This window comes from Arthrobacter sp. 01N444, from assembly GCF_056399305.1.
Genome location: NZ_JBFTRB010000004.1, coordinates 1 through 55913, shown reverse-complemented (window position 1 = coordinate 55913; position 55913 = coordinate 1). Strand labels below are relative to the sequence as shown.

At 67.6% G+C, this 55913-nt stretch carries 52 protein-coding genes and 1 tRNA gene (1 of these 53 running past the window's edge); 21 read left to right on the top strand and 32 right to left on the bottom strand.

Going from position 1 to position 55913, the window contains the following annotated elements:
• The 16 genes from AC1DKN_RS06550 to AC1DKN_RS06475 form a co-directional block, all read right to left on the bottom strand.
• On the bottom strand, positions 1 to 1065 hold the 5' end (the start) of the coding sequence (locus AC1DKN_RS06550; protein WP_476870798.1) for a DEAD/DEAH box helicase. 1911 nt of this gene lie to the left of the window's left edge; only the first 1065 of its 2976 coding nucleotides appear in the window; its start codon is at positions 1063 to 1065; its stop codon lies off the left edge, out of view.
• A gap of 24 nt (positions 1066 to 1089) precedes the next feature.
• On the bottom strand, positions 1090 to 1884 hold the full coding sequence (gene tatC / locus AC1DKN_RS06545) for a twin-arginine translocase subunit TatC (RefSeq protein ID WP_028275586.1): 795 nt from the start codon (positions 1882 to 1884) through the stop codon (positions 1090 to 1092).
• Between the two features lie 48 nt (positions 1885 to 1932).
• On the bottom strand, positions 1933 to 2202 hold the full coding sequence (tatA, locus tag AC1DKN_RS06540) for a Sec-independent protein translocase subunit TatA (protein WP_018772900.1): 270 nt from the start codon (positions 2200 to 2202) through the stop codon (positions 1933 to 1935).
• A 35-nt stretch (positions 2203 to 2237) separates the two neighbouring features.
• Entirely contained in the window at positions 2238 to 2633 is a 396-nt protein-coding gene (locus tag AC1DKN_RS06535) for a hypothetical protein (protein ID WP_476870797.1), read from the bottom strand.
• A 5-nt stretch (positions 2634 to 2638) separates the two neighbouring features.
• A complete protein-coding gene (locus tag AC1DKN_RS06530) occupies positions 2639 to 4672 on the bottom strand; it encodes a helix-turn-helix transcriptional regulator (protein WP_476870796.1) in 2034 nt (677 codons plus the stop codon).
• A gap of 108 nt (positions 4673 to 4780) precedes the next feature.
• Complete coding sequence (locus tag AC1DKN_RS06525) at positions 4781 to 5176, bottom strand: FKBP-type peptidyl-prolyl cis-trans isomerase (protein ID WP_028275583.1); 396 nt, start codon at positions 5174 to 5176, stop codon at positions 4781 to 4783.
• 48 nt (positions 5177 to 5224) lie between these two features.
• Entirely contained in the window at positions 5225 to 6160 is a 936-nt protein-coding gene (locus tag AC1DKN_RS06520) for an FKBP-type peptidyl-prolyl cis-trans isomerase (RefSeq protein WP_230011584.1), read from the bottom strand.
• Between the two features lie 111 nt (positions 6161 to 6271).
• Positions 6272 to 7636: a Pup--protein ligase gene (gene pafA / locus AC1DKN_RS06515; RefSeq protein WP_026538699.1), complete on the bottom strand. Its 1365-nt coding sequence runs from the start codon at positions 7634 to 7636 to the stop codon at positions 6272 to 6274.
• Position 7637: 1 nt separating this feature from the next.
• On the bottom strand, positions 7638 to 8345 hold the full coding sequence (gene prcA / locus AC1DKN_RS06510; protein WP_028275580.1) for a proteasome subunit alpha: 708 nt from the start codon (positions 8343 to 8345) through the stop codon (positions 7638 to 7640).
• Position 8346: 1 nt separating this feature from the next.
• The gene (gene prcB / locus AC1DKN_RS06505; protein ID WP_028275579.1) at positions 8347 to 9189 is read right to left on the bottom strand and encodes a proteasome subunit beta; all 843 of its coding nucleotides are present in this window, start codon (positions 9187 to 9189) and stop codon (positions 8347 to 8349) included.
• An 86-nt stretch (positions 9190 to 9275) separates the two neighbouring features.
• Complete coding sequence (locus AC1DKN_RS06500; RefSeq protein ID WP_026266331.1) at positions 9276 to 9479, bottom strand: ubiquitin-like protein Pup; 204 nt, start codon at positions 9477 to 9479, stop codon at positions 9276 to 9278.
• Positions 9480 to 9569: 90 nt separating this feature from the next.
• Entirely contained in the window at positions 9570 to 11243 is a 1674-nt protein-coding gene (gene dop, locus AC1DKN_RS06495; protein WP_476850914.1) for a depupylase/deamidase Dop, read from the bottom strand.
• The gene (gene arc, locus AC1DKN_RS06490) at positions 11240 to 13051 is read right to left on the bottom strand and encodes a proteasome ATPase (protein WP_459384756.1); all 1812 of its coding nucleotides are present in this window, start codon (positions 13049 to 13051) and stop codon (positions 11240 to 11242) included. Before arc ends, dop begins: the two co-directional genes overlap by 4 nt.
• Positions 13052 to 13135: 84 nt before the next feature.
• Positions 13136 to 14233, bottom strand: coding sequence for a tRNA (adenine-N1)-methyltransferase (locus AC1DKN_RS06485; RefSeq protein ID WP_476855878.1), 1098 nt, complete (start codon positions 14231 to 14233; stop codon positions 13136 to 13138).
• A gap of 101 nt (positions 14234 to 14334) precedes the next feature.
• Positions 14335 to 15522: a site-2 protease family protein gene (locus AC1DKN_RS06480; RefSeq protein WP_223916369.1), complete on the bottom strand. Its 1188-nt coding sequence runs from the start codon at positions 15520 to 15522 to the stop codon at positions 14335 to 14337.
• The gene (locus AC1DKN_RS06475; protein ID WP_476870795.1) at positions 15515 to 16312 is read right to left on the bottom strand and encodes an HAD family hydrolase; all 798 of its coding nucleotides are present in this window, start codon (positions 16310 to 16312) and stop codon (positions 15515 to 15517) included. Before AC1DKN_RS06475 ends, AC1DKN_RS06480 begins: the two co-directional genes overlap by 8 nt.
• 153 nt (positions 16313 to 16465) lie before the next feature.
• Here AC1DKN_RS06475 and AC1DKN_RS06470 point away from each other — a divergent pair, with 153 nt between their 5' ends.
• Together AC1DKN_RS06470 and AC1DKN_RS06465 are read left to right on the top strand one after the other, a co-directional pair.
• Entirely contained in the window at positions 16466 to 17371 is a 906-nt protein-coding gene (locus AC1DKN_RS06470) for a PAC2 family protein (protein ID WP_476850918.1), read from the top strand.
• Between the two features lie 162 nt (positions 17372 to 17533).
• Positions 17534 to 18052: a DUF1269 domain-containing protein gene (locus tag AC1DKN_RS06465; RefSeq protein ID WP_476850919.1), complete on the top strand. Its 519-nt coding sequence runs from the start codon at positions 17534 to 17536 to the stop codon at positions 18050 to 18052.
• A 71-nt stretch (positions 18053 to 18123) separates the two neighbouring features.
• Here AC1DKN_RS06465 and mshC read toward each other — a convergent pair whose 3' ends face one another.
• Positions 18124 to 19404, bottom strand: coding sequence for a cysteine--1-D-myo-inosityl 2-amino-2-deoxy-alpha-D-glucopyranoside ligase (mshC, locus tag AC1DKN_RS06460; protein WP_476870794.1), 1281 nt, complete (start codon positions 19402 to 19404; stop codon positions 18124 to 18126).
• Between the two features lie 15 nt (positions 19405 to 19419).
• Positions 19420 to 20253, bottom strand: a complete 834-nt coding sequence (locus tag AC1DKN_RS06455) for an undecaprenyl-diphosphate phosphatase (RefSeq protein WP_476855881.1) — start codon at positions 20251 to 20253, stop codon at positions 19420 to 19422.
• A 50-nt stretch (positions 20254 to 20303) separates the two neighbouring features.
• Between AC1DKN_RS06455 and AC1DKN_RS06450 the strand changes: the two genes are divergently transcribed.
• Complete coding sequence (locus tag AC1DKN_RS06450; protein ID WP_476850921.1) at positions 20304 to 21239, top strand: aldo/keto reductase; 936 nt, start codon at positions 20304 to 20306, stop codon at positions 21237 to 21239.
• A 24-nt stretch (positions 21240 to 21263) separates the two neighbouring features.
• Here the strand turns inward: AC1DKN_RS06450 and AC1DKN_RS06445 are convergent, their stop codons facing one another.
• Positions 21264 to 21536: a hypothetical protein gene (locus AC1DKN_RS06445; protein ID WP_223916379.1), complete on the bottom strand. Its 273-nt coding sequence runs from the start codon at positions 21534 to 21536 to the stop codon at positions 21264 to 21266.
• 39 nt (positions 21537 to 21575) lie between these two features.
• On the opposite strand from AC1DKN_RS06445, the gene AC1DKN_RS06440 reads away from it, so the two are divergent.
• The gene (locus AC1DKN_RS06440; protein ID WP_018772920.1) at positions 21576 to 21809 is read left to right on the top strand and encodes a DUF5703 family protein; all 234 of its coding nucleotides are present in this window, start codon (positions 21576 to 21578) and stop codon (positions 21807 to 21809) included.
• A gap of 72 nt (positions 21810 to 21881) precedes the next feature.
• On the opposite strand, the gene AC1DKN_RS06435 is transcribed toward AC1DKN_RS06440, so the two are convergent.
• Together AC1DKN_RS06435 and AC1DKN_RS06430 are read right to left on the bottom strand one after the other, a co-directional pair.
• The gene (locus AC1DKN_RS06435) at positions 21882 to 23045 is read right to left on the bottom strand and encodes an acyl-CoA dehydrogenase family protein (RefSeq protein ID WP_476870793.1); all 1164 of its coding nucleotides are present in this window, start codon (positions 23043 to 23045) and stop codon (positions 21882 to 21884) included.
• Positions 23046 to 23061: 16 nt separating this feature from the next.
• Positions 23062 to 24378: a M20/M25/M40 family metallo-hydrolase gene (locus AC1DKN_RS06430; RefSeq protein WP_476870792.1), complete on the bottom strand. Its 1317-nt coding sequence runs from the start codon at positions 24376 to 24378 to the stop codon at positions 23062 to 23064.
• A gap of 164 nt (positions 24379 to 24542) precedes the next feature.
• On the opposite strand from AC1DKN_RS06430, the gene AC1DKN_RS06425 reads away from it, so the two are divergent.
• From AC1DKN_RS06425 to AC1DKN_RS06405, 5 genes are all read left to right on the top strand, one after another.
• Positions 24543 to 24625: transfer RNA gene (locus AC1DKN_RS06425), tRNA-Leu, on the top strand.
• 668 nt (positions 24626 to 25293) lie between these two features.
• Positions 25294 to 25767, top strand: a complete 474-nt coding sequence (locus tag AC1DKN_RS06420) for a hypothetical protein (protein ID WP_476870791.1) — start codon at positions 25294 to 25296, stop codon at positions 25765 to 25767.
• A 64-nt stretch (positions 25768 to 25831) separates the two neighbouring features.
• Complete coding sequence (locus AC1DKN_RS06415) at positions 25832 to 26317, top strand: hypothetical protein (RefSeq protein ID WP_476870790.1); 486 nt, start codon at positions 25832 to 25834, stop codon at positions 26315 to 26317.
• Complete coding sequence (locus AC1DKN_RS06410; protein ID WP_476870789.1) at positions 26314 to 27279, top strand: hypothetical protein; 966 nt, start codon at positions 26314 to 26316, stop codon at positions 27277 to 27279. Before AC1DKN_RS06415 ends, AC1DKN_RS06410 begins: the two co-directional genes overlap by 4 nt.
• Positions 27280 to 27304: 25 nt before the next feature.
• Positions 27305 to 28162 carry an oxygenase MpaB family protein gene (locus tag AC1DKN_RS06405; protein WP_476855885.1) on the top strand — a complete coding sequence of 286 codons (858 nt, stop codon included), beginning with the start codon at positions 27305 to 27307 and terminating at the stop codon, positions 28160 to 28162.
• Positions 28163 to 28336: 174 nt separating this feature from the next.
• Here AC1DKN_RS06405 and AC1DKN_RS06400 read toward each other — a convergent pair whose 3' ends face one another.
• The 3 genes from AC1DKN_RS06400 to AC1DKN_RS06390 all read right to left on the bottom strand — a co-directional run bounded on the left by AC1DKN_RS06400 (position 28337) and on the right by AC1DKN_RS06390 (position 33125).
• Positions 28337 to 30316, bottom strand: a complete 1980-nt coding sequence (locus tag AC1DKN_RS06400) for an APC family permease (RefSeq protein WP_476855886.1) — start codon at positions 30314 to 30316, stop codon at positions 28337 to 28339.
• Between the two features lie 121 nt (positions 30317 to 30437).
• Positions 30438 to 31577: an AI-2E family transporter gene (locus AC1DKN_RS06395; RefSeq protein WP_476870788.1), complete on the bottom strand. Its 1140-nt coding sequence runs from the start codon at positions 31575 to 31577 to the stop codon at positions 30438 to 30440.
• Between the two features lie 30 nt (positions 31578 to 31607).
• Positions 31608 to 33125 (bottom strand): CYTH and CHAD domain-containing protein, encoded by a 1518-nt coding sequence (locus AC1DKN_RS06390; RefSeq protein ID WP_476870787.1) that lies wholly within the window; start codon positions 33123 to 33125, stop codon positions 31608 to 31610.
• A gap of 240 nt (positions 33126 to 33365) precedes the next feature.
• Between AC1DKN_RS06390 and AC1DKN_RS06385 the strand changes: the two genes are divergently transcribed.
• Positions 33366 to 33635, top strand: coding sequence for a hypothetical protein (locus AC1DKN_RS06385; RefSeq protein ID WP_230011455.1), 270 nt, complete (start codon positions 33366 to 33368; stop codon positions 33633 to 33635).
• A 130-nt stretch (positions 33636 to 33765) separates the two neighbouring features.
• On the opposite strand, the gene AC1DKN_RS06380 is transcribed toward AC1DKN_RS06385, so the two are convergent.
• Both AC1DKN_RS06380 and malQ read right to left on the bottom strand, forming a co-directional pair.
• Positions 33766 to 34839: an alkaline phosphatase family protein gene (locus tag AC1DKN_RS06380; protein ID WP_476870786.1), complete on the bottom strand. Its 1074-nt coding sequence runs from the start codon at positions 34837 to 34839 to the stop codon at positions 33766 to 33768.
• A 120-nt stretch (positions 34840 to 34959) separates the two neighbouring features.
• Positions 34960 to 37203 carry a 4-alpha-glucanotransferase gene (gene malQ, locus AC1DKN_RS06375; protein WP_476870785.1) on the bottom strand — a complete coding sequence of 748 codons (2244 nt, stop codon included), beginning with the start codon at positions 37201 to 37203 and terminating at the stop codon, positions 34960 to 34962.
• 155 nt (positions 37204 to 37358) lie between these two features.
• Here malQ and AC1DKN_RS06370 point away from each other — a divergent pair, with 155 nt between their 5' ends.
• From AC1DKN_RS06370 to AC1DKN_RS06350, 5 genes are all read left to right on the top strand, one after another.
• On the top strand, positions 37359 to 37712 hold the full coding sequence (locus tag AC1DKN_RS06370) for a TraR/DksA family transcriptional regulator (RefSeq protein WP_476850934.1): 354 nt from the start codon (positions 37359 to 37361) through the stop codon (positions 37710 to 37712).
• Positions 37709 to 38497: a M50 family metallopeptidase gene (locus AC1DKN_RS06365; RefSeq protein WP_476850935.1), complete on the top strand. Its 789-nt coding sequence runs from the start codon at positions 37709 to 37711 to the stop codon at positions 38495 to 38497. Before AC1DKN_RS06370 ends, AC1DKN_RS06365 begins: the two co-directional genes overlap by 4 nt.
• A gap of 9 nt (positions 38498 to 38506) precedes the next feature.
• A complete protein-coding gene (locus AC1DKN_RS06360; RefSeq protein WP_476870784.1) occupies positions 38507 to 39574 on the top strand; it encodes a glutathione S-transferase family protein in 1068 nt (355 codons plus the stop codon).
• A 53-nt stretch (positions 39575 to 39627) separates the two neighbouring features.
• The gene (locus AC1DKN_RS06355) at positions 39628 to 40752 is read left to right on the top strand and encodes a serine hydrolase domain-containing protein (protein ID WP_476870783.1); all 1125 of its coding nucleotides are present in this window, start codon (positions 39628 to 39630) and stop codon (positions 40750 to 40752) included.
• A gap of 82 nt (positions 40753 to 40834) precedes the next feature.
• The gene (locus tag AC1DKN_RS06350; protein WP_476870782.1) at positions 40835 to 41998 is read left to right on the top strand and encodes an FUSC family protein; all 1164 of its coding nucleotides are present in this window, start codon (positions 40835 to 40837) and stop codon (positions 41996 to 41998) included.
• Positions 41999 to 42096: 98 nt separating this feature from the next.
• Here AC1DKN_RS06350 and AC1DKN_RS06345 read toward each other — a convergent pair whose 3' ends face one another.
• The 3 genes from AC1DKN_RS06345 to AC1DKN_RS06335 are packed head-to-tail and all read right to left on the bottom strand — an operon-like array spanning position 42097 to position 45744.
• Entirely contained in the window at positions 42097 to 43011 is a 915-nt protein-coding gene (locus AC1DKN_RS06345; protein ID WP_476870781.1) for a MaoC family dehydratase, read from the bottom strand.
• Positions 43008 to 44348 (bottom strand): 3-oxoacyl-ACP reductase, encoded by a 1341-nt coding sequence (locus tag AC1DKN_RS06340; RefSeq protein ID WP_476870780.1) that lies wholly within the window; start codon positions 44346 to 44348, stop codon positions 43008 to 43010. The genes AC1DKN_RS06345 and AC1DKN_RS06340 overlap by 4 nt, the downstream gene beginning before the upstream one ends.
• A 10-nt stretch (positions 44349 to 44358) precedes the next feature.
• A complete protein-coding gene (locus AC1DKN_RS06335) occupies positions 44359 to 45744 on the bottom strand; it encodes an acetyl-CoA C-acetyltransferase (protein WP_476870779.1) in 1386 nt (461 codons plus the stop codon).
• A gap of 61 nt (positions 45745 to 45805) precedes the next feature.
• On the opposite strand from AC1DKN_RS06335, the gene AC1DKN_RS06330 reads away from it, so the two are divergent.
• Both AC1DKN_RS06330 and AC1DKN_RS06325 read left to right on the top strand, forming a co-directional pair.
• Positions 45806 to 46546 carry a TetR family transcriptional regulator gene (locus AC1DKN_RS06330; RefSeq protein WP_476855897.1) on the top strand — a complete coding sequence of 247 codons (741 nt, stop codon included), beginning with the start codon at positions 45806 to 45808 and terminating at the stop codon, positions 46544 to 46546.
• 75 nt (positions 46547 to 46621) lie between these two features.
• Entirely contained in the window at positions 46622 to 48802 is a 2181-nt protein-coding gene (locus AC1DKN_RS06325) for an acyl-CoA dehydrogenase family protein (RefSeq protein WP_476870778.1), read from the top strand.
• Between the two features lie 125 nt (positions 48803 to 48927).
• On the opposite strand, the gene glgA is transcribed toward AC1DKN_RS06325, so the two are convergent.
• The gene (glgA, locus tag AC1DKN_RS06320; RefSeq protein ID WP_476870777.1) at positions 48928 to 50133 is read right to left on the bottom strand and encodes a glycogen synthase; all 1206 of its coding nucleotides are present in this window, start codon (positions 50131 to 50133) and stop codon (positions 48928 to 48930) included.
• A 102-nt stretch (positions 50134 to 50235) separates the two neighbouring features.
• Here glgA and glgC point away from each other — a divergent pair, with 102 nt between their 5' ends.
• The 3 genes from glgC to AC1DKN_RS06305 all read left to right on the top strand — a co-directional run bounded on the left by glgC (position 50236) and on the right by AC1DKN_RS06305 (position 53785).
• Entirely contained in the window at positions 50236 to 51651 is a 1416-nt protein-coding gene (gene glgC / locus AC1DKN_RS06315; protein WP_476850945.1) for a glucose-1-phosphate adenylyltransferase, read from the top strand.
• 61 nt (positions 51652 to 51712) lie between these two features.
• Complete coding sequence (locus AC1DKN_RS06310) at positions 51713 to 53221, top strand: SDR family NAD(P)-dependent oxidoreductase (protein ID WP_476870776.1); 1509 nt, start codon at positions 51713 to 51715, stop codon at positions 53219 to 53221.
• A gap of 96 nt (positions 53222 to 53317) precedes the next feature.
• Positions 53318 to 53785, top strand: a complete 468-nt coding sequence (locus tag AC1DKN_RS06305; protein ID WP_476870775.1) for a pyridoxamine 5'-phosphate oxidase family protein — start codon at positions 53318 to 53320, stop codon at positions 53783 to 53785.
• A gap of 34 nt (positions 53786 to 53819) precedes the next feature.
• Here the strand turns inward: AC1DKN_RS06305 and AC1DKN_RS06300 are convergent, their stop codons facing one another.
• Positions 53820 to 54263 carry a universal stress protein gene (locus AC1DKN_RS06300; protein ID WP_476850948.1) on the bottom strand — a complete coding sequence of 148 codons (444 nt, stop codon included), beginning with the start codon at positions 54261 to 54263 and terminating at the stop codon, positions 53820 to 53822.
• Positions 54264 to 54572: 309 nt separating this feature from the next.
• Here AC1DKN_RS06300 and AC1DKN_RS06295 point away from each other — a divergent pair, with 309 nt between their 5' ends.
• A complete protein-coding gene (locus tag AC1DKN_RS06295; RefSeq protein WP_026538734.1) occupies positions 54573 to 55304 on the top strand; it encodes a response regulator in 732 nt (243 codons plus the stop codon).
• A 33-nt stretch (positions 55305 to 55337) separates the two neighbouring features.
• Here the strand turns inward: AC1DKN_RS06295 and AC1DKN_RS06290 are convergent.
• Positions 55338 to 55913: sensor histidine kinase (locus AC1DKN_RS06290; protein WP_476870774.1), on the bottom strand; the 576-nt coding region annotated here is incomplete at its 5' end.

Genomic DNA, 55913 nt, shown 5'->3' with positions numbered 1-55913 from the left:
CTGCCGGTCCAGGCTGGCGATGACCTGCGGCCGGCTGGCCTTCCGCACCGGGCTGCGCTGTGCGCCCTGCGGTTCGTCCCGCTGGCTGCGTTGCTGCCGGCGCTGGTTCCGGCCGCCGTGGCCGAAGCGGCCACGGAAATTCATCTGGCTCTCGGCCCGGGCCATGGACAGCAGTTCCGGGTTGACCTCGAAGCCGGCCCGCCCGGGCGCTTCCGAGGTGACGGCGGCCGCCGGGCCCCCGACAACAGCCTCGGCTACGGCGTCGGCGGACGCCTCACTGGCAGTTGTCTCACTGGCAGTTGCCCCCCTGGCACTTGTCCCACTGGCAGTTGCCCCACCAGGCAGGGCGATCTCGTCAAAGCTCGTGTCACCGGCAAACAGGTCCACGATCTTCCGGCCCACCATGACGTGCTGCCACAGCGGCACCGGGCGGTGCTCGGAGACGATCACATCGGTCTGCCCGCGGACGGTGTCGAGCCACGCACCGAACTCCTCGGCGTTGGAGACCGTGGCACTCAGTGACGCCACCTGGACCTCGCTGGGCAGATGGATAATGACTTCCTCCCACACAGCGCCGCGGAAGCGGTCGGCGAGGTAGTGGACTTCGTCCATGACCACGAAGCCGAGATCATCCAGGGTGTCCGAATCCGCGTAGAGCATGTTGCGGAGCACTTCGGTGGTCATCACCACCACCGGGGCGTCGCCGTTGATGCTGGTATCTCCGGTGAGCAGGCCCACCTGGGCGGCGCCGTACTTGGCGGCCAGTTCAGAGTACTTCTGGTTGCTCAGGGCTTTGATGGGGGTGGTGTAAAACGCCTTGAGCCCACGCTGGAGGGCCAGATATATGGCGAACTCCCCCACAATTGTCTTCCCGGCGCCGGTGGGGGCTGCCACCAGCACGCCACGGCCGGCCTGCAGGGACAGGCATGCTTCGCGCTGGAAGTCATCGAGTTCAAATTCGAGCGAGCGGATGAACCCGCCCAGATAGGTCTTGGCTTCAGCAGCCCGCTCGACGCTGGCGCGGTAACGTTCGGACGGTGATTCCGGCCCGGGGTGTGAGGACATGTTTCCAGCCTAGTGCGCGAAAGGCTAGAGATTCTCCAGCTCGGAGCTGGGGGTGGCGTGGTCGGCGGTGGCTTCGGTCTCGGCGTCGCGTTTGACGGCGCGCCGCTCGCGCCGGCGGTCGTTGAGCAGGCACAGCCCGATCGCGGCGAAGAACAGCGCCAGCATGGGGCCGGCCAGGTAGAACATGCTCATGGCGTCGGCGCCGGGAGCGGCCATCGCGGCGAACAGGCAGACCAGGAAGACTGTGATCCGCCAGCTCTTGAGCAGCTGCTGGCCCTTGATGAGCCCGGCCAGGTTCAGCCCGAACAGAACCACCGGGAGGAGGAAGGCGATGCCGAAGGCGAGCAGCAGCCGCAGCACGAAGGACAGGTACACCTGGGCGCTGATGAAGTTGGAGCCGCCAGACGGCGTGAAGTCGGTCAGGACACGGACCGCGTTGGGCAGCACGAGCCATGCCAGCAGGACGCCGCCGACGAAGAGCGGCACAGCCGCCGCCACGAAGGACAGGGCCAGGCGGCGTTCCTTCTTGTGCAGCCCCGGCACGATGAAGGCCCAGAGCTGGTAGAGCCAGACGGGGCTGGCGATAATCAGGCCCAGGAACACGGAGACCTGAATCATGAGGTCGAACGAGCTCGCGACGCCGTCGAAATTCAGGGTCGCCTGGCGGCCTTCGTGTTCATTCAGGTCGCGGATCGGCTTGATCAGCGCCGCCAGCATTGGCTGGTAGACAAGGAAACCCACTACCGTCCCAAGGACGACGGCGATTGCCGCCTTGAAGAGCCGGTTGCGCAGCTCTTTGAGGTGGTCGAGGAGCGCCATCCTCCCCTCGGGGTTCGATCGACGGCTCATGGTTACTGCCATGCGGTCTTAGGCGCGGGTCGACGGCGGAACGTCGGTTCCGTCGCCCGTGCGGCTTTCCGGTGCGCCGGCCTGCGGGTGGTTGATGACCCGTCCTTCAACCGGCTCGGAGCCATCCTTGGCATCGGTGGTGCCGTCCTTCTTCATTTCCCGGACTTCCGACTTGAAAATGCGCATCGACTGGCCCAGGCTGCGGGCCATGCCCGGCAGCTTCGGCGCAGCGAACAGCACCAGTGCCAGAACGATGATGATGATGAGATGCCAGCCTTCAAGCCTCATGTCAAGAGGTCCTTTCGTTTGAATACATCCTATGTCTAACGCGTTTCGATGTCGCGCAGTGCCTGGGGTTGCCCGCGGTCCTTCTTGCGTTGGATGCGGCGCAGCCGGCGGGCGTTTTGCCGGGCGAGCTTGGATGCGTGGTAATCATGTCGCATCCGCGCGGGCGAGGCAAAAATGGCGTCGCCGGGCGCCGGCCGAAGGGATTCGTCCGCGCTGACCGGGTCACCAACGCCGGCCGCTGTCGAACCGGCCGCTGTAACGGTGCCGGTCCCCGCTGGTGCAGGCAGGGTGGAAAAGCGGTCCGCGGCTTCACCCAATTCGGTGAGCGTCGTCGTGGCCTGCCGGAACAGCCGGAAGCCGAGCACGCCGAAGAACAACAGCGACAACGCGACAAGCGCTATCCAAATAACGATCCAGGACCACCAAGGCATGCTGATCAGTCTATCGGGCGATCCGGGAAGGCTTCGTATTGCGTCAGGGCCGCGGCGAGCCACTCCCGCGACGCGGCCGCGAGGGCCTCTGGCTGTAGGATCCGGACCATCCCGCCGTGCTGGGCCACGAACATCGGCAGCCAGTCCGTGCTGCCAAACCGGATTTCGGCGAGCATTCCGCCGCCAGGCAGGGCCGCGGTCCGCTCGGCGTAATAGTCGTCAGCGAGGCCGGTGCCGCGGGGTGCGAGTTCCACCACGACCACCGTGTCGTCGTCGTTCGGGGTGAACAGTTTCACCGGAAAGCTGTCCGCCGGCTTTGCCGTCGCGGCCGCCCGCCGGCCGTTGGGCTCAAGGGCTTCGATCCTGTCCAGCCGGAAGTTGCGGAGGCCCTGGGCGGAGTGGCAGTACGCCTCGAGGTACCACGTGTTGTCCAGCGAATAGAGCCGCAGGGGGTCCACGTCGCGTTCGGACACGGCGTCGCGCTGCGCCGAGAAGTACTTCAGGTGCAGCTGCGCGCCGGATTCGAGGGCGGCGCGGGCGGTGTCGAGGACGGCGGAATTGCCGGGGGCCACCTCGGGGCCGGAGAGCGCCGCCGCTTTGACGCCTTCCTCCCCCGCCGCGGCCATGAGTTTGAGCGTCACCGATTCCAGGGCGCCGCCTTCGGCGAGTTCGGGCAGGCTGTTGAGGGTCTCCAGGCCGGTCAGGAGCGCACAGGCCTCGTCCACGGTGAACCGTACGGGGCGGGTCAGGTCCAGGGCCTGGGTGATGAATACGTGGTCATCGTCCCACTGGATGTCCAGCAGATCGTCGGGGTACCCCTCCGGCAGGCCCGAGCAGATCAGGATCCGCAGGTCGTCCTCGAGTGCCTTGCGGGTGATGCCAAACCTGGCGGCGACCTCGCTGATGTGCAGTCCCTGGTTGTGGACAAGGAACGGGACGAGTTGCAGCATCCGCTTGAGCTGGTCCTCCGAGGTTCGTTTCCGGGTACGGCCGGCGCGGCCCGCCGCCGGGAAGGCCACATCCGGCAGGGGCCTGTCGGCGAACTCGGCGGCTGCCGTGAGGCGGCGGTGGACGGCGCCGGCGAGTTCGGGGGGTGAAATCACGGTGACGCGGGGACCGTAGGAGGCCAGCTCCTCGCCCAGGGTCTCGGCATCGCGGAAGGGCACCGCGAGGCGGTCCGTCCCGGCCGAATGCCCCGGTGTTCGGGCTTCCGGCGCTGCGGCTTCCGGCGCTGCGTCCGGAAGCGGCTGGGCGCGTTTGCGGAGGCCCAGGAGCCGCCCGTGTTCGACGTCGACCACGGCGCTCTGCACCGGCAGCTCGGCCAGGCCGGCCAGCTCGGCGCGGACGTTGAACCCGGCCGGCGGCGTGAAGCTCTCCTTCTCCAGGACGGTCACGGCGGACGTCAGGCGGGACAGGCGGAAGAACCGTTTGTCCCCCCGGCCCCGGTCGTGGCCGACGAGGTACCACTGGCCGAAGCGGCTGCCCAGGCCCCAGGGCTCCACCAGGCGTTCCTGCTCCTGGCCGGTGCTGCCGGCGAGGTAGCTGAACCGGACCGGGTGCTGGGCGTGTGTCGCGGCGACCAGGTCCTCGAAGGCCTGGCCGGCGGGGCGGATGCGCGGCTGGACGCCGGTGGGGAGTTCGGCGTCGACCAGGCCGCCGGCGGCCTGCAGCTTCCGGACCGCGTCGACGGCGGCGGAGCCGAGGGCGGCGTGCTCCCAGAGCTGGGCCGCGAGAATCAGGACCGTGCACTCTTCGGGGGTGAGGCTGACGTCGGGCAGCCGGTTCGATTCCTTGCCGATCCGGTAGCGGGTGGTTGCCGGGTCGTCGGAGCCCCAGCCCGTGTCCGTCACGGCCTCGACGTCGAAGCCAAACTGGCGCAGCTCGCCCTTGTCGCGTTCGAACATGCGGCCGAAGGCGACGTCACTGCTCGTGGTGTCGTGGTAGACCTTTTCGCGCAGCTCGCTGCGGCGCAGGCCGTACTTGGTGTTGAGCAGGGCGATGAGCAGGTTCAGGAGGCGTTCTGTACGTGAGGCGGACACCCCGCAAGGGTACTAAAGCCGGTCGCGGAAAATGACGAAAGCGCGGCAACAGCCGGAAGAACTTTTCCGATTGTTACCGCGCTTCGTTCCCCGGGGGGCGGGAGGGGACTAGCGGACGGCGACGAGGTCCACGACGAAGATCAGGGCCTCGTTGGGGCCGATCGCCCCGCCGGCGCCACGGGAACCGTAGGCAAGCTCGGACGGGATCTCGAGCCGGCGGCGGCCGCCGACCTTCATGCCCAGCAGGCCCTGGTCCCAGCCCTGGATGACCTGGCCGACGCCGACCCTGAAGTCCAGCGGCGCGCCGCGGCCCCAGGAGGCGTCGAATTCTTCACCGGTGGACCAGGCGACGCCCACGTAGTGGGTGGATACGGTGTCGCCGGCTTTGGCCTCGGCGCCGTCCCCTTCGATCAGGTCGGTGATGACCAGTTCGGTGGGGACGTCTCCTACGGGGAAGTCAATTTCCGGCTTCTCGCGGTCGAGGTTGCGCTGTCCAAATGACATGGTTACTCCTTTGAGGTGACGTGTAGTGGTGGCAGTTGTAGCGGTGGATTACTTGACGCCGAGGATATCGACGACGAAGACGAGGTCGCCCTTCGCGTCGCCCTGGCCCTGATCTCCGTAGGCGAGGTCCTTCGGGACGACCAGGAGGACGCGGGAGCCGACCGTCTTGCCGGTCAGGCCCTGGGTCCAGCCCTTGATGACGCCGGTCAGCGGGAAGGTGGCCTTCTTGCCACTCTCGAAGCTGGAGTCGAAGACCTTGCCGGTGGCGAGGGCGACGCCGACGTAGTTGACGGTGATCGTGTCGGTCTCCTTGAGGGCCTGGCCCTTGCCGGTGATGAGGTCCTGGGAGACCAGCGCGGTCGGAGCCTTGACGCCGGCGACCGAGATCTCCGGAACGCCCTTGTCGTTTTCCTTGACGGTCGGCAGTCCGGCCGGCGGGGTGACGGCGTCGCCTTCGGGCTTGTCCAGGACCGGCGGTGCGTCCTTGGCGGAGAGCACCTTGACGATCAGGAGCTGCGTCGGCTTGGCCTCGGCACCCTCGGCTGCGGCCTGGCCGGGAACGGCCAGGGCGAGGTGCGAGCCGATCTTGGCGCCCACGAACGCGTTGTAGATGACGGGGCTGCTGCCCTTGAGCTCGTCGTTCAGTTCCAGCGGCTCGGGATCGTTAGGGAACGTGTCCTCGAGGGTGGAGCCGTCCTTGCCGTTGAACGCCACGATCGAAATGTCGGCGATCTGGTTGGCCTTGACCCGGTCGCCACTGCCCTCGGTGACCACCTTGACAGTGGGTTCCTTGACGTCGAGCGGCTTGGTGAAGTCGACACCGGGGGCCTTCTTGTCACCGTTCTCAGTCAATTTGACCGAGTCCAGCTTGGCGGTCTCACCGGCGGACTGGCTGGTGGGTTCCGGAGCCGGAGGCGCTTCGTTGCCGCCGCAGGCGGTCAGCAGCAGCAGTCCGGGAAGAAGAATTGCTAGTAGTCGGCGCAATTGGAAACTTTCGTCGAGGCAGGGTGGACTCAGTGCCGTTCGGTTTCCCGTGGCAAAGAAAGCGGCGGCCGCAGGGCGGCCCTACCCCAGAATAACGTGCGAAGCTGGGTATCAGCCCATCGAGTCCAGCAGCGCATCCACCCGGTCGTCCACGCTCCGGAAGGGATCCTTGCACAGGATGGTCTGGTGGGCGCGGTCGTTCAGCTTCAGATGGACCCAGTCCACGGTGTAGTCGCGGCCGAGTTCCTGGGCGCGCCGGACGAAGTCGCCGCGGAGTTTGGCGCGCGTGGTCTGCGGCGGGGCATCCACCGCGTCCTTGACCGCGGTGTCGTCCACCACCCGGCGCACGGCCCCGCGGGCCTGGAGCAGGTAGAAGAGCCCGCGGCCACGGGAAATGTCGTGGTAGGTCAGGTCCAGCTGCGCAATCCTGGGAGCGTCAAGGCCCAGCCCGTGCCGTTCCCGGTAGTTGTCCATGAGCTTTTTCTTGATGGCCCAGTCCACTTCGGTATCGATCGTGCTCGTGTCGCCGCTTTCGATGGCGTCCAGCGTGCGCTCCCAGAGGTCCAGGATCAGCGGCACGTGGGGGTTGTGCGCGCCGTGTTCGGCCACGAACGCGGTCACCTTGCCCAGGTATTCGCGCTGGATTTCCAGGGCCGTGAGCTGCCGGCCGTTGGCGAGCCGGACCAGTGCCCGGCCGCTGAGGTCGTGGGAGATTTCCCGGATGCTGCGGATCGGGTTCTCCATCCGCATGTCGCGCATGATCACCCCTGCCTCGATCATCCGCAGGATCAGGTCCACCGTGCCGATTTTGAGCAGCGCCGTCGTTTCGGACATGTTGGAGTCGCCCACGATCACGTGCAGGCGCCGGTAGAACTCGGCGTCCGCGTGCGGCTCGTCCCGGGTGTTGATGATGGGCCTGGAGCGGGTGGTGGCGGAGGAGACGCCTTCCCAGATGTGGTCGGCCCGCTGGGAGAACGCGAAGGTCGCCCCGTGCGGGGTCTTGAGGATCTTGCCGGCCCCGGCGATCAGCTGGCGGGTCACGAGGAACGGGATGAGGATTTCCGCGAGCCGGGAAAATTCCCCGCGCCGCGGGATGAGGTAGTTTTCGTGGCTGCCGTAGGAGTTCCCGGCCGAATCCGTGTTGTTCTTGAACAGGTATACGGTGCCGTTGAATCCCTCCGCCGCCAGCCGTTCCTGGGCTTCGTCCACGAGGTCGCACAGGATCAGTTCCCCGGCACGGTCATGGGCGATCAGCTGGGCGAGGTCGTCGCACTCGGCGGTGGCGTATTCCGGGTGCGACCCGACGTCCAGGTAAAGGCGCGAGCCGTTGGTCAGGAAGACGTTGGAGGACCGTCCCCAGCTGACCACCTTGCGGAAGAGGTAGCGGGCTACTTCCTCCGGTGCCAGCGGCCGGGACTCCGGGCTTGAATAGGAAATTCCGAATTCGGTTTCGATGCCGAATATGCGCTTGTCCATCTCACTTCTCCTCAGCCAGCAATGCCACGATGTCCGGGTCCTCAAGCCGGCGGAACGCCCGGCGGGTGCCGCGGCCGCTTTCCGATCCCCGGTCCAGTACCGCAACTTCCAGTGCGGATACGGGCAGGGTGGTGGTTTCCTTGTCCGCCACGAGCCCGGCGAGGGCCAGCCGGATGGCGCCCGCGAAGTCGAGTTCGCCCTGCCAGCCCGCCGCGACAGCCTCGGAGACCTTGTCCGCCTGGCCGCCCATCACAATAAAGCCGTGCTCGTCGGCGATGGACCCGTCAAAGGTCAGCCGGTACAGATGGTCCGCCTCCTGGGCCTGACCGACTTCGGCCACGGCCAGTTCGACCTCGAAGGGTTTCTGTTCGGCCGTAAACACCGCGCCGAGGCTCTGTGCGTACACACTGGCGAGGCCGCGGGCCGTGACGTCCTCGCGGTCGTAGGAATAGCCCCGGACATCGGCATACCGCACCCCGGCTTGCCGCAGGCTCTCAAACTCGTTGTACTTCCCGACGGCCGCGAACGCGATTTTGTCGTAGATCTCGCCGATCTTGTGCAGCGACGGGGACGCGTTCTCCGCCACGAGGGCAATCCCGTCCCGGCAACTGATGACCACCACCGAACGTCCGCGGGCGATGCCCTTCCGTGCGAAGTCCGCACGGTCCTTCATCAGTTGTTCGGGAGATACATAGAACTGCTGGGTCATCTCAGGCCTCCCGCTGGGCGACGGTGCGGGATTCGATGACGCGGCCGGCCACGGCGGCAAGGTCGCGGTCCGGTACCCGGAAGGCGCCTGTCCGGTTCACGATGTACACCACTGGCCATAGCTGCCGGACGGGGTCCGGGCCGCCGGTGGCGGAGTCGTCGTCGGCGGCGTCGTACAGGGCCTCGACGGCGACCGCCACGGCGTCCTGCTCCGAGAGGCCGGGACGCCAGAGTTTCTTCAGCGCGCCGCGGGCGAACATCGAGCCGGATCCCACCGCGTGGTGCTCCTGTTCCTCGTAGCGGCCGCCGGTGACGTCGTAGGAGAAGAGCCGGCCGAAACCTGCGGGCCGGTCGAATCCTGCGAACAGGGGCACGACGGCGAGGCCCTGCATGGCCATGGGCAGGTTGCCGCGGACCATGGCGCCGAGCCGGTTCGCCTTGCCGTCCAGGCTCAGGAGCGTGCCCTCGATCTTCTCGTAGTGTTCGAGTTCAACCTGGAACAGCCTGGTGATGTCCAGGGCGATGCCGGCGGTCCCGGCAATGCCCAGCACTGAATACTGGTCGGCGGGAAAGACCTTCTCGATGTGCCGGCTCGCGATCACGTTGCCCATGGTGGCGCGGCGGTCCCCGGCCATCAGCACTCCCCCGGCATAGGTCATCGCCACGATCGTCGTCCCGTGCGGGGCCTGCAGCGGTGCTCCCGGCTGGCCGGCGTGCCCGCCGGCAGGCAACTGGTTGAAAGGCACTTGGCCGAAGGGCATCAAATCGGGCCGTTCGCGCTGCAGATGCTCGGTGAATGAGGACGTCGCGTTGGCTGCTACTCGGTTGGCTGTTGTTTCCTGCACTAACGCTCTCCCTCAACGTGGTGGATCAACGACTCTTCCGGCCCTTAGCCCCTACCGCCGCCCTCATCCGGCGGCCGGCGGCGCTCCTACTGGCCGCCCTTTTGGACGAATGCGCGGACGAATTCCTCGGCGTTGGACTCCAGCACGCCGTCGATCTCATCGAGGAGATCATCGACGCCCTGGGTGGCTGCCGACGCCTGGGCGTCCGCCGGGGCCGGCGGCGCGGCGGGGACGTCCTCGTCAACCTCGGTGTCCCGCGACTGCGGCTGCTGCTGCTCCTGGCCTGCCATTGTTTTCTCCTTCATGTCCGTCCCTTTTCTCCTAAGGGACATCCTGTAGCAATAGTGCCACGCCCGGGGCGCCCGCGGGGGGCTTTGTTTTCAGGAACCGGGGCTGAGCCCGAGCAGTTCCGCCAGGAACGTCCCGGCCTCCCGGTGCCTGGCAAACAGGCCGCCGGTGAGGGCTTCGGTCCCGCGCAGCGGCTCGCGGGTAGGGACCCGCTGGAGCCTGCCGCGGCCGGGGACATCGAAGATTACCGAGTCCCAGCTGGCCCCCGCGAGGTCTGCACCGAACCTGCTGACGCAGCGCCCGCGGAAGTACGCCCGCGTGTCCGACGGCGGTTCGGTCACCGCACGGGCAATCGCGGCGTCGTCGACGATTCGGTGCATCCGGTCGCGCGCCAGCAGCCGGTAGTAGAGCCCTTTTTCGGGGCGGATGTCGGCCCACTGCAGATCCACGAGGCCCAGCCGTGCGTTGTCCCAGCCCAGGCCGTCACGCTGGCGGTAGCCCTCGAGCAGGGACAGTTTGGCGAGCCACTCGACTGAGGATGCGGCCGCCGCCCGGTCACCGCCGAGTTCGCTCAGCGTGGCGGACCACCGCTCCAGGACCTCGTGGGTGTGGCCGTCACCGTCCACGGCGTCCGCGACGCCGGTGTCCTGCGCGTGCTTGGAGGCGGCCTCGAAATAGATCCACTGGAGGTCCAGGGCGCTGATCCGCCGGCCGTCGCCCAGGCGCAGCAACCCGGTGAGCGAGGTGTCGTGGCTGACGGCCTGAAGCGCGGCGACGGGCTCATGGACTTCGATCCGCGGCGCAAGCCCGGCCTCGATCAGGCTCAGGACCATCGCGGTGGTGCCGAACTTGAGGAAGTTGGAGGCCTGGCTGAGGTTGGCGTCGCCGATGATGACGTGCAGCCTGCGGTATTTGTCCGCGGTGGCGTGGGGCTCGTCCCGGGTGTTGATGATGGGGCGGCGGATGGTGGTTTCCAGGCCCACTTCGGTTTCGAAGAAGTCAGCGCGCTGGCTGATCTGGTAGCCGGCCCGGGCGCTGTCCTGCCCGAGGCCCACCCGTCCGGCACCGCAAATGATCTGCCGGGTGACGAAAAACGGTGTGAGGCCGCGCACGATTTCGCCGAAGGGCACCGAGCGGGGCATCAGGTAGTTCTCGTGCGAGCCGTAGGAGACCGATTTGTTGTCCGTGTTGTTCTTGTACAGGTTGATGGGCGGCAGTTCGGGATCCGCAGCGAGGCGCCGGACCGCGGCCAGTGCCACGAGGTCGCCGGCGGCGTCCCACGTGACGGCGGCGCGGGGGTTGGTCACCTCGGGGCTGGAATACTCCGGGTGGGCGTGGTCCACGTACAACCGTGCGCCGTTGCCCAGCACCATGTTCATCAGCAGCGTGCCGGACTCGTCCTCGCCGTCGGCCTCGAGTTCCTGCCGCCCGTAGGCGAGGGCGATCGCCTCGGCGTCGAGGACGGGAGGCTGGTCGGTGAGTTGTTCCGGGTCCGCGCTGCTACGCTCCAAGGTCCAGCCGCGGGCGTCGTGCAGCGGTTCCTCGTCCGTGTAGTCCCACCGGGTCTCGGCGCCGCCGGCGGCCCGCTGCCGGGTCACCTGCGCGTACGCCTGAATGACCCGGGCTGACATCATCGTGGCGTTGGCTCCCGGGGCCGAGGGCGCGTGGATGCCGTATTCGGTCTCCGATCCCATGACCCGCATCGCCCCGCCGACCGGCAGCCCGCCCGCGGTGTCGGCGGGCTTGCCGGGGACAACAGCCGTCACAGGTACTGGCCTGTGCTGGGCATCGTCTCGATGGACTTCCCGGGCTCCTGGCCGGCCTTGCCCTGGACGATGGTGCGGATGTACGTGATGCGCTCGCCCTTCTTGCCGGAGATGCGTGCCCAATCGTCCGGGTTGGTGGTGTTGGGCATGTCCTCGTGTTCACGGAACTCGTCCACGACCGCCCGGAGCAGGTGGTCGATCCGCAGGCCCTTCTGGCCGATGGTCAACAGGTCCTTGATGGCGTACTTCTTGGCCCGGTCCACGACGTTCTGCACCACGGCGCCGGAGTTGAAGTCCTTGAAGTAGAGCATTTCGGTGTCGCCGTTGGCGTAGGTGACCTCGAGGTATTCGTTGGACTTCTCGGTGGAGTACATCGCCTCGACGGTGCGCTGGACCATGGCGTCCACGGTCGCCTGCACGTCGCCGTTGTGCTCGCCGAGGTCGGACTCGTGGAACGGCAGGTCCGTGGTGATGTACTTGTTGAAGATGTCGGCCGCGGCCTCGGCGTCGGGGCGCTGGATCTTCACCTTCACGTCCAGGCGGCCAGGGCGCAGGATCGCCGGATCGATCATGTCTTCCCGGTTCGAGGCGCCGATCACGATCACGTTGTCCAGCCGTTCGACGCCGTCGATCTCGCTGAGGAGCTGCGGGACGATGGTGGTTTCGACGTCGGAGGAAATGCCAGTGCCACGGGTGCGGAACAGCGAGTCCATTTCGTCGAAGAACACCACCACCGGGCTGCCCTCGGACGCCTTTTCCCGGGCGCGCGCGAAGATCAGGCGGATGTGGCGTTCGGTCTCGCCGACGTACTTATCGAGCAGCTCGGGTCCCTTGATGTTCAGGAAGTAGCTCTTCATGTCCGTCTTGCCGGCGCGCTCGGCGGCCCGGGCGGCCAGCGAGTTGGCCACGGCCTTGGCGATCAGGGTCTTGCCGCAGCCGGGCGGGCCGTACAGCAGGATGCCCTTGGGCGCCTTCAGCCCGTGCTCCCGGTACAGGTCCGGGTGCAGGAAGGGCAGTTCGACGGCGTCGCGGATCTGTTCGATCTGCGGGCCCAGTCCGCCGATGTCCTGGTAGGTGATGTCCGGGACTTCCTCGAGCACGAGGTTCTCCACTTCCGAGCGCGGGATCTTTTCCAGCGCGTACCCGGTCCGGGAATCAATCGAGAGCGCGTCGCCGACCCGGAGCCGCTGGGCGAGCAGGGCACCGGAGAGCCGGATGACCCGCTCCTCGTCGGCGCGGCCCACCACCAGCGCACGGTCAGGCCCCAGCATTTCCTTGAGCGTGACGAGGTCCCCGGCCCGCTCGTAGCCGAGTCCGGCGACCACCATCAGGGCCTCGTTGAGCAGGACTTCCTGCCCGACGGCGAGCTGGCTGATGTTGACCAGCGGGCTGATCCCAACCCGCATCTTGCGGCCGGCGTTGAAGATATCCACGGATTCCTCCGTGGCCGCCTGGCCGCTGTTCCCGGCCGTCGGCTGCCGTTTGGGGTTGAGCTGGAGGATGGTGCCGAAGCTGTACGGTGGCTGTCCCTCCTGGTCGAGGGCGTTTTTCAGCCGAAGGATCTCGGCCTTGGCCGTTTCCAGCATGCTGACCAGTTTGGAGTTGTTCTGCGTCGCGGCGGCGAGCTGGCGGTCAATGTGGCGGAGCTTGTCCCGGAGGATGTTGACCTGCCGCTCGGCGACGGACAGTTCATTGGCGGCATACCGGTCACCCTCGCCGGCTGCGGCGCGGGCCGCATCCGTGCGGGCGGCAGCATCCGCTGCGTCCTCGGCCGGTGTGCGGCCCGGGTCAGTATTCGGAGTCTCCATCGTGCATCAGCCCCTTCCTGCTCTTCTGTTAAGACCATAGCCCTAAGAAGGCGGGTGCCGCTGGAGACATCCGAAATATGCTGCCTAGTTCGTTATCTCCGGGGCGTCGACGACGTTCGTTCCGGCGATTGCGTCGCGGGCGGCGCGGCGCAGCTTTTTGTCCGAGACCGCACGCTCGCCCACAGCGCCCGGGGTCCAGGCGTTGACGTCTTCTTCGTTAAAGTCGGTCTTGGAGGGGCGGCGCTTTACCGAAATGCCCGTGACGCCGTCGGCGAGGCGGCGGGTTACCAGCAGGAAACCCGTGTGGGCGACCATGCGGTGGTCCGGGCGGACGGCCAGGCCTTCGAGATGCCAGCCGCGGACCATGGATTCCCACGCGTCGGGTTCGGTGAAGCGTCCGTCCGCGCGGATGGCTTCGGCTGTCCGCGAAAGCTGCGTCACAGTCGCGACATAATTGATCCACACGCCGCCGGGGGCCAGGACGGTGGCGACGGCGTCGAGGCATTCCCACGGCGCGAGCATGTCCAGGACCACGCGGTCCACGGAGCCGGGTTCCTCGGTGCGCACCACTTCCTCCTGGAAGTCGCCAAGGGAGATCTTCCAGGCCGGGTGCGGTCCGCCGAAGATGGTCTCGACGTTGCCGCGGGCGATGTCCGCGAACTCCTGGCGGCGTTCGAAGGAATGCAGGTAGCCGTTGTCCCCCACCGCGCGCAGCAGGGAGATGGACAGGGCGCCCGAGCCGACACCGGCTTCGACAACGCGTGCGCCCGGGAAGATGTCCGCCATGGTCACGATCTGGCCGGCGTCCTTGGGGTAGACGACGGCCGCGCCGCGGGGCATCGAGAGCACGAAGTCCGAGAGCAGCGGACGCAGCGTCTGGTACTGCTGTCCGACGTTGTTGACCACCACTGAGCCGTCGGGCTTGCCGATGATCTCGTCATGGTTCAGGAAGCCCCTGTGGGTGTGGAAGGCCCCGCCGACTTCGAGGGTGATCGTGTTCATGCGGCCGCGCTCGTCCGTGAGCTGGACGCGTTCGCCTTCGCGGAAGGGTCCGCGGCGGCGCGCGGCGCCGGTGGCACCATTAGCGCTGGCGGCAGTGCTGCCCTCGGCGGTGGGAGTGTCGGTGCCTGCGGCGGCGGTGGTGTTGGCAGTGTTAGTGCCTGCGGCGGTGTCGCTGCTCATGAAGATGTTCCTCGCTCCTGTAAAGCTGTGTGGCCGCGGACATGCCGGCGGGCACCGGTCCTTGCGCGTGGGGGCCGGAAATTCACGACCGCCCAGTAACTCTACCGGTTCTGCCCCTGGTTCTGGCGTTCGTTCCGGTACTTGCCCGTTATGGCCCGGACGACGGCGGACTGGCGCAGCAGCCCGGTGACGGCGCCCTCGCGGTTCACCACCGCGTACTCCTGGCCCTCGAGCTGGGCCAGGTACTGGACGAGCTCCTGGCCCTTGGACCATTCCGGGACATAGGCGCCCGCGCCAAGGGGGTAGGAGACCGCGGTCAGGGCGGTCGCCGCAGCCAGTCCGGCAGGCACACTGGCTGCGGCGCCGGCGTCGACGATGGCCACGGGACGGCCGTCCCGGTCGCACAGCACCACGGCGGGCTTTCCTGCCGGCGCCCGGTCCAGGAGGTCCGCGACCGTCGCGGTTTCCGGAAGGCCGAGGGCGGGTTCGGCGAGGGCCGCGGCGTCGACGAGGTGCAGCCGGCCCCGCAGGCGGGCCTGCTGGATCGCGGCCGACGCCCCCATCCACAGGAAGCTGCCCACCAGGGCGGTGATGAGGGTGAAGGAAATATCCGGACGTGCGCCGCTGACCAGCGGCAGGACTATGAACCACAGGGCGAGGGCGATCACGATGATCCGGCCCGCCCAGCCTGCCGCAATTGTGCCCTTCTCCTGGCTGCCGGTGGCTTTCCACACGGCGGATTCGACCAGCCGGCCGCCGTCCAGCGGAAGGCCGGGAAGGACGTTGAAGATGCCGATCAGCAGGTTGGCCCAGACGAAGATGTTGGCCAGGATGTCGGCCACGCCGTTCAGGTTGCCGTACGCAAGCGGGAGCCAGCCTGCGCCGGCAAGGACGAAGTTCGCGGCCGGCCCGGCCATCGCCACCAGGACGGAGCGGCCGGGTGAGGCCGTGAAGCTCTGGAACTGGGTGTGGCCGCCCCAGAGGTTGAGGACAATTTTCTCCGTGGGCCAGTGGAACAGCTTCGCGGTCAGCGCGTGCGCGAGTTCATGGGCCAGCACGGAAATCAGGAGCAGCAGCGCGTAGGCGAAGGCGACGAAGAAAGCGGTGACGCCGAGGCGCGGATTGTTGCTCTGCAGGACCGGCCCGTAGGCGATCACCGTGAAGGCCGCGATGATGAACCAGGAATACGCCAGAAATACCGGAATGCCAGCTATCCGGCCCAGCGGGATCCCTTCCCGGCGGTTCGCGGGAGTCTTGCCGGGTTGCCCCTGGCTGCCGGTGTCAGCCACGGGCGTGGCCCGCGGTCGAGAGGGCGCTCGAGAGTGTGGTCGAGACCGTGCCTAAGCGGCCGGTTGGGTCCGCGGCGGCGCCGAAGGTAGCGTCCGGGAAGGCGTGCCGCAGGGCGACGAGCTCCTCCAGGTCAGCGACTGTCCTGCCCTCCAGGGTGTTCCAGGTGGCGCGGCGGGGATCGTGCGGGAGGGGCAGGATGTGCGGGATGGCGACCGTGACGACGCCGGAGGCCACGGCGGCGGCGACACCCGGCACGGAATCTTCCAGAGCCACGCAGTGGTGCAGGCCGAGCTCGGGATCCTGCTGCTGCAGTAGCTCAACGGCAGTGAGGTAAGCCTCCGGGTGCGGCTTGCCCTGCGTCACAGTGTCTCCCGTGACGAGGAACTCGAAGTAGGGCTCGGGCAGGCTCGCAACGATCTCCCGGGCCAGCGGGGCCTCGGACATGGTGACCAGGGCGCAACGGACGCCGGCGTTGTAGAGTTCGTCGAGCAGTTCGCGGGCCCCGGGCCGCCAGGGAATGGAGCTCCGGACCTGGCTGATCACGTGGCCGGTGAGGGTGTCGATGATCTCGCGCCGTTCCAGGGCCACGCCGGCTTCCTGCAGGATTCCCGCGGAAAACATCAGGGACTGTCCCACGAGCTGCATGGCCTGTTCGTGGGACCATTGTCCGCCGTGGGCTTCGACGAGTGCGTGTTCGGCTGCGATCCAGTACGGCTCGGTGTCGACAATGGTGCCATCCATGTCCCAGAGCGCTGCTTTAAGGAGGGGCCGGGAAGCTGAGGATCGCATGCCTTCCAGTCTACGGGGAAGCCCGCGGCCGGGCGCCCGCGCTACGCCTACGGCGAATTCCGCGCGCCTGACCCTGGGATTTCGGGCGGAAATTGCGGTTCCTTGGCGCGCGATTGCCTGCACGCGGCGGGTTCTTGGACGTAGGGTGATGGCATGAACAGCTTCGAGGCAGACCCCACCGAACCAGGCGCCGTCTCCGAGCCGGAGCGGCTGCTGCAGCCAGTCCCCGAGGGCCGGCGCATCACCGTCATGCTCGCAGCCTTCGAAGGCTGGAACGACGCCGGAGAGGCCGCCAGCGATGCCCTGCGCTACCTGAACAAGCTCTGGGGCGGCAAGAAGGTCGGGGCGATCGACGCCGACGAGTACTACGACTTCCAGTTCACCCGGCCCACGATCCGGCGGACAGCGGCCGGTGAGAGGAAGATCAAGTGGCCGTCCACGCGGATCTTCAAGGCCAGCGTCCCCGACTCGAATGTGGACGCCATCTTCGTCCAGGGCACCGAGCCGTCCTACAAGTGGCGTGCCTACACCGCCGAACTGCTGGTACATGCCGAGGCGCTGCATGTCGACTACGTCATCCTGGTCGGTGCGCTGCTGGCTGACGTGCCGCACAGCCGGCCCATTCCGGTCAGCACCTCCACGGACGACGCCGCACTGCGTGAGCGGATGGACCTGGAGGCCTCGCAGTACGAGGGCCCGGTAGGGATTGTGGGCGTGCTCGGCGAGGTGGCCCTGCTGGCCGGGCTCCCGACCGTGTCGCTCTGGGCGGCCGTGCCGCACTATGTAGCCCAGGCCCCGTCGCCGAAGGCGCAGCTGGCCCTGCTTCACCGGGTCGAAGAGCTGCTCCAGGTCCCGCTGGACACCACCGAACTCGTGGAGGAGGCCGACGCGTGGGAACGCGGCGTGGACGAGCTCGCTACAGAGGATCCGGAAATTGCGGCGTATGTGCGCCAGCTGGAGGAGGCCAAGGACACCGCCGACCTTCCGGAGGCCAGCGGTGAATCGATAGCCCGCGAATTTGAGCGCTACCTCAAGCGCCGGGGCAAGGACAAGCCCTAGCCCGCGTCCCGCGTTCCCCTCCCCCTCCCACCTTCCCGCGCACTTTCCCCTTTAGGGGGGGCTACCCCGGACCAGAGTCTTATGACCCTGCCGGCGGCCGCCTGTCGCGGCGAGAGTTGGACCTGGCCGCGACGCCGGCCAACACCGAGTGGAGGGCACACCATGACAGATCACAACTACATCTTGTTCGTGTCGTCGTACGCCGACGAGGGCTCGGCGGCAGAGGATTTCAAGGCGATCAAGGGCATGGATGACGCGGCCGTCGCGGCTGCCGTCGTCCTGTCGCGGGACTCATCGGGCAAGACCGAGGTCAAGGAGCACGGCGGCGGACTGGTCGCCGGGGGCACCAAGGCCGGCGCAGTCGGCGGGCTGGTGGTCGGACTGTTCGCTCCGCCACTGCTGCTGTCCGGCGTGATCGGTGCCGGGATCGGCGCCGGTGTGGGTGCCATCAGGAAGCGGCACGAGGAGAAGTCCATCGGCGTCAACGCGGAGGAGTTTCTGCCGCCGGGCTCCTCGGCGATCGTTGCCATCGTCGATGACCTCTACCTCGACCGCGTCGACAAGGCGATCAGCAAGGCCACCAAGAAGGTCAGCAAGGCTGTCGACAGTGGTGACTACGACGCCGTCGTCAAAGCCGTGAACGAGGGCGACGAGAAGATCATCGAAGCCGCTTCGTCCTGACCGGCCGACGCAGCCACCTTGGAGACGGCCGCTGGGTTTTGGGATCTTCCTCCGGGCCGACCGAAAACCGGTTAGAGTTCGACGCCGAGCAGGGCGTTGACGGCGTCGCTCACCAGCGCGGCGTCCGTGGCCGAGGCCTCCCCCGGGGCTGCCAGGGCGGCCTTGGCCCAGGCGTCGACGGCGGCGAGTGCGCCGGGCGCGTTCAGGTCGTTGGCCAGTTCGGTCCGCAGCCTGCCAAGCAGGGCCGCGGCGGAGCCTTCCGGCGCCGCGGCGAGGGCCTCGCGCCAGGTGCGGAGCCGGTCTTTGGCCTCGGCGAATCCGGCGGCGGTCCAGGACCAGTCCGTGCGGTAGTGGTGGGCCAGGATCGCAAGGCGGATCGCGGCAGGTTCTTCCCCGTCAGCCCGGAGCCTGGAAACCAGGACAAGATTGCCCTTGGACTTGCTCATCTTCTCCCCGTCGAGGCCCACCATGCCCGCGTGCGCGAAGTGGCGGGCCAGCGGCACGCCCGCCAGCGAGTACGCGTGGCCGGCGCCCATTTCGTGGTGCGGGAAAATAAGGTCCGAGCCGCCGCCCTGAACGGTAAACGGCTTGGGCAGGTACTCCTGGGCGATCACGGTGCATTCGACGTGCCAGCCGGGCCGGCCCTCCCCCAGTTCGCCACCGGGCCAGCTGGGCTCGCCCTCGCGGGCAACCCGCCAGAGCAGCGGATCCAGCGCCTGGCGCTTCCCGGCCCGGCCAGGGTCGCCGCCGCGTTCGGCGAAGAGTTCCAGCATTTCGGCGTCGGAGAGTCCGGAAATGGATCCCAGGGTCCAGGCGTCGACGTCGTCCGTCGAGTGCTTCCCGGCGGCTTCGACGTCGTAGTAGACGTCGCCGTCGGGCTCGCCGCCGGTGCCGGGGACGCGGTACGCGAGTCCGTTGCGCAGCAGGCGCTCGATGGCGGGAACGATCAGGGGAACGGCCTCGACGGCACCGATGTAGTGGTCCGGGGCGAGGACGTTCAGGGCCTCCATGTCGGTCTGGAAGAGCTCGATTTGGCTCGCGGCGAGGTCGCGCCAGTCGACGCCTGTGGCCGTGGCGCGCTCCAGGAGGGGATCGTCGACGTCGGTCACGTTCTGGACGTAGGCGACGTGCTGGCCGCCGTCCCGCCACGCGCGGTTGAGGAGGTCGAAGGCGACATAGCTGGCCGCGTGGCCCATGTGCGTGGCGTCATAGGGGGTGATGCCGCAGACATACATGGACTGCTCACCTGTGGCCTCCAGGGTCACAATTCCGCCCTTGGCGGTATCGAAGAGGCTCAGGGCGGGCATGCTGCCGGGGAGCTGGGCAACAGGGCGGGAGGTCCAAGATTTCACAGACCAAGCCTAGTGCTAGGCACTGATGACATTGAAACCGAGCAGCAGGAACAGGGACATTCCCAGGATGATCCGGTACCAGACGAAGAGCCGGTAGCCGCGGGTGGAGACGTATTTCAGGAACCAGCCGATGATGACGTAACCCACAATGAAGGCGATCACGGTGGCCAGGGCGGTTTCCGGGAGACCGTACGGGCCGGTGATGCCTTCCTTGGAGACCACCTTGTACAGCTGGTACAGGCCGCTGCCGAAAACGGCAGGGATTGCCAGCAGGAAGGAGTAGCGGGCCGCCGCCTCACGGGTGTAACCCATCAGGAGCCCGGCGCTGATCGTGCCGCCGGAGCGGGACACACCGGGGAAAAGGGCCAGGGCCTGCGCCAGTCCGTAATAGAGCCCATGTTTGTAGGTCAGCTGCGTCAGTTCACGGTCCTGCCGGCCGATGGTGTCGGCCACCGCGAGGACCATGCCGAAGATAATCAGCATGGTCGCGACGCCCCACAGGCTGCGGAGTACCGATTCGATCTGGTCCTGGAACAGCAGGCCCAGGACGATGATCGGGATGCTGCCCAGGATCACCAGCCAGCCCATGCGCGCATCCGGGTCCCGCCGGGAGACTTTGCCGGTCAGCGAACCGGCCCAGGCACGGATGATCCGCAGGATGTCGCGCCAGAAATAGACGATCACCGCGGTCTCGGTGCCCAGCTGCGTGATGGCCGTGAAGGCGGCGCCGGGATCGGACGCTTCCGGGAGGAAGGCGCCGACAATCCGCAGATGGGCGCTCGAGGAAATCGGGAGGAACTCGGTCAGCCCCTGTACCAGGCCCAACAGAGCCGCTTGTATCCAGTTCACGTTTATAGACCCTACGTTACGAAGCAGCCCGACCCCGTAAGCTAGCTGACATGCAGCAGCGTTATGTCGGCAACAGTGGGTTGCGCGTGTCCGCCCTATCCCTCGGCACCATGTCCTGGGCCAGGGAAACCGAGGAACAGGATGCCGCCGCCCTGGTGCGCTCCTTCGTCGATGCCGGCGGAACCCTGATCGATACGGCGGCGTCCTACGCCGACGGGCAGGCCGAAGCGATGCTCGGCGGAATACTGGGCGACGTCGTGGCGCGCTCCGAAGTGGTGATCTCCACGAAGGCCGGACTGACGACGGCGGACGGTCGCCGCAGCGTCGACACGTCCCGCAACGGCATGCTCTCCGGGCTGGACGCGAGCCTGGCCCGGATGGGAACCGATTACGTGGATCTCTGGTTCGCGCACGCCTGGGATCCGAATGTTCCGCTGGAGGAAACCCTGTCAGCGCTGGACCACGCGGTGCGGTCCGGCCGGGCGCGTTACGCCGGTGTCTCCAATTTCAACGGCTGGCAGACGGCAAAGGCCGCCGCAATCGCGGGCTTCCCCCTCGTGGCCAACCAGTCCGAATACTCGCTCCTGCAGCGCAACGCGGAGATGGAGCTCATTCCGGCCATCGAGGACGCGGGGCTGGGCCTGATGGCCTGGGCTCCGATGGGACGCGGCGTCCTGAGCGGCAAATACCGCGGCCACATCCCGGCTGATTCCCGGGCCGCCAACCAGCGGTTGGCGACGTACGTGGAACCCTATCTCGAGGGACCGGCGTCCAGCGTGGTGGAAGCCGTCGCCATGGCGGCGAAGGGGCTCGGCCGGACTGCCCTGGATGTGTCGCTGAGCTGGCTGTTGTCCCAACAGGGGGTGGCAACCGCCGTCGTCGGCCCCCGGACACCGGTTCAGCTCAAGGAGATCCTGGATTCGGCGCTCGCGCCGCTGCCGCCGGAGATCGCGCAGGCGCTCGAAGACGTGTCCGACCCTGGCTGAGGCCGCGGAGATCCGCAGGTGGCCCTAGTTCTCCGAATTCTCGAGGATCTCGAGGTCCTCTTCGTCGTCGACATCGTCTTCGTCGCCGTCTTCGTCGCCGTCGATCACTTCGAGCGGCGTCACTTCCCCATACGCCTCATACAGGGCGTCGTCGTAGACTTCAAAGGCATCGGCAACGGCGAAGAACGCCGCCTCGACCGCGGGATCCCCGTCACTTCTGCGGGCGGAGGCCGCCGCCAGGTGTTCTTCCAGTGCAGAGGTCAGGGACTGAAGCGCGACACGCGGATCGATGCTCATGACTTCACGTTAGTCGGAAAAAGACGAAAATGGAGAGCAATGAAAGAACATTTTCTGAGCAGCTCGGTCCGGCGGGAACGGGACTATGTCAAGCAGTACGAGTACCTCGTTCTGACGGTCGGCCCTGAGGATTCGCTCCCCGAGGCCCGCCGCCGGCTCGTGGAGCATTCCGAGTACGGCAAATGGGAACTGGAACGCAGCCGCCTCTACGTGGGCGGCGGGCGGCGTTTCTGGCTGCGCCGGAAAGTCATCCAGGTCCAGCGCACCGTCTAGGCCGCACACGGATGCCGGCCGCGCATCGGCCGGGATCGGCAGCCGCGAACGCCGCGGGGAGTCCTGGGCCCTCTAGGGTGTCTCCAGCGGGCCCAGCCAGGCGTTCGCCACGGTATTGTGCGCCGACTCGTCATCTGATGGGTGGAACATGCCGGCGAGCACGTCCCGGTACAGCCGCTCCAGCTCCGAGCCGCGGAAGTAGCTGGAGCCGCCGGATACCCGGATGGCGAGGTCCACCACGGTGCGCGCCGTCTCCGTGGCCCGGACCTTGAGCCCCACGAGCCGGGGGAACCATTGGCTGCCGTGGTCCGCGAGGGCGTCGACGTCGGCCGCCACGGAGGACAGCTGCGGGTAGAGCGCATCCATGGCCATTGCCGCCTCCGCCACCTTCCAGCGGATGTCCGGGTCCTGGGCGTAGCTGCGGCCGCCGTTCTTGAACGATGTCCGGCGCTGCACCGCTTCCACCCCGAGCGTGAGGGCCCGTTCGCCGATTCCGGTGTACACAGCGGCGAGGAGGGTCTCGAAGCAGGCGAAGATCGCGAAGATCAGGGGGTCGGCGTTCGGGCCCACCGGCAGTTTCCGGAAAATCCGTTCGGCCGGGACGACGGCGCCCTCCAGGAGGGTCGTGTTGGACTGGCTGGCCCGCATGCCGAGCGTGTCCCAGTCGGGCAAAATCTCGTAGCCGGGGGTTTCCCGGGTGATGAACCCGTGGACCAGTTCCCCGGCGCCGTCCGCGGCATTGGCGTCCTTCCCGAAGATGCCCAGCCGGGTCCACGCCGGTGACAGGCTGGTGAAGATCTTGCGGCCCGTGAAGCTGTAGCCGCCGTCGTGCAGCGGGACGGCCTCCGTGCGGGAATCGAACAGCACGGAATCGTTGCCTGCCTCCGAATTGCCGAAGGCGAAGACCTCACCCTGTGCCGCCTCGTGGAGGATGAAATCCAGCGAGGAGTCACCGCGGGCGGCAAGGACGTGGGCGACGCCGGTCCACACCAGGTGCATGTTGACGGCCAGCGCCGTGGCCGGCGCCGCGGTCGCCAGCCGGCGTTGCAGCTGCGCCGCTTCCGCAAGCCCGAGTCCGAGTCCGCCGTCGATCACCGGGACGAAAATTTTCAGGTAGCCGGCCGCCGTGAGCTCCGCGAGGTCCTCGTGGAAGAAGGCGTTGTCGCGGTCGTAGCCGGCAGCGCGGCCGCGGATCCGTTCCAGCAGCGGACCACTCAGGATGTCCTCGGGCGTCATGGCAGGCGGTGTCCGCTCAGTAGTTGGTGAGCAGGGTGTCCAGCACCCGTGCGCCGAATTTCAGGGAATCCGCCGGGACCCGTTCGTCGACGCCGTGGAACATGCCGGTGAAGTCGAGCTCGTCCGGCAGCATCAACGGGGCGAAGCCATAGCCGGTGATGCCGAGCCGGCTCAGGGACTTGTTGTCGGTCCCGCCGGAGAGCGTGTACGGCAGCACCTTGGCGCCCGGATCCTCGGAATGCAGGGCGTCGATCATCGAATCGACGAGGTTGCCGGCGAACGGCACCTCCAGCGAGACATCGTTGTGCACGTAGCTGATGTCCACTCCGGTGCCGGCGAGTTCGCGCACGATTTCCAGCACCTGCTGTTCCTGCCCGGGCAGGGTCCGGCAGTCGATGAGGGCCTCGGCCGATTCCGGAATGACGTTGTGCTTGTAGCCGCCTTTGAGCAGGGTGGGGTTGGTGGTGTTCTGCAGTGTGGCGCCGACAAAGCGGGCCACCGTGCCGAGTTCCTTGAGGATCTTCTCCGGATCGTCGGGATCGAATTCGACCCCGGTGAGTTCGGTGACGCCGTCGAGGAACTGCCGCGTGGTCGGCGTGAGCTCGATCGGCCAGTTGTAGGCACCAATCCGGGATACCGCGCCGGCAAGCCTGGTCACGGCGTTGTCGGTGTTGATCTGGGAGCCGTGGCCCGCGCGGCCGTGGGCCACCAGGCGGAGCCAGGAGAGGCCCTTTTCCGCCGTCTGGAGCAGATAGGTGCGCTGGCCGCCGATGGTGGCGGAGAAGCCGCCGACTTCGGAGATCGCCTCCGTGGCGCCCTCAAAGAGTTCGGGCCGCTTCTCGACGGCGTAGCGGGCGCCGTAGGTGCCGCCGGCTTCCTCGTCGGCGAAGAACGCGAAAATGAGGTCGCGCTTGGGTTTGCGTCCCGTGCGGGCGAAGTTGCGCAGCACAGACAGGATCATGGCGTCCATGTCCTTCATGTCCACGGCGCCGCGTCCCCAGATCAGGCCGTCCTTCAGTTCGGCGCCGAAGGGGTCAACCGACCACTGTTCGCGCAGGGCCGGGACGACGTCCAGGTGGCCGTGGACCACCAGGGCGCTGGCGGAGGGGTCCTCCCCCGCCAGCCGGGTGACCACGCTGGCGCGGCCGGGGGCTGCTTCGAAGATTTCGGCGTCCAGCCCGACTTCGGCCATGAGCCCGGCGGTGTATTCAGCGGCCGCGCGTTCACCGGGGCCGGAGCCGTCGCCGTAGTTGGACGTGTCGATCCGGATCAGCTCCTGGCAGATCCTGACGACCTCATCCTCTGGCCTGGTTGCGGTCCGGTTGTCAGTCATAGCGGCTCCTCGTGGCGGGTGGCTCAATTGCTTGCTTCAGCCTACCCACACCACCCCCGCGGACCCCGATTATTTGTTTCCGGAAAAGTCGTGCTAGAGTCTTTCTCGCTGCTTCCGAGAAAAGCAAAACGCTGAAAGGCGAAACGAACTCGGAATTACCACCTGCGCGGGTGGCGGAATGGCAGACGCGCTAGCTTGAGGTGCTAGTCCTCGAAAGGGGGTGGGGGTTCAAGTCCCCCTCCGCGCACAAGGGAAAACCCCTGGAATCAACGGATTCCAGGGGTTTTTTTCTGCTTCCCCGCAGACGGGCCGCAGCTTCGCCCCCGCTGCCGCTGAATACCAATACCCGCTGCCCCGGCCCGGAGCCCACCGGACGTGCCCGCCAGAGGATGGCCGCGCAGCGTTCTCGCCCCGTGGCCGCCGGCGTAGAGTCTGCGCAAGAGACTTGCAAGCGGATCGAGGGATGACTAATGACAGTTGGAGGCTGGAACCCGCTGGTGCTGTTGCCCGTCGCGTTCATCGTCGTCTTCGTGGTTTGGGCAGCTCGACGGGCCCGAGGCCGGAAGTCCAAGGACTAACGACCCGCTGGGCCGCTGTGTGCTTGCCGGTACAAGGGTGTTGAGCCGGCGCGGCCGGGCCAACCAAAAGACCGCATCCCTGCCGGCCCCCCAAAAGCTCCTGCAGGAATGCGGCCGTCGTGGCGTCAGCCGGAGCGCGGCTCCCCTGACGGGCAGCCCTCGGGCTGCGTGCCTCCACGATGGAGGGGTACCGGAGGCGTGGACCGGTACCCCTCCGGTGCAGAAATAGACATGTCCAATTCTGTTTTCAGAGGGTAATGCAAAGTTATTGGACATGTCCAATCGGATGATATTGTCTTCTGGATCCACCCTTCGACCGCAGCAAAGGAGCCCTGTCATGAATGACGCATCAGTCGATTCCGGGCCGGGCGCGGCACTCGCAAGGAAGCTGAACCTTCTCCTTGATTCCTCGGAAGCCGCCGGGAAGAAGATCACCTTCAACGACGTCAGCGCCGCCATGAAGACGGCCGGCACCCCGATCTCCCGCGCCCGCTGGCACTACATGCGCACCGGGTCCGGGCCCGAGGTGAAGAAGACCGAGCTCCTGCAGAACCTCGCAAAGTTTTTCGGCGTGAACCGCGACTACCTGCTGCACGACCAGGACGAACTGCCCCGGAAAGTCGAAGCCCAGCTCGACCTCCTGGCCAGCATGCGGGCCAACAAGGTCCGCAATTTCGCTGCCCGGCAACTCGGCGGCCTGTCACCCGAGACGCTCCTTCAGATCCGGGACCTCATCGACGAGCAGCTGGCGGAGACGAACGTCACTTCTTCCGACACGCCGGGCTCCGGAAAGGCCTCTGAACAGGGCTGATACGCTCCTCCTTGGAGTCGGAGGGACTCCGGCCCCCTATCGGACCATCCCAAGGATCAGCGCCATGGACTACAGCGTCGCCCGAGCGCGGGCCCGGACTGCGGAAGAAGGCCTGCGGCTGCAGGAGCCGGTCTCCATGCGTTCCATCCAGAGCCACCTGGAGACCGCGAGCGGGCGTCCAATTGTCATCAAGCCGATCGACAGCACCCCCACCGACAAGGTCTGTGGCCTGTGGTTCGGCCTGGACGGCCTGGACCTCATCCTCCACGCCAAGTCGGCGTCAGAGGTGCACCGCCAGCAGATCGTCCTGCACGAGTTCGCCCACATGATGCTCCGCCACGAGCAGGAAGTCCTCTCGCACGACTACGCCCAGGTCTTCTTCCCGGACCTCGACCCGGAGCGCGTCGTCTCGGCCCTGAAACGCACCGACTTCGCCGACGAGCTCGAGGTAACGGCCGAACTCCTTGCCGACCGGCTTGCCTCCCGCATCCGCCGCTCCTACCAGCAGCCGGACGCGGAGCCGGGCAACTTCGGGGCGGTCTTCGGATGATGCAGTTCCTCATGGCCGCGGCACTGCTCCTGTTGGCCGGGGCCCGCATTCCCGCCCTGCTTCGCAGCCGGAGCGACCTGGTGTTCTCCTGTGCCGTGTACGGAGGCGTGGGCTCTTTGCTCATGTCCCCGATGGTCTACGTCCCCGTCGATACGGCCCTCGGCGGCATGAACCTGGTCAAACTGGTCCTGAACTCCCTGATGATTATCTCGCTCTGGTATCTGCGCCTCGCCGCATACGCCGCCATCGCCCCGGAAGCCGGCGGCCGCCGGACCTGGTGGACACGGACACTGCCTTTGACGCTCACGCTGAGCCTGCAGACCGCGTTCTTCCTCCTCACAGGACCCACCGTCACGACCACCGCCTGGGGCATCTACGAGGACCGTTTCCCGGCTCTCCTGTTCTCGCTGATGCTCACCCTCTTCATCTGTTCGATGAGCGCGGAAATTGCCGTGATCTGCTTCCGCTACGTCCCGCGGATGAGCCGCCCGTTCCGCGTCGGTTTCTCCATGCTGGGCGCCGGCTGCATCATGGGCTTCCTGGTGATGGCCGAGATGTGTCTGTCCTTGTTGGCCCGGCACCTGACATTCCTGGCCGTACTGGTCAGGCCTGGCTTCCCGTACCATCAGCTGGAACTGGTTGCGACCGTCCTGGCCGGCGCCGGGCTCACGATCCCGGCGGTTGCCGGCAGGGCTGCCCGCAAAAACCTGCACCGCCGGAACACCGAAACCCTCGCACGCGTCGAGGCCATCTGGTCCAAGGCGCTGAAGAGCACGTCGCTTGACCGGACCCTTGAGGCCGACCCCCAGGCACCGGTACAGGACAGGCTGCACCGGATGGTTGTCGAAATCCGGGACGCTGAACTCGCTGCGGGCACTTCGGCGACGTTCCTGACCGCGGAGGAGCGCAGCTACCTGCTCTCCGTTGAAGCAAAGCTCCATAACTCCCCCGCCCCGGCATAGCCTGCGACAGCTACAGAAAGCCGCCATGCAACTCCTCACGCACCCGACCCGCCGAACACGCCCGAGCGGTACGGACATGTACGGGATCTACCGGAACATGGTCCTCTTCGATTTCAAGACTGAAATCCATTCGGGCTTCTTCGTCGCCTATTACCGCAACTTCGCCATCCCCTCCACAGCGAGGACCCTGGCGGCGACCGGAGAGATGAAATCCCGGCCGATGAAGCGCTCCTACGACACCGGCATCGTCCTCCACGAGATCATCGCCAACGGGTTCGAGCACGAACGCAGCCAGGCCATGATCAAACTGCTCCGCCGGGTCCACAACGGGGTGTCCGGCACCCCGGACGACTTCGTCTACGTCCTCATGACCTTGCTTGTCCTGCCGCTGCGCTGGACCGAACGTCACGGCTGGCGCCGGTTGACGGAGTTGGAGAAGCGGGCCGCCACGGATTTCTACGCCGAACTGGGCCGGCAGATGGGGCTTGAGGGCATCCCGGCCACCTTCGCGGAGGCGGAACGGTTCCTGGACGAATACGAGGACCGGAACATGGGCCCGAGCCCCGAGGGCTCGATGCTGTTCAATGCGACCGTCGCGGCCTTCGCCAGCCGTATCCCCGCCCTGCTTCGCCGATTCACCCCGACCATCCTGGCGCTGATGATGGACAAACCCCAGGTCGCTGTTGCCCTGGGCCTGAAACCTGCCCCGGCAGTGCTGCGCGTACCGTTCAACGCGGTGCTGCGGTTCCGCTCCCTCAAGGCCAGGTTGCGTCCCTTGCCGACCGAGCCCATATTTGTGCCGGGAAGGATGAACGTCGTGGCATACCCGGACGGATACACCCTGGACCAGATCGGCCCTTGGGGGAAATCAGCCAACGTCTGAGGCCCGGGCTGCTTACCGCCGTCGACCCTGGGGTGGACCCGACGCACCCGTGACGGGCCTGCGTGCTGACCGAAGACGACGACGCGGACTCCGACTACGCGCGAACAGGCCCGCCGGAACCTGAACTGCTCAAATCCCGGCGGGGCTGTTCGTTGTGGTTAGAGTGCGCTCTGCCTAGCCCACGTGGATGGCGGGCCGGAGTGCCTGGTCGGGCTCGGTCTCGCGGAGGATTTCGCGCACCAGCGGCGCGGTGTCGCCCTCGCCCAGGAACAGGTACCGCATGAGGTGGCCGACGGGGTTGCCCTCGGACCACTCGAAGTAGCACTGGGGCTTCGTCCCGGTCGAGTCGCGCATGGCCAGCAGGACGGCCGCGATCGCGTTCGGCACGGCCGGGGACTCCACCCGCAGGACCCGGTAGCCGTCCACTTCGACGCCTTCGACCCGGAGCGTGTGGCTGAACGCCGAAGGATCGGAGATTTCCACTTCCAGGAAGATGACATCCGCCGGGCCCGGGACGGGGTTCAGCCCACGCTGTTCGTACTCTTTGTCCGCGTACTCAGCCTTGTCACCGGCTTGGCGCTTGTTGGCGATGACGTTCAGTTGCCCGTCGAAGGCAATCGAATCGGTGATGAACTGCCGGGCTGCCTCGTCGAACTCGATGGTTTCCAGCCGCAGTTCGGTGGTGCGCTGGACCCGGGAGATGAGCGAGACGACGATGATGCCGGCGATGAAGAACGCCGAGATCGCGATGCCGTCGGGCTTTTCGATGACATTGGCGCCCAGCGCGTACAGCAGGACCAGGGTCAGCGCACCGAAGCCGATGGTTCCGGCGCGGCTGTGCCGGCGGATCGCGGAGACGGTCACGGCGACGGCTCCGGATACCATCATGGCCAGGATGCCGGTGGCGTAGGCACCTGCCTGGGCGTTGACGTCGGCGTTGAAGGCGATGGTGATGCCGACGCTCAGCACGGTGTAGACGATTACGACCGGGCGGACGGCCCGGCCCCATTCCGGCGCCATGCCGTAGGCCGGCAGGTACCGGGGCACGATGTTGATGAGTCCGGCCATGGCGGAGGCTCCGGCGAACCAAAGGATCAGGGCGCTGGAAATGTCGTAAACGGTGCCGAACCCGGCGCCGAACAGGTCGTGGGCGAGGAACGCCAGGGCGCGGCCGTTGGCCTGTCCGCCCTCCTCGAACTCCTTGGCCGGGATCATGACCGTGGTGAGGAAGCTGGTGGACATCAGGTAGACGCTCATGATGGCCGCCGCCGTGGTGAGCAGCTTGCGGGTGTTCCTGACCCGGGACGCCATGATCTGCTCGGGGCTGTCGCCGGTGGCCTTGATCAGCGGCATCATCGAGACGCCTGTCTCGAACCCGGACAGGCCCAGGACCAGCAGGGGGAAGGCGATGACGGCGGGCCCGATCAGGTCCATGGGGCCGCCGCCGGCGCTGGCGAGCAGCCGGTCGGTCCAGCCGGCGATCAGGGACGGTTCGGAGAGAACATGGGCGAATCCTGCGGCGACGACCGCGGCGTTCAGGAGCAGGTAGACGGCCACAAGCGGAATGGCGACGCCCACGGCCTCGTTGAAGCCGAGCAGGAACACCCCACCCAGGATCAGCAGCAGGATCACCGTGATGATCACGGCACTGCCTTTCAATCCCGCAGGCACGATCGGGTTTTCGAGCAGGTGCACCGTCGCGTCCGCTCCGGAGAGGGTGATGGTGATGATCCACGAGGTCGCAACGAACCCGAGCAGCAGCAGGACGAAGAACTTGCCGCGCCAGAACGGGAGCAGCTTCTCCAGCATGGCAACCGAGCCCTGCCCGTGCGGGCTCTCCTGCGCGACCCGGCGGTACATGGGGAGCATGCCCAGCAGGGTCAGGGCCACAATGAGCAGGGTGGCCAGCGGCGACAGGGCACCGGCGGCCAGGGCGGCGATACCGGGAAGGTATGACAGGGTGGAGAAATAGTCGACGCCGGTCAGGCACATGACTTTCCACCAGGCGTTGGGCTTGTGATCTTCCTCGGCTTCGGGGCCGGCGGGTGCGACCTGGTTGGCCAGTAGCCAGCGGACCAGGGGCTTGTGGTCCGGGCGGTCGGCCTGCTTCAGGTCAACTTGCGCCGGGACGGCGTGGTCAGAAGTGGTCTGCATCGGATCTTTCTGTTGGTGGCCGGGCGTGTGCCGGGCAGGAGCAAGTCCTGGGAACCGGTCAATTGTAGTGCCGGGTCCCCGTTGCCGCGGTCAGCTTCAGGCAGCGCCCGGAACGGCGGGCCTACCGCGGCTCCGGTCCGGGCAGCTCCGGCCCGGGCAACTCAGGTCCGGGCAGCTCCGGCCCGGGCGGCTCAAGTCCTGGCAGCGGGTCCTTGCCGGTCCATGTCTTCACGACCGTCCACGTGACGGCGGTGATCGGCACGGCCAGCAGCGCGCCGACAATGCCGGCCAGTATGGTGCCCGCCGCCAGGACGAGCAGTATCGCCAGGCCGTGGATGCTGAGGACCCTGCCCATCAGGACCGGCTGCAGGAAGTGGTGTTCGAGCTGGTTCACGCCGATGACCACGGCCACAACAATGAGCGCCTGGACCAGCCCGTTGGAGACCAGCGCGACGACAATGGCGAGGGTGCCTGCGACGGTAGCGCCGACGATCGGGATGAATCCGCCGATGAAGATGAACACTCCCAGCGGCAGGGCCAGCGGCACTCCCATAATGGCGAGGGTGATCCCGACGACGAGACCGTCAACCGCGGCCACCATGGCCGTGCCGCGGACATACCCGCCCAGGACGACGGTACTGCGATCCGCCGCCAGCCGTGCCCTGGCGCGGTGGTCGGCCGGCAGCATGCCAATGAGAAAGGCCCGGATTTCGGGACCGTCCTTGAGGAAGAAGAACAGGGTGACGGCCATCAGCACCGCGCCGGTGAAGATTTCCACCGCCGTGCGGGCACCGGTGAGGGCTTCTGCACTGAACGTGCTCGAGGTGAAGAACTCCCGCACCGAGTCCATGACGGCGGTGATCTGTTGGTCGCTGACAGGGACAGGTCCGTGGTTCAGGAATGAGTGCAGTTGCTCGACCCCCGCAGCGGCCCGGGCCGTGAGCTCGCCCCACTGGTTGGAGACCAGAATGACGATGCCGGCGATGACGCTGCCGAAAACGGCGAGAATGGCCACGAACGAGGCAACCACCGCGAGGGCGCGCGGCCAGCCGTGCCCGGTGAGCCAGCGGACCAGCGGGGAGATCGCTGCGGCCAGGATAACGGCGATGAGGACGGGGATGATGACGAGCGGGATGCGGCTGGCGGCCCAGATGATTGCCCACGCGAGGGCGGACACGGCCAGGACCTGCACGGAGCGGATGCTGGCGCGGCCCAGTCCGTCCGACCAGATGGCCGGCATTGCGTTGCGGGGTTCGATCATAGGGGTTCTCCCGGCGTTCGGACGCGGCGGCTAGGCCCAGCGCAGGGGCTTCGGCCTGGACTGTTGCCACGCATCGTAGAACCGCAAGCGGGCTTCGTTGCCGCGCTGCTGCTCGAGGGCGTGCAGGCGCCCGAAGGTAAATCCGCTGCCGGGGGCATCCGCGGCCTGCCCCGCCAGCACCAGTAGGGATTCCCGGGTGACGACGCTGTCCTGGAAGTCTCCGAGGATCTCCTGGATGCCCTCCGCGGCCCGGGCAACGTTCGTTGCTTGAGTGCCGAAAATGGGGGTAGCCGCCTCTGCGGCATAGCGCAGCCGCTTGGCAGCCTTCCGAACTTCATGCAATGCGGCATCCTGCGGTGTCCCGCCTGTGCCGCCGTCAAGGGACCGGACCGCCGCCTTGAGGCGTTTTCGTTCCGCGGAAACGAGCCGGCCAACCGTCCCCGGCGCATCATTGCCTGCCCCGCTGCTCAGCGGAGGTACCGCAAGGAAGGCATCGAGGGCATCGAGGAGGCGGAAGTAGCGGGCGCTGTCCAGCGCCGCCAGTCCGGCGGCAAGGCCCTGTTGCTGGACAGTGCCGAGGTGCTCCTGGATCTGCTGCGCGACTGGCCCGATCAACAGCTCCGCAGGTTCGGCACTGATCATTTGCGTCAGCCGGGCACGGATGACCTCGGCGTCCCTGGCCTGGCCCACGTTGCCGGCGAGCCACTGGAGCTCGCCGCTAAGGAACCTGGCCGACGTCGTATCTGTGAGCGTTCGAAAGGTTGCCAGTGCCGACCGCAACCGGCGGGCGGCCACCCGGAATTGATGCACGGCATCGGGCGCATTGACCCGGACGCGAGGATCATGCAGCTTCACGGCGCGTATCTGTTGGGATACGTACGAGAGCATGACGTCCGAGGCCGGCCCGCTCGGGCTCGGTTTCGGAACCGTGCCCGGATTCTCCGGATAGTCCGGTCCGAGCGCCCGGGCGAGCTTGGACGGGTGGGTGGCGATGGTGACTCCCTCTGCGGCGCACAGGGCGTCGGCGTCCTGCAGCAGCCGACGGGGGCCGCCGGCGAGTTCCAGTTCCCATTCCCGCCACCGCGACGGTCCCGCGCGGGTTAGCAGGGATTGGGCCTCGACACGGTCGTCACTGAAGTTGGCAAGGACTGCGCCGTCGGCGGCGTACAACCGCGTGACCCTCCGGCTGGTCCGGATGTGTGCAACCGGCATCAGCGCGTGGCAGCGGGTGTGGACGAGCACCAGCTGCCGCAAATTTTCCGGCACGGCATCCTGATCGCCGCCAAGCGGCTCCCGAATCGCCCGGCGCTCCCCCACGGCGACCGGCAGTTTGAGATGCCATCCTGCATCCGGACCGCCTGACCGCCGGCACAGGGTGATCCGTTGCCTGGCCAATGCCAGTGCTTTGGTATCAAAGTAGACGGCGTCCAGCAATTCGTTGACGGGCTGCCCGGCGCGATCTACCCCTGGGATTGATGCCAGTGGCGGGAGGGCGTCGGATTCCGAAGGGCTGTACTTGCGTTCCACCTCGATCGCGTCGGCGGCCATGCTTCATTTTAGGAACTCCCGCACGCGCCGGGCTTGTGCCCAAAGGCCCCTATCGGAGGAGATTGTCACGGGAACCGGGCGCTGGGGGCGGGCGGCCGCCCAGTTCAGGGCGGCGGCCCTCCGTAAGGCACACAGACGCGCGGTATGAGGCTGGAAAAATGACTTGCCCGGGCATGCGGCGGCGAGTAACTTTCGGAGCAGTGGGCCGGCGGACCGCTGGCCCCCTGCGAGAGGACCGCCATGCCAACCATAATCGGCCACCACGATGTCAAGGACAAGGATCATTGGCTTGCCTCGCCGAAGCGCGAAGAGGTGTTCGGCCCACTGGGGATCACCAACATTCGTACGTTCGTCAACCCCGAGAACCCGACGCAAGTCGCAGTGATGATGGATGTCCCTGACGTGGATGCCCTCATGGCCGCGATGCAAAATGACGTAATGGGCGAGGCGATGGCCTACGACGGCGTACTGCCCGAGACCCTGGTCTTCCTCGTCGAGGCCAAGCCCTAGCTTCACCCGGGCGGACACCGCCGGCGGTGCAGGCGGATGTGGCGAAGCTCCGGTCAAATAGCGGTTGACCGGAGCTTCGGGTCCATTATGGGCAGTGGTTCCTGTGTATTGGCCGGGAATAGGCTGACCGCTAGTGGTTCAGCAATTCACCCATGAGCGGCGCATTGCGCACATCATCGGTCAGGGGGCTCAGCCCCCACACGTCCTCGATGGTGTGCAGCAAGGAATAGTGCGAGTAGGCGGCATTGGATGTGAAGTGCTTCCGCGCTGCCGGGCCGGCAAAAACCGTAGCCACCCGGTTGTCGTCTTTGCTGCCTTCATCCCACGTGAGCACCAGCAGGGAGTTCTGCGTCGTGAAGGCCGGGGATCCCAGGATCCTGGGCACTTCGCGGGCGAGCCAGTCATCTCCGGTACCGATGGAGCAGTCGTGGGTGTCGTTGCACATGTCCGGGCTGATGAAAGAGTAGTCCGGCAGGGTCGACGGCGACTGCAGGTCCTGCCCCAGCCGGTCATACGGAACAACATGGTCCGAGCAGGAGGCCACGTCGTCCGTCACGGCAGGGTAATACATGAACGGATTATGCTTCACCGCATACCGGCGGGAGTCATGCGCGGCGCAGGGCGCGGGCATGCCCTCGGCGTACATTTTCCAGGTCCGTCCGGATTGGGTGATCTCATCGGCGATCGAGCGCACATCGGCGGTGCACGAGTCCGGCTTGCAGTCGCTAGTGATGCCCGCGCTGGTTCCGCTCGTGAGGGCGAGATAGTTGGGCAGGCTCGGGTGGGTGATGGCCCGGTAGTTGGCGGCCACGGAGAATTCCGCTGCAAGCTTGTTGAAGTAGCCCGCTTCGCTGGCGCCCATGATCTGCGAGGCCGCCTTGTTCTCCTGGACGATGACCACAATGTGCGCGATTCCGCCGCTGGCCTGCCCGCCCGGAGCGGGGTGCGGGGCCGGCTGCGCGAAATACGGGGATGGTGGTGGGGTCGCGGCGGGCGTGTCCTGGCCGGGGGACGTGGGCGGCGATTCGGTCCCCGCCGGCCCGGCAGGCAGGGACCCGGCCGGTGGGGACCCGGCCGGTGGGGACCCGGCAGATGGGGACTGCGAAGGCGGGCCGGCCTGGAGGGGCTGCACCGACGTGCACCCCGCCAGCAGCATCGCCAGCGCCCATCCGCCGGCCAGGGAGAGTCGGCCGATCCGCGTCATCGGTCCATGCTAGCGGCCGGTATTGGTGCGGCCAATGCTGTTCGCATTCCCGGCCTCAGGCCAGGCTCAGGTCAAGAAGTTGCCCGCGCCCGGTCCACGGTCCGGCTCCCCCGTGTCCGGTCACCCTCCGGGATGCAGCGCGCCGCGGACGGTGCCCAGCAGGGACAGGAACCGCTCGTTGTCCGGCAGGTCGTCTATCAGCACCACACCCTCGGGAGCGGCCAGCGGAATGCGCCAGTTCGGGTATTCGGTGCTGGTGCCCGGCTGGTTCTGGGTCCGGGTCTCCCCCACGGCGTCGACCAGCGCCACCCCCAGCAGCGCTGACGGGGCCAGCGCCGTGTAGGCGTACAGCGCCTCCACCGTGGTCCGGACGTCCGTGCCGTTTTCCGCCAGCAGGCCGCGTGCCCGGACCCGGGCCAGCACGGCCTCCTGCTCGGCCGCGGCCTCGGCGCGTTCTTCCGCCACTGGCCGCCGCAACAGCCCGAGCGATTCGCGCAAGGTGACGTGTTCACCGGCGAGGTAGCCCGCCGTCGGGGGCAGATCGTGGGTGTTGACGCTGGTCAGGCACTGCTCGCGGTAGTGCTCCGGCGGAATCGGGCCATCGGCGTCGTGTTCGAACCACAGGATCGACGTGCCGAATATCCCCCGCTCGGCCAGGTAGCCGCGGACCCACGGCTCGAACACCCCCAGGTCTTCGCCAATCACGATCGCCCCGGCCCGTTGCGCCTCGAGGGCAAGGATGCCGATGAGCGCCTCGTGGTCGTAGTGCACATACGTGCCGCTCTCCGGCCCCCCGCCCTCGGGGATCCACCACAACCGGAACAGGCCGAGGATGTGGTCCACCCGGATGCCGCCGGCGTGCCGCAGCACGGTCCGGAGCATGTCCCGGTAGGCGGCATAGCCGGATTCGGCGAGCCAGCCCGGATGCCATGGCGGCTGCGACCAGTTCTGGCCCAGCTGGTTGAACATGTCCGGAGGCGCACCAACGCTCACGCCCCGGGCAAGTACGCCGGAGAGGGTCCAGGCGTCGGCGCCGCCGGGTTTTACCCCGACGGCGAGGTCATGGACGACGCCGATCCCCATCCCCGCCTGGCGTGCCGAACGCTGGGCCGCCTCGAGCTGCTGGTCGCAGAGCCACTGCAGCCAGCAGTGGAATTCGATCCGGGCTGCCAGCCTCGGCCGCTGCTCGACACAGTAGGGCGACGCCGGGGATGCCGCCGCTCCGGCCCATTCCGGCGCCGACGGCGGCAGCTCTTCGGCGAGCGCAGACCACAGCGCAAAGTCCTCGAGCCCCTGCCCCTGCTCGGCGCAGAAGTCGGCGAACTGGCGGGTGCGGGCCGGCCCGCGGCGGACCGCAAACACGCGTTCCAGGGCGGCGAGCTTTGCCGCGTAGCTGGCGTTGCGGTCCAGGAGGTCCCGGGAACGGTTGGCCGCCTGCAGGCCTTCGGCCAGGCGTGCCACCTCGGCCCGGCTGGCTGCGTCCAGGTAACCGTATTCCGGGATTTCCTCCACCCGCAGGTAGAGCGGGTTGAAAAAGCGCCGCGTGGTGGGCAGGTACGGGGAGTCCTCGACCGGCGGCACTGGTTCGGCGGCATGCAGCGGATTGACCAGCACAAACCCGGCCCCCTGCTCCCCCGCAACCTCGGCGAGGTCCCCGAGATCGGCGAAGTCGCCAATCCCCCAGGACCGGGAGGACCGCACGGAGTACAGCTGGGCCGTCAGTCCCCAGGTGCGGCGTTCCTTGAGCAGGGCCGAGGCGCGGAGCCGGTCTGGCGTAACAACCAGCGGACACTGCGCCGCCGTGCCCGCGGCGTCGGCTCTCAAGGTGTGCCAGCCGAGACCGAGGCCGCCGGGTATGGCGAACGTGGCACGTCCCGTGAGAACGCCGTCGACGTCGACCGGCTGGTCCCAGTTCTCCCGCTGGGCGGCCTCATAGCTGCTTCCGTCCTCGGCGTCGATCCAGACGCGGACCTCGCTTCCGTGCGGGACGTGGACCTCGACGTGGGACTCCTGTCCCTCCCTCACTACAAGGACCGGGGGCAGGATGCGCCGCCAGGGTGCCAGCCGGGACTCGGCCAGGGAGCGTTGCTGTTCCTGGGGCCCGTTGGCGGGGACTCCGAGGGCCGCCAGCACGTCCTGCAGGGTCCCGGCGGCCACGGAACGCTGCACTCCGTCCCAGCCCCAGTAGCTGGTGTCGACGCCATAGGCTGCGGCGAGTTCGCGCAGGAGCGCGTCGGCCGTATCAGCGTCCCCGGTCTGCCCGGGACTCCCGGGGGCCGCGGCGTTGCCGGCGTCTGCAGGATGATCGGGGTTTGGACGGTCCTCGGGGTTTGCGGGGGTCTCGGGGTGCGTCTGGTCCACCATGCGCCCACTCTAGACGCTGCCCCCACCGCCCGCGCTCTTTCCGTGGATGTGGGAATCATCTACCAGTTCGTTGAGTCCTTGGCCGGCTCCCGGCGCGGACGGCTCCTTCGGCCCGTTTAGGCGCCCCCGCAGCGGCCGCGCTAGCCTTGAAGCCTATGGTTGACGTCGAACGGTTCCGGATCCTCCTGCGCGAGGAACGTGACCGGAAGCTTGCCCTCCTGCCCGCCCTCCGCCGGGACATCACCTCGGTCAATGCCGCCCGCCTCGACTCCAACGTCGACGACGAACACGACCCCGAGGGCACAACGATCGCCTTCGAACTATCCCAGGCCTCCGCGCTCCTGGAACAGAGCAGGGCTTCCCTGCTGCAGATCGATGCCGCTCTCGCGCGGATGGACGAGGGCACCTACGGAATCTGCGCTGTATGCGCCACCCCGATTCCCGAGGACCGGCTGGAGGCCAGGCCCTGGACCGCGTACTGCATCGCGCATGCCTCGGGCAGGGCATGACCCCGCCCGGCCTGCTGGGGGAACCGAACCTGGCCCTGACATGGTGGGAGCGGATCGTTGCCGGATTCACCCACGCCCCCAGCCCGCATGTGAGCAGTATTGAGCTCGTTGCGGTGGTCCTGCTGGCAGTGGCCGTCTCCCTGCCCCGCCTGTCCTGGCGCTACTTTGGCCTGCTCGCCACCGTGACCCACGAACTCGGCCACGCGTTTGCCGCCCTTACCACCGGCCAGCGGCTCGGAGGCATCCGGCTGGGCCTGGACCACTCCGGCACCACCACGACGTACAGCAGGAGCCGCCTCTCCGCCGCCTGGTCGACGTTCTGGGGCTACCCCGTGCCGGCCGTCGTCGGGGCGGCGATGGTCTGGTGCGGTTTCAACGGCTGGGGGCCGGCCGCGATGTCGGTGGGCACGCTCATCCTCCTGGCATCCTTCCTGTTCCTCCGCAACGGCGTGGGTCTCCTCATCACCGCCGCCGCCGTACTGGCCTCGGCGCTCCTGGTGCTGTTCGTGCCGCCGGTATTCAACGGCCACGTGATGATCGTGCTGGGCCTGGCGCTACTGGTCGCTGCCGTCAGGGACCTCGGCAAACTGGCCAACGTCCATTTGCGGCACCGGGACAGGCTCCCGACGTCGGACGCCTATCTGCTGGCCCGGGCCACCTCTATCCCCGCCGCGGTGTGGATTGCCCTCTTCGCCGTGGTTGTGGCCGGGGCATGGTGGTTTGCCTGGCAGCCGATGGCGCCCGTGTTCACGGCCGCGTTCGGGCCGTTCCCTTCCCGGCCTTAGGCTGGGACCATGAGCCTGAGTACCCACACCGACGATCCGGGATTCAGCACCAAGGGCGCGTATGTGACCGGCGGCGAGGAATTCACCCGGGATACCAACTACATTGAGGACCGGATCACCCGGAACAGTGCCACGGGCGCCCACGGCGAACCCGGCTGGCCCGTGGAACCTGGCCGCTACCGCCTCATCGCAGCGCGCGCCTGCCCGTGGGCCAACCGCACGGTGATCGTGCGCCGGCTCCTCGGCCTGGAGGCGGTCATCTCGCTCGGCCAGCCCGGCCCCACCCATGACGCCCGGTCCTGGACGTTCGATCTCGATCCGGACGGCTTGGATCCGGTCCTCGGCGTCGAACGCATCCAGGACGCCTACTTCCGCCGCTTCCCCGACTACCCCCGCGGGATCACCGTCCCGGCGATCGTGGACGTCCCCAGCGGGCAGGTAGTCACCAACAATTTCCCCCAGATCACGCTCGACTTTTCCACGGAGTGGACCCAGTACCACCGCGCCGGCGCGCCGGAGCTGTACCCGGAGCACCTGAGGGAAGAAATAGACGCCGTCAACAAGCGTGTCTTCACTGAGGTGAACAACGGCGTCTACCGCTGCGGCTTTGCCGGTTCCCAGGAGGCCTACAACGCCGCCTACGATCGGCTCTGGACGGCCCTGGACTGGCTCGAGGAACGCCTGGCGGGCCAGCGGTACCTGGTCGGCGACACGATCACGGAGGCCGACGTCCGGCTCTTCACCACACTTGCCCGCTTCGACGCCGTCTACCACGGGCACTTCAAGTGCAACCGGCAAAAGCTCAGCGAAATGCCGGTGCTGTGGGCCTATGCACGGGACCTCTTCCAGACCCCCGGCTTCGGCGACACCACCGACTTTGTGCAGATCAAGCAGCACTACTACATCGTGCATGAGGACATCAACCCCACCGGAATCGTCCCGCGCGGGCCGGAACTGGGCAGCTGGCTCACCGGGCACGGCCGCGAAGAACTCGGCGGCCGGCCGTTCGGCGACGGCACACCCCCGGGACCGGTCCGGGCCGGCGAAGAGGTTGCCCCGGGACACGGCGCAGCCTGAAGCCGCCGGCGCCCGGGACGGCCGTTAGGGTGTTGGTCATGAATATGGGGTCCATGGAACACGCAGCGCAGTCCCTCTCGGCCGGCTTTGCCACCCGGGAGTTCGCCGAGGTGCGTGAGCTCTTCGACTCCTTCCTTTCCGAGGACCAGGACTACAGCGCGCAATTGGCCGTCTACCGTTTGGGAACGAAGGTGGTGGACCTCCGCGGCGGCCCGGGGTTCGCTGCCGGCGACATCACGGGCACGTACTCGTGTTCCAAGGGCGCCGCCGCCATGGTCATCGCCGTGCTCGTCCAGGACAACCTTCTCGATCTGGACCGGACCGTCGCGTCCTATTGGCCGGAGTTCGGCGTCCACGGCAAGGACCTGCTCACCGTCCGGCAGGCGCTGTCCCACCAGGCCGGGCTGCCCGGCGTCGCCGGCGGGTTCGCCCTGGCCGACTTCACCGAACCCGAGGCGGCCCGCTGTCTCGCGGCCTCAGCGCCGCTGTGGCGGCCGGGCACGGCTTTCGGCTATCACGCCCTGACAATCGGGATCCTCATGGAGGAACTCTGCCGCCGCACCGCCGGAGTGCCGCTCCAGCGGCTCTACGAAGAGCGTATCCGCCGCCCGCGGGGCATCGACTTCTTCCTGGGCCTGCCCGAGGACCAGGAACCGCGGTACCGCGAGGTGCTCTACGACCCTGACCCGGCCCAGCCGTGGCTGGACCCGCTCAGCCTCGACGGCCTGAACAGCAACGCGCCGGTCAGCACCATCATGGAACTGCCCAACCACCGCGTCGTCCGTGCCGCGGGAATGAGCAGCGCCGGCGGCGTGGGCTCGGCCGACGGACTGGCCAGACTCTACGCCGCCGCCACGACCGGGGTGGACGGCGGCCCCGCGTTCCTGAGCCCGGCCACCATCGAACTCATGGCCGCTGAGCAGGTGTGGGGACTGGACCGGTGCTCCGGGCAGGACAACGCCTTTGCCGTCGTGTTCATGAAACCCCAGCCGGGGCGGAACTTCGGCAGCCACCTGGCCTTCGGACACGAGGGCGCCAACGCGGCCCTCGGCTTCGCGGATCCCGGTTACGGGCTCGGATTCGGGTACGTGCCGCGCCGCAGCGAAGAAGGCCGGACCAGCGGCCGGGCCCAGCGGTTGTCCGCGGCAGTGCGGCGGGCCGCCCGCGACGCGTCCTGACCGGCCCCCTGCAGGCTCCTGCGGCGCCGCAGCAGGTTCGTCCATTTGTAGCAGCAACCACGCGGCCCTAGGGTGAGCCGGGATGGTCACTCCAGAAAAGACAACAGACAAGCCGCCCTCCTGGCTGCGCATACGGGCCCATGGCGCGGCCAGCGGCGTCGCGGCGGCGCTCGTGTGGCCGCGGCTCCAGCTGGCTCTGAAGGCGGCGCTGGCAGCGGGCATTGCTTTCGCGATCGCGCCCTTCATGCCGGGCTCCGCCGCTGACTACCCCTACTACGCCCCGCTCGGCGCCCTGGTGGCCATGTACGAGAACGTTGCCGGTTCCATGCGCCAGGGCCTGCAGGCGCTGGTCGGTCTGGCGATCGGGGTGGGACTGGCGTTCATGCTTTTCAGCCTCGGCTCGCCGTCGCCGTGGACGGTCGCGGTGGTCATGGGACTGGGCGTTATCCTCGCCGGCCTGCCCAAGATCGGTTCGGGCCGGGACTGGATCCCGACGGCGGCCCTGCTGGTACTGCTGGTGGGCGGCCACAACCCGGACTCGTTCTCGTTCGGGTACCTTTTCCAGATGGCGGTCGGCGTCACGGTGGGCATCGTCGTGAATCTGTTGGTCTTCCCGCCGCTGCATTTCCGGGCCGCGGCCCTGAGCATCGTGGAATTGCGCCAGGCGCTCGCCCAGCAGCTCTGGGACATGGGCAAGGCGCTCAAGGAGAGCTGGCCGCCGGAGCATGTTGACTGGTCCCGCCGCTCGGAAGCGCTCGCGGCGCACGCCCGCTCAGTGCGGCTCGCCGTCGAGAAAGCTGACGCCAGCCGCCGGGCCAATCCCCGCCGCCGGCTGCATCCGCGCGACATCACCCTCGACTACCGCAACCTGCGGGACCTGGAGCGGCTCACATTCCACGTCCAGGACGTCACCCAGGTGCTCTCCGACGTCATCTGGGCCGAGGACACCCCGTTCGTGATTCCGGACGAATACGCGGCACCCCTCGGTGACGCCATGTCCGCCGTCGGCGACGTGCTGCGAGCCACGGAGGAGGACGACCCGGATCGCCAGGCCGAGCTGGCCCGCACCGCCGACGCGGCGATCAACGAGCTCACCGCCAGGCTTGGCTCGGTGCCGCACACCCACGACGCCCCCAGCGCGGTGGAATCCATTCTCTTGAGCATGCACCGCATGCTGCGGGTGGCGAAGCCCGGCCGGCCGGAAGAGCAACCGGCGGACCCGTCCGAAACCCCGTCCGCAACCTAGGCAACCGGCAGGCACAACGACGGCGGCTCCCGCCGGGGTAACCCCACAGCGGATGCCGCCGTCGGACTGTCTGTCCTGCCCGGCTATGGCAGTACCGGTTAGTCCAGCGCGGCGACCGATCCGCTGAAGTGCCGGCGACCGGACAGCGGGTTCCACGCCACGTAGTCCGAACGCCGCCAGCCGCCGCCCTCGGTCTGGACGGTGCTGATGTCCAGCGCCACCCGGGCGGGCAGGAACACGGGCGCCTCGAAGGCCACCTCCCAGCTGAACGCGTCGCCTTTGACGGCACCGACGTCGGCCAGTGCCCGCGACGCGAGGTACATGCCGTGGGCAAGGGACCGCCGCTGCCCGAGGGCCTTGGCGGTCAGGACGCTCAGGTGGATGGGGTTGAAGTCTCCGGAGACAGCCGCGTAGGCACGCCCGGTATCGACGCCCAGCTGCCACAGGGCCGTGGGATCCGGCACGGAGAACGGCGACGGCGGCACGGCCACCGAGGCCTTGTCGATCCCCGGGAGGAACACCCCCTTGGCCAGGTAGGTCGAAACCCCGCGCCAGAGGACCTCTTCCTGCCCGGCGGCGCGCACCTCCGCGACGACATCGAGCTGCGTACCGGCGCGGTGCCCCCGCAGGTTCTCCACGCGGGTCCGGATGTCCAGGGCCTCCGTGAACAGGACCGGCCCGGACTGCACCACCCTGTTCGTCAGGTGGATCATGCCCAGCAGGGGCAGCGGGAAATCGTCCCGGTTCATCACGCTCATGGCCAGCGGAAAGGCCAGGGCATGAATGAGGCCCGCAGGCAGGATATCGCTCGCGGTCTCGCCGATCAGGTGCTGATACGCCGTCAGATTGGCGACGTCGGCCCGCACGCCACGGACCTCGTGGATGTAGGCGGGCAGTTCGGTGCCGCCGTGGGTGCCCAGGACCCGGCGCCGTGCCGCGGCGGCGGCCGCGTTGACGTAGAGCTTGGACAGGGCGGGCATCTCGCCCAGGATGACGGTCTGGAAACCGTTCATGCGCCCACCAGGTTCTGCCCGCAGACGCGCAGCACCTCCCCGGAAATCCCGCCCGCGGCGTCGCTGGCCAGGAACGCGATGGCCTCGGCAACATCCCCCGGCCGGCCGCCCTGCTGCAGGGAGTTGAGCCGCCGCGCCACCTCGCGGGTGGCGAACGGGATCCTGGCCGTCATCTCGGTTTCAATGAACCCCGGAGCCACGGCGTTGATGGAGCCGCCGCGCTCGCCGATGAGAGGCGCCGTGGCGCGGACCATGCCGATCACGCCGGCCTTGGACGCGGCATAGTTGGTCTGGCCGCGGTTTCCGGCGATCCCGCTGGTGGAGGCCACGGACACGATCCGGGGCGAGTCCTGGAAGTGCTCCGAGGCCAGGAGGGCCTCATTGATCCGCAGCTGCGCGGCGATGTTGACGGCGAGCACGGAGTTCCAGCGGCCGGCGTCCATGTTGGCCAGGAGCTTGTCCCGGGTGATCCCTGCGTTGTGGATCATGATGTCCAGCCGGCCGTGCCGTGCCGCGGCGTGGCCGATGATCCGCTGGCCGGCGTCGTCGCGGCTGATGTCCAGCTGCAGGGCCGTCCCATGGACCTCGTTGGCCACTGCCGCCAGATGCTCTCCCGCAGCCGGAATGTCGACGAGGATGAGTGTGGCGCCGTCGCGGTAGAGGGTGCGGGCAATCGCGGCCCCAATGCCGCGCGCGGCGCCGGTCACGACGGCCACCTTGCCGGCCAGCGGCTTCTCGACGTCGTCGGGCAGCTGGCCGGCGCCGGAGCTGACGGTCAGGAACTGCCCGTCCACGAACGCCGAGCGGCCCGAGAGGAAGAACCTCACCGCCCCCAGTGTTGCCGGGCTCGTGGTCCGGGCGCCGTCGGCGAGCAGGATGCCGTTGCCGGTGGCGCCGGCACGGAGTTCCTTCGCCAAAGACCGCAGGAGACCGTCCACGCCCTGCCTGGCAGCCGCCGTTGCCGGTTCCGTGGCCGAGCCCGCCGTGCGGGACACGGTGATGATGCGGGCGTTCGGGGCGAGGTCACGCAGCGACGCGGCGGCGGTGAGGACCGGTTTCTCAAAGTCGCCGGGGTGGGCCAGCTCGTCCAGCACCAGGATGATGGCGCCGAGCTTCTCCTTGGGTATCGCGTGGCGACGGACATCGAGGTTCCAGTCCAGCAGGGTGGCGGCGAGCTCGTCGGCGCCGCCGGTTGATCCCTGGACCAGGACCGGTCCGTCGATGAGGCGGCGGCCGGGCTCGTGCCGCCGGAGGACCACTGGCTGCGGGAGGCCGAGACGCTTGGCGAGGTCTTTGCCGAGTCCGTGGCTGACCAGCCGGGTGTACTTGTCGCTCATCCGGTTCTCCCTAGAGTGCTTCGAGGATTGCGACGACGCCCTGGCCGCCGGCGGCGCAAATGGACACGAGGCCGCGGGCCGGACGCCCGTTGACGTCGCCCTTTTCGTGCAGCATTTTCGCCAGCGAGGCCACGATCCTGCCACCCGTGGCCGCAAACGGGTGTCCGGCGGCCAGCGAGGAGCCATTGACGTTCAACTTGGCCCGGTCGATGCTGCCGAAGGCGCTGTCCAGGCCCAGGCGGGTGCGGCCGAATTCGTCGTCCTCCCACGCAGCGAGGGTGCTCAGCACCGTGCCGGCGAAAGCCTCGTGGATCTCAAAGAAATCGACGTCCGCGAGGCTGAGATTGTGGCGTGCGAGGAGCCGGGGCACCGCGAAGGCCGGGGCCATGAGCAGCCCGTCTTTGCCGTGGACAAAGTCGACGGCGGCAGCCTCGCCGTCGATCACCGCGGCGAGCTTGGGGAGGTCGTGGGCGTCGGCCCATTCCTCGGACGCCAGCAGAACGGTGGAGGCGCCATCTGTCAGCGGGGTGGAATTGCCGGCCGTCATGGTCGCCTCGGCGCCCAGGTTCTTGCCGAAAACGGGCTTGAGGGTGGCCAGTTTCTCCGGGCTCGTGTCGGCGCGCAGGTTGGAGTCGCGGCTCAGTCCCCGGTAGGGGGTCAGGAGGTCATCGAAGAAGCCGGCGTCGTAGGCCGCGGCCAGGTTCCGGTGGCTGTTGAAGGCCAGCTCGTCCTGGGCCTGGCGGGTGATCTTCCACTGCGCCGTGGTCAGCGCCTGGTGCTCGCCCATCGACAGGCCGGTGCGCGGCTCCCCCGTGTTCGGGGCATCGGGCGCCAGATCCTTGGGACGGAGCCGGCTGAGGACCTGCAGTTTCCGGGACATCGTCTTGGCGCGGTTGAGGTCAAGGAGCACCTCGCGGAGTCCCTCGCTGACGGCGATGGGGGCGTCAGAGGCCGAGTCGACGCCGCCGGCGATCGCGGAATCGATCTGGCCCAGCTTGATCTTGTTCGCCAGGCCAAGCACCGTTTCCAGGCCGGTGGCGCAGGCCTGCTGGAGGTCATACGCCGGGGTCTCGGCGGAGAGGGCCGAGCCGAGCACCGCTTCCCGGGTGAGGTTGAAATCCCGGGAGTGCTTGAGGACCGCCCCCGCAGCGACTTCCCCGATCCGCTCGTCCTGCAGGCCGAAGCGGGCGATCAGGCCATCCAGGGCGGCCGTGAGCATGTCCTGGTTGGAGGACTTCGTGTACGCGCCTCCGGTCCGGGCGAACGGGATGCGGTTGCCACCCACGACCACGGCCTTGCGGAGTTGCGCCGGGCCCGCGCTGGCGTGCTGTGTCTTCCCGGCGGCGGGTGCGGCGGCTGGCTGGGGGCGGGGCACTGACTGTCCGTTGACGGACATGGGCTGTCTCCTTCGATCAAAGCGATTACCGATACCCAGCGTACCTGATACGCTGGGTATCGTGAACATCCCCAAAGCCGCCGTGCCCGCCGGGCAGGCCGCCGTCGACGGCCGCGCTTCCCGCTGGCAGTCCCACCGCGAGGAACGGCGGCGGGAGCTGATCAAGTCCGCCCGGAAGGCGGTGCATGCCCTCGGCAGCGACGCATCCATGGAGGACATTGCCGCAGCCGCGGGAACGTCGAAGTCCGTGTTCTACCGCTATTTCGGCGACAAAGCCGGACTCCAGCAGGCCGTGGGCGAGGTGGTCCTGAGCCAGATGCAGCGGCGCATCCAGGAGGCGGCCCAGAGCGCCCAGACGCCCCGCGAAGGCCTGTTCGCCATGGTGTCCGCGTACCTGCAAATGGCCGAGACCAGCCCGAATGTCTACACGTTCGTGACGCGCCATGCTTCCGGCGAGGCCGAAACGGCCGGCCCGTCCATGTCCACGGCGGGAGCCTTGAGCCACTTCTTCGCCGCCATCAGCGACATGATTGCCCGGCCGATGCGCAGCCATCTGGGCGGCGGCCAGGACAAGGAAGCCGTGATCGGCTATTGGCCCAACGCCGCGATCGGCCTGGTCCGGAATGCCGGCGAACAGTGGCTCGCCAGCCCGCCCGGGCCGGCCAAGCCCGGCCAGGAGGCCATGGCGCGGCAGATCACGGATTGGCTCTGCTTCGGCATCGCCCCCGAGCTGCAGGCACCTCCTCCCGCAGAAGCAGCACAAACGGAACGAACAGACCCGGCAGGCCAGGGCGCGCCGTAGCAGCGGCACACCGGTCCCCGCCCGCGACCTGAACTGTCAGCACTAAAGATTGTCAGAACCACAGAAGGAAGCGACATGACTGAACTAGCCGACCGCACCACCGGCAACGCACCCCGGCGCCGGCCGCAACCACAACAGCCGGCGGCAACCACGGCAACCGGCCGTTCCGGCCAGCCCGGTACCCCTGAGGCGCCCGCCGTCGACGTCGCGGCCCTTGGCGAACAGCTGCTCGGCAAGTGGGCCGACATCCGGCTGAAGTCCAGGGGCCTCGCCGGCCGCCCGGAACTGCACAAGATCGAGGGCCAGACCCACACAGAACACCGCCGGCGCGTCTTCGGGCAGCTCAGGATCCTGGTGGACAACGGGGCTGTCCACCGCGCCTTCCCGGAGTCCGTGGGCGGCTCCGATGACCACGGCGGTAACGTGGCCGGCTTCCAGGAACTGGTCATCGCCGACCCGTCGCTGCAGATCAAGGCCGGCGTGCAGTGGGGCCTGTTCGGCTCCGCAGTGAACCACCTCGGCACCGCGGAACACCACGAGAAATGGCTGCCCGGCATCATGAGCCTGGAGATCCCGGGTTGCTTCGCCATGACTGAGACCGGGCACGGCTCCGACGTGGCCAGCATTGCCACCACCGCCACCTACGACCCCGCCTCCGGGGATTTCGTGGTCCACACACCGTTCCGGGCAGCGTGGAAGGACTACATCGGCAACGCCGCCACCGATGGCCTGGCCGCCGTCGTGTTCGCCCAACTGGTGACAAAGGGCGTCAACCACGGCGTGCACGCGTTCTACATGGACCTCCGGGACCCCGGGACCAAGGACTTCCTGCCGGGCATCGGGGGCGAGGACGATGGGGTCAAGGGCGGCCTGAACGGCATCGACAACGGCCGGCTTCACTTCACGAACGTCCGTATCCCCCGCACCAACCTCCTGAACCGCTACGGCGACGTCGACCCCGAGGGCAACTACACGTCCCCCATCGCCAGCCCGGGCCGCCGCTTCTTCACCATGCTCGGCACGCTGGTCCAGGGCCGGGTCTCCCTCGACGGCGCCGCCGTGACGGCGTCGAAGCTGGCCCTGAAAACCGCCATCCAGTACGCCACCGAACGCCGGCAGTTCAATGCCTCCTCCCAGACCGACGAGGAAGTGCTGCTGGACTACCAGCGGCACCAGCGCCGGCTCTTCACCCGGCTGGCCACCACGTACGCCGCCAGCTTCGCCAGCGAGCAACTGCTGCAGAAATTCGACGATGTCTTCTCCGGCCGCCACGACACCGACCAGGACCGCCAGGACCTCGAAACCCTGGCCGCGGCCCTGAAGCCGCTGAGCACCTGGCACGCCCTGGATACGCTGCAGGAATGCCGCGAGGCCTGCGGTGGTGCCGGATTCCTGATCGAGAACCGGTTCGCCTCGCTCCGCGCCGACCTCGACGTATACGCCACGTTCGAAGGCGACAACACGGTCCTGCTGCAGCTGGTCGCCAAGCGCCTGCTGGCGGACTACGCCAAGGAATTCCGCACCGTCAACGTCGGCGTGCTGGCCCGCTATGTCGTGGGCCAGGCCACCGGTGCGGCGATCCACCGCACCGGACTGCGCGGCGTCGCCCAGTTCGTGGCCGACACCGGATCAGTGCAGAAAGCGGCGCTGGCGATCAAGGACGAAGCAAGCCAGCGGACCCTGCTCACCGACCGCGTCCAGACCATGGTCGCGGAGGTGGCCACGGCCCTCAAGGGCGCGAACAAGCTCCCGCAGCAGCAGGGCGCCTCCTTGTTCAACGCCCACCAGCACGAACTCATCGAAGCCGCCCAGGCCCATGCGGAGCTGCTGCAGTGGGAGGCCTTTACCGAGGCCCTCGGCAAGGTGACAGACCCGGGCACGCACAAAGTCCTGACGTGGCTGCGCGATCTCTTCGGCCTGTCCCTGATCGAGAAGAACCTGTCCTGGTACCTCATGAACGGCAGGCTGTCGATGCAACGCGGTCGCACTGTGGGCGAATACATCAACCGCCTGCTCGTGAAGATCCGTCCGCACGCCTTGGACCTGGTGGACGCGTTCGGGTACGGCCCGGAGCACCTCCGCGCTGAGATCTCCACCGGCGCGGAGAAGGTCCGCCAGGACGAGGCCCGGGACTACTTCCGCAAGCAGCGGGCCAGCGGCCAGGCGCCACTGGACGAAAAGATCCTGCTTGCCCGCGCCGTTCACGGCACAAAAGCTCACGGCACCAAGGCCCAGGGCACCAAGACCCGCGGCTGACCCAGCCGAAATGCGACGGCGGCGCCGCCCCCTCAGCCGGGGCGGCGCCGCCGTCGCAGTGCTGTGACTCTGTAGTGCAGTGACTCCGTGCTGCGGTGACGCTGTGGTGCTTTTCCGTCGCGGGGTCAGGAGCCCTGCTGGAGCACCGAGCGGTAGACCTCGAGCGTGGTCTCCGTGATGGATTCCCAGGAGAAGTGCTCCTCGGCCCGGCGCCGGCCGGCTTCGCCCATGGCGCGGGCCCGGGCAGGATCGGACACCACTTCGATGAGGGCCTCGGCAAAGTCGGTGACGAACTTCTCCGGGTCCAGGGGGATTCCGGTGCCGTCCGTGACCTGCTCGATCGGAACAAGCAGTCCGGTCTTGCCGTGCTCGACGACCTCCGGGATACCGCCGGTGGCGCTGGCCACCACGGCGGCACCGCACGCCATCGCCTCAAGGTTGACGATGCCCAGCGGTTCGTAGATGGACGGGCACGCGAACGCGGTCGCGTGGCTGAGCACCTGGATGACCTCGTTGCGGGGCAGCATCCGCTCGATCAGGATCACGCCGCTGCGCTGGCTCTGCAGCTCCTCGATCAGGCGTGCCGTCTCGGCCGCCAGTTCCGGCGTGTCCGCGGCACCGAGGCACAACACCAGCTGGACGTCGGCCGGGAGCTTGGCGGCGGCCCGCAACAGGTACGGCACGCCCTTCTGCCGGGTGTTCCGGCCCACAAAAACAACGCTGGGGCGCTCCGGATCGATTCCGAGCGGACTGATGATGTCATCAGCCTCGTCCCGGTTCCACTGGCTGACATCGATGCCGTTGTGGACCACCTTGACCTTGGCCGGGTCAACGTCCGGATAGCTGCGCAGGATGTCCTGGCGCATGCCTTCCGAGACGGCGATGATGGCGGCCGCGGCCTCGTAGGCGGTCTTTTCCACCCAGGAGGACACCGCGTAGCCGCCACCGAGCTGCTCGGCTTTCCACGGGCGCAGCGGCTCCAGGCTGTGCGCGCTGAGGACATGCGGGATGCCGTGGAGCAGCGACGCGATGTGTCCGGCCATGTTGGCATACCAGGTGTGGGAGTGGACCAGGTCCGCGCCGGCGATGTCCGGAACGATCCTCAGGTCCACCCCGAGGGTCTGGATGGCGGCGTTTGCAGAGCCCAGGTCTTCGGGCACGGGATACGACGTGACGGTCGCTCCGTGATACCCGGGCTCGCGGGGCGCGCCGAAGGCACGCACCTGAAGGTCCACGCGTTGGGCCAGCACTCGGCTGAGCTCGGCCACATGGACACCGGCGCCGCCATAAATTTCCGGCGGGAATTCTTTGGTCACAATATCTATTCGCACATGCACCAAGGTAGTCGTTACGGTGGAACTGATCTAGTGTGAAGACGTTCGGGCATGCCGGACTGTATTGGGGAGTAACGAAGGCGTTCAGGAGCTATCACCATGCCGCATCAAAAGAGAGTTTTGGCAATTGTCCTCGCAGGTGGCGAGGGAAACCGGCTCATGCCGTTGACGGCGGACCGGGCCAAGCCTGGTGTCCCGTTTGCCGGAAGCTACCGGCTCATTGACTTTGCCCTTTCAAATCTTGTGAATTCCCGCTATCTGCAAATTGTGGTGTTGACGCAATACAAGTCCCACAGCCTTGACCGGCACATTTCCGAAACGTGGCGGATGTCCACCCAACTCGGCAACTATGTGGCCTCGGTTCCGGCCCAGCAGCGCGTCGGCAAGAGCTGGTTCCTCGGCAGCGCCAACGCCATTTATCAGTCGCTGAACCTCATTCACGACGCCAACCCCGACATCGTGGTCGTGGTCGGCGCAGACCACGTCTACCGGATGGACTTCTCCCAGATGGTGGCGCAGCACGTCGCGAGCGGGGCCAAGGCCACGGTCGCCGCGGTCCGCCAGCCGCTGCACATGGCGGACCAGTTCGGCGTGATCGAAACCGATGCGGACAACCCGGACAAAATTGCCGCGTTCGTGGAGAAGCCGTCGTCGACTCCCGGCCTCGCGGCCGACCCCAGCCAGTTCCTGGCCTCCATGGGCAATTACGTGTTCGACGCCGATGCCCTGATCGAAGCCCTCCACGTGGACGCCGAGCGCCTCGATACCAAGCACGACATGGGCGGGGACATCATTCCCTACTTCGTGAACCAGGGCGAGGCCGGTGTCTACGACTTCACCCTCAACGACATTCCCGGGTCCACCGAACGGGACCGCACCTACTGGCGCGACGTCGGCACCATCGATTCGTTCTACGACGCCCACATGGACCTGATCTCCCCCGTCCCGGTGTTTAACCTCTACAACTCCGAGTGGCCGATCTACACCCGCCAGACCATCTCCCCGCCGGCCAAGTTTGTCCGCGGCAAGTCCAACACCGTGGGCACGGCACTGGATTCCATCGTGGCCAGCGGCGTCGTCGTCTCTGGCGGCATCGTGGAGGGCTCCGTGCTCTCCAACGACGTCTACGTGGGCACCTCGAGCCGGGTCCTGGACTCGGTCCTGATGGACAAGGTCAATGTCGGCGAAGGCGCCGTGATCAAACGCGCCATCATCGACAAGAACGTCAAGATCCCGGCCGGGGCCACGATCGGACTCGACCCCGAACTGGACCGAGCCCGCGGGTTCAAGGTCACCGACTCCGGAATCACGGTCCTGTCCAAGGGCCAGCACGTCCCGGACCCCAGCGACGCGGAAAGGGCGCTCTCTGCGGCCAACCTGCGCCTGGTGCCCGACGCCGTCCGGACCGCCACCGAGAACTGGCCCGAGCTGCGGGAGTCCGTGGACAAGGTTGCCGACGTGCAGGCCGCCGCTGTGGGCACAGACGCACCGGTCAAGCACTCACCCACGGCATAGGCAGGCGGGGGCCCGGCAGGCACGTCCGGCCGGGCTCCCCGCACCCTGTAAAATTAGGGCAATGAGCTCCCCCGATCTGTCCTCCGACTTTCCCTCTGCCGAATCTGGTCTTCCCGGGTCTGATCTCGCCGGACTGACCCCGGAGGAAATCCAGGCCTGCCTGAAGGTCCTGAACACGATCCACGCCTATGACGAGGAGCACCCGGACTACGTCTCAGTGCGCCGCGCCACCGGGAAGATGTTCAAGGCCGTCAAGCGCCACCGGCGGGTCAGCAAGCGCGTTGAGATCGCCGAGGCGGACCGCGCCGTGATCGCTCAGACGGCGACGGCGGCCCCCGACAGGATCGACGACGAGACGCGCGGCAACAAGCTCGCCACGTCCGCCACCGGGGAAATCGCCGGCCACCTGATCAGGTCCCGGCCGTGCTACATCTGCAAGCAGCACTACACCCAGGTGGATGCCTTCTACCACCAGCTGTGCCCCGAGTGCGCCCTGTTCAGCCACAGCAAGCGCGACGCCCGCACCGATCTGACGGGCCGCAGGGCCCTCCTGACCGGCGGCCGGGCGAAGATCGGCATGTACATCGCGCTCCGGCTCCTCCGGGACGGTGCGCACACCACCATCACCACCCGGTTCCCGAAGGACGCCGCCCGCCGCTTCGCTGCGATGGAGGACAGCGCCGACTGGCTGCACCGGCTCCGGATCGTGGGCATCGACCTCCGCGATCCGTCCCAGGTGATGGCCCTGACGGATTCCCTGGATGCCGCAGGACCGCTGGACATCATCATCAACAACGCGGCCCAGACCGTGCGGCGCTCCGGCAACGCCTACAAGCCGCTCGTCGACGCCGAGGACGAGCCGCTGCCCGCCGCCCTCCAGGCTGCCAACGGGGGCCCGGAGCTTGTCACGTTCGGCCACGCCCACGACAAGCACCCGCTTGCCCTCGCCAGCAGCGTGCTCGACCATCCCGTGCTGGCCGGGGACGCGATCACGTCCCTGGCCCTGTCCACCGGGTCGGCGTCGCTGGAGCGGATTGCCTCCGGCACCGCGATCGACGCGGGCGGACTGGTCCCGGACCTCGCTACCATCAACAGCTGGACCCAGGTGCTGGACGAAGTGGACCCGCTGGAGATGCTCGAAGTGCAGTTGTGCAACGTGACGGCTCCGTTCCTGCTGGTCAGCCGGCTGCGGGGGGCCATGAAGCGCTCCACCGCGCGGCGGAAGTACATCGTCAATGTCAGCGCCATGGAAGGCCAGTTCTCCCGCGCCTACAAGGGCCCCGGGCACCCGCACACGAACATGGCCAAGGCGGCGCTGAACATGATGACGCGAACCAGCGCCCAGGAAATGCTCGACGCCGACGGCATCCTCATGACGGCCGTGGACACCGGCTGGATCACGGACGAACGGCCGCACTACACCAAAGTCCGCCTCATGGAAGAGGGCTTCCACGCGCCCCTGGACCTCGTTGACGGCGCCGCCCGCGTGTACGACCCTATCGTGATGGGCGAATCCGGCGAGGACCAGTACGGCGTGTTCCTCAAGGACTACAAGCCCAGTCCCTGGTGACCGGCGCCGGCGGGCCGCGGCGTCCGTCACTTACGTGTCCGCTGCGGGACCTATGGCCCTAATCGGGGTCCGGGCCGGCCCGTAGTGTGGCTCGACATGGACTCAACCACGCCCTCGCCGGAATACTCGCTGACCATGGACCAGTGCTGGGCGCTGCTCGACACCGAAGTTGTGGGGCGCGTAGCGCTGATCGTAGACAACCATCCGGAGATCTTCCCGGTGAATTTCGTCCTCGAACGGCGGGCGATTGCCTTCCGCACCGCCGGCGGCACGAAGCTGTGGGGCGCGATCACAGGCAAGCCGGTTGCATTTGAGATCGACGGCTACGACGCCCGCGACGAGACGGCCTGGAGCGTAATGGCGCGCGGGGAAGCCGAGGTCATCGAGAGCCAGGAGGAGAAGGACGACATTGACTCCCTGCTCCTGGAGCCCTGGCAGCCCGGCGAGAAGGCCTACTACGTGCGGGTGGCTCCCAAAGCCCTGACCGGACGACGCTTCAAGGTCAACCGGCCCGATGTGTGGACCACCCGGCTCGCGGATCCGCGCCGGGCCACCTTCGAATAGAACCCCCGGGCACCCTCCCGGCAGGATTGCGGCGTCAGCCGTGTTCTGGCGAGTGGACCACCAGCACCGGGCAATGCGCATGTGCCACACAGGCGGAACTCACAGATCCCAGTAACAGTCCACCGAATCCGCCGTGGCCGCGGCGGCCCAGCACAAGCATGTCCGCGGCTTTGCTCTCCTCGATCAGCATGCGGCGGGGGTGCCCCTGGATGAGGCGGGCCTCGACGTTGTCCGGGGTGTCCGGGCCGAAGGCCTTCGCCACCGCATCGGCCAGGATTTCCCCGGCCCGGACGTCGAAGTCCTCGATGCCGACGGCGACATAGCCGTCGTACACCGGCGGGTAGTCCCAGCATGCCACTGCGACGACCTTGGCGGCCAGGGGCACCGCGAGGGCCTGCGCATGCCGCAACGCGGACACCGAAGCGTCCGAGCCGTCAACGCCTACCACGATCTTCCGGACGTCCCTGACTTCGTTCATCGCAATCCTTTGCCCTCGTACCGGCCGAGCTTCCCGCGCCAGATGGCGACGCTCCCATGATTTCCTTCGGCCGGCATGACGCCTAGGGCCAAAGGGCATGCACGCAGCCCGGCCGGCGGGCCAGCCGACAACGCTCGGGGCGACTGGCCGGAGGCGGCCTGTTGGGCACTATGACCCTTGTCCGCGCCGCCCCGGTGCACAAGAATGGCAGAGGCTGGGGTCAGCAGACGAAGGACAGCATCTCGTCACAACGAGCATGGTGTCATTAACAGTATCGAGCGGTCGCGCGAACGGCCGGACGGGAGAATCATGATTGCCTGGGCAGACGCAGGTCTCACTGCACCTGATGGCGGGCAGGCGGTGATCCGCGTCTTTATCCTTGATGATCACGAACTTGTCAGGCGCGGGCTGCAGGAACTTCTCGAAGGCGAGGGGTTTGCCGTCGTCGGCAGTTCCGGATCCGCGGTGGAGGCGACACGGCGGATTCCCGCGCTGCATCCTGATGTCTGTGTGCTGGACGCCCGCCTGCCGGACGGGACCGGCATCGAGGTCTGCCGGGACGTGAGGTCGGTGGACCCGTCCCTGAACTGCATCATCCTGACGAGCTTCGACGACGAACAGGCCCTGCGCGGCGCCGTCCTGGCCGGGGCACGCGGATACGTGCTGAAGGAGATCGGCGGCACGGACCTGATCGGCGCCCTGCGGCGGGCAGCAGCGGGCGAGTCCCTCTTCGAGGAAGGCGTSGCCGCCGGCGTCGTGGACAGCCTGGTGGAGGCCGAAGAGGTCGACCCGCGCACCTCCTCCCTCACGCCCCAGGAACGCAAGGTCCTGGAGCTGGTGGGCGGCGGACTGACCAACCGGCAGATTGCCGCCGAAATGTTCCTGGCGGAAAAGACCGTCAAGAACTAYGTGTCGTCCCTGCTGGCCAAGCTCGGATTCGAACGCCGCACGCAGGCMGCCGTCTTCATCGCCAGCCCGGCATTTCCGGCGGCCGCCGGCGGGCGAACCGGCGAAGTAATCCGGCCCCGCAGCGTCGGATAGGCTCCGCGGAAACCGGACCTTCGGGCGTGCCGGTTACAGGGGCACCGACCATTCCAGGCTGGTACCGGAGTCGGGCACGCTCGTGATGGTGCATTCGCCGTCGAGCATGCGCGCCCGGTCCTCGAGGTTGCTTAGCCCGTTGCGTTTTTCGGGTTGAGTGAATCCGGCGCCGTTGTCGCTGATCACCACCGTCACCCTGCCCTTRACGACCGCAACCGAGACCGAGATTGTATCCGCCCCGGAGTGCCGGATGGCGTTGCTGAGCCCCTCGGAAACCACGGCCACGACGTTGTCGGCCTTGTCCGGTGTCACGGCATCCACGGGTCCCGTGATGGTCAGGCGCGGCGGGAACGGCATGGACTTGGACGAACTGCGCGTGACCCGACGGATCCGGCCGCTCAGCAGTTCGATCTCGCCTGTGTTGCTCTTGAGCGAGTAAATGGTGTCGCGCAGGCTGCGGATCGCTTCGTCGAGTTCGCCGGTGATGTTGCGGATGCGCTCCAGCGCCAGATCCTCCTTGGTGAAACGGGTCAGGCTCTGTACGCTCAGCCCGGCGGCGAACAGCCGCTGGATGACGAGGTCATGCAGGTCCCGGGCGATCCTGTCGCG

What these genes read in the sequence shown, in the direction of transcription:
- AC1DKN_RS06475 (WP_476870795.1), bottom strand. Translation starts at nt 16,312, where the DNA reads ATGCGATCCTCAGCTTCCCGGCCCCTCCTTAAAGCAGCGCTCTGGGAC.
- AC1DKN_RS06435 (WP_476870793.1), bottom strand. Translation starts at nt 23,045, where the DNA reads ATGACGCCCGAGGACATCCTGAGTGGTCCGCTGCTGGAACGGATCCGC.
- AC1DKN_RS06390 (WP_476870787.1), bottom strand. Translation starts at nt 33,125, where the DNA reads ATGGCCGCCGACGCGATCGAGGTGGAACGCAAGTACAGCCCTTCGGAA.
- AC1DKN_RS06400 (WP_476855886.1), bottom strand. Translation starts at nt 30,316, where the DNA reads ATGCAGACCACTTCTGACCACGCCGTCCCGGCGCAAGTTGACCTGAAG.
- AC1DKN_RS06485 (WP_476855878.1), bottom strand. Translation starts at nt 14,233, where the DNA reads ATGAGCAGCGACACCGCCGCAGGCACTAACACTGCCAACACCACCGCC.
- AC1DKN_RS06305 (WP_476870775.1), top strand. Translation starts at nt 53,318, where the DNA reads ATGGACTCAACCACGCCCTCGCCGGAATACTCGCTGACCATGGACCAG.
- AC1DKN_RS06525 (WP_028275583.1), bottom strand. Translation starts at nt 5,176, where the DNA reads ATGTCATTTGGACAGCGCAACCTCGACCGCGAGAAGCCGGAAATTGAC.
- AC1DKN_RS06415 (WP_476870790.1), top strand. Translation starts at nt 25,832, where the DNA reads ATGGACTACAGCGTCGCCCGAGCGCGGGCCCGGACTGCGGAAGAAGGC.
- AC1DKN_RS06440 (WP_018772920.1), top strand. Translation starts at nt 21,576, where the DNA reads ATGAAAGAACATTTTCTGAGCAGCTCGGTCCGGCGGGAACGGGACTAT.
- AC1DKN_RS06385 (WP_230011455.1), top strand. Translation starts at nt 33,366, where the DNA reads ATGCCAACCATAATCGGCCACCACGATGTCAAGGACAAGGATCATTGG.
- AC1DKN_RS06465 (WP_476850919.1), top strand. Translation starts at nt 17,534, where the DNA reads ATGACAGATCACAACTACATCTTGTTCGTGTCGTCGTACGCCGACGAG.
- AC1DKN_RS06420 (WP_476870791.1), top strand. Translation starts at nt 25,294, where the DNA reads ATGAATGACGCATCAGTCGATTCCGGGCCGGGCGCGGCACTCGCAAGG.
- AC1DKN_RS06310 (WP_476870776.1), top strand. Translation starts at nt 51,713, where the DNA reads ATGAGCTCCCCCGATCTGTCCTCCGACTTTCCCTCTGCCGAATCTGGT.
- AC1DKN_RS06355 (WP_476870783.1), top strand. Translation starts at nt 39,628, where the DNA reads ATGGAACACGCAGCGCAGTCCCTCTCGGCCGGCTTTGCCACCCGGGAG.
- AC1DKN_RS06430 (WP_476870792.1), bottom strand. Translation starts at nt 24,378, where the DNA reads ATGACTGACAACCGGACCGCAACCAGGCCAGAGGATGAGGTCGTCAGG.
- AC1DKN_RS06450 (WP_476850921.1), top strand. Translation starts at nt 20,304, where the DNA reads ATGCAGCAGCGTTATGTCGGCAACAGTGGGTTGCGCGTGTCCGCCCTA.
- AC1DKN_RS06535 (WP_476870797.1), bottom strand. Translation starts at nt 2,633, where the DNA reads ATGCCTTGGTGGTCCTGGATCGTTATTTGGATAGCGCTTGTCGCGTTG.
- malQ (WP_476870785.1), bottom strand. Translation starts at nt 37,203, where the DNA reads ATGGTGGACCAGACGCACCCCGAGACCCCCGCAAACCCCGAGGACCGT.
- arc (WP_459384756.1), bottom strand. Translation starts at nt 13,051, where the DNA reads ATGGAGACTCCGAATACTGACCCGGGCCGCACACCGGCCGAGGACGCA.
- pafA (WP_026538699.1), bottom strand. Translation starts at nt 7,636, where the DNA reads ATGGACAAGCGCATATTCGGCATCGAAACCGAATTCGGAATTTCCTAT.
- AC1DKN_RS06345 (WP_476870781.1), bottom strand. Translation starts at nt 43,011, where the DNA reads ATGAACGGTTTCCAGACCGTCATCCTGGGCGAGATGCCCGCCCTGTCC.
- AC1DKN_RS06380 (WP_476870786.1), bottom strand. Translation starts at nt 34,839, where the DNA reads ATGACGCGGATCGGCCGACTCTCCCTGGCCGGCGGATGGGCGCTGGCG.
- AC1DKN_RS06445 (WP_223916379.1), bottom strand. Translation starts at nt 21,536, where the DNA reads ATGAGCATCGATCCGCGTGTCGCGCTTCAGTCCCTGACCTCTGCACTG.
- AC1DKN_RS06300 (WP_476850948.1), bottom strand. Translation starts at nt 54,263, where the DNA reads ATGAACGAAGTCAGGGACGTCCGGAAGATCGTGGTAGGCGTTGACGGC.
- AC1DKN_RS06340 (WP_476870780.1), bottom strand. Translation starts at nt 44,348, where the DNA reads ATGAGCGACAAGTACACCCGGCTGGTCAGCCACGGACTCGGCAAAGAC.
- AC1DKN_RS06335 (WP_476870779.1), bottom strand. Translation starts at nt 45,744, where the DNA reads ATGTCCGTCAACGGACAGTCAGTGCCCCGCCCCCAGCCAGCCGCCGCA.
- AC1DKN_RS06370 (WP_476850934.1), top strand. Translation starts at nt 37,359, where the DNA reads ATGGTTGACGTCGAACGGTTCCGGATCCTCCTGCGCGAGGAACGTGAC.
- prcA (WP_028275580.1), bottom strand. Translation starts at nt 8,345, where the DNA reads ATGACCCAGCAGTTCTATGTATCTCCCGAACAACTGATGAAGGACCGT.
- AC1DKN_RS06470 (WP_476850918.1), top strand. Translation starts at nt 16,466, where the DNA reads ATGAACAGCTTCGAGGCAGACCCCACCGAACCAGGCGCCGTCTCCGAG.
- AC1DKN_RS06365 (WP_476850935.1), top strand. Translation starts at nt 37,709, where the DNA reads ATGACCCCGCCCGGCCTGCTGGGGGAACCGAACCTGGCCCTGACATGG.
- AC1DKN_RS06410 (WP_476870789.1), top strand. Translation starts at nt 26,314, where the DNA reads ATGATGCAGTTCCTCATGGCCGCGGCACTGCTCCTGTTGGCCGGGGCC.
- AC1DKN_RS06405 (WP_476855885.1), top strand. Translation starts at nt 27,305, where the DNA reads ATGCAACTCCTCACGCACCCGACCCGCCGAACACGCCCGAGCGGTACG.
- tatC (WP_028275586.1), bottom strand. Translation starts at nt 1,884, where the DNA reads ATGGCGCTCCTCGACCACCTCAAAGAGCTGCGCAACCGGCTCTTCAAG.
- glgC (WP_476850945.1), top strand. Translation starts at nt 50,236, where the DNA reads ATGCCGCATCAAAAGAGAGTTTTGGCAATTGTCCTCGCAGGTGGCGAG.
- AC1DKN_RS06500 (WP_026266331.1), bottom strand. Translation starts at nt 9,479, where the DNA reads ATGGCAGGCCAGGAGCAGCAGCAGCCGCAGTCGCGGGACACCGAGGTT.
- AC1DKN_RS06350 (WP_476870782.1), top strand. Translation starts at nt 40,835, where the DNA reads ATGGTCACTCCAGAAAAGACAACAGACAAGCCGCCCTCCTGGCTGCGC.
- tatA (WP_018772900.1), bottom strand. Translation starts at nt 2,202, where the DNA reads ATGAGGCTTGAAGGCTGGCATCTCATCATCATCATCGTTCTGGCACTG.
- AC1DKN_RS06325 (WP_476870778.1), top strand. Translation starts at nt 46,622, where the DNA reads ATGACTGAACTAGCCGACCGCACCACCGGCAACGCACCCCGGCGCCGG.
- AC1DKN_RS06360 (WP_476870784.1), top strand. Translation starts at nt 38,507, where the DNA reads ATGAGCCTGAGTACCCACACCGACGATCCGGGATTCAGCACCAAGGGC.
- AC1DKN_RS06395 (WP_476870788.1), bottom strand. Translation starts at nt 31,577, where the DNA reads ATGATCGAACCCCGCAACGCAATGCCGGCCATCTGGTCGGACGGACTG.